Genomic DNA, 57,137 nt, shown 5'->3' on the forward strand with positions numbered 1-57,137 from the left:
CTTTCTGGGCCTTTGCCCCGCAAGCCTGGGTCGAAGCGCCGTGGACGATCGTCGTGGTCGGCCTTGTCGTGATCGCTTTCGTGCAAGTGATGGAACTGGTGTTCGAACGGCACGAAGGCTGGCGCATCAATCGCCGCGAGCTGGCGACGGATATCTTCTATGTTGCCTTCGGCTACGGCGTGATCGGGTTTCTCAGCGATACCCTGATCAATTCGCCGCTGCGCGAACTCAAGCAGGAGCTTGGCATCGCCACGCCGTGGCTCGCCGATATGCCCTTCCTTGTGCAGGTGCTGGCGGTGATGCTGCTGTTCGAATTCGGCCAGTACTGGATGCACCGCGCGATGCACAATTGGCATCCGCTGTGGTTGACCCATGCGCCGCATCATCATGTCACCCAGCTCAACGCGATGAAGGGCTTTATCGGCAATCCGATCGAGCTGTTCCTGATCAGCCTCGGCGTGATTGCGCTGCTTGATGTTGATCTGAACGCGCTGTTCGCCGCAATCACCGGCGCGGGCGTGATCGCCACCTATGCCCATGCCAATGTCCGGGCTGATCCGCCGATCTGGTATGGCTTCCTCTTCACCACGATCCGCAATCACAGCCTGCACCACACCGCGCTCAGCTATGAAGACACCCGCTGCAATTATGGCAATTCGGTGATCCTGTGGGACCGCGTGTTCGGCACCTATCGCGAAGGGGAATCGGCGGTTGTCGGGCAGGACGAACGCAAGCGCCTCTCGATCCGGGAGCAGTGGCTGTTCCCGTTCCTGCCGTGGCTGGAAAAGCGCAAGCTGGCTGGTGGCTAGCCGCCCCTTAACCGGGGTGCGCGGCGATCCATTCTTCGACCACCGGCGCAACCTTGGTGCGCCAGCGACTGCCGTTGAAGATGCCGTAATGGCCCGCGGCTTCGGCCATGTAGTAGCGCTTCTTCGCTTCGGGCAGGTTCGGGGTCAGCTTGAGCGCGGCACGGGTCTGGCCGAGGCCTGAAATATCATCGCGCTCGCCTTCGATCGCGAGCAGCGCGGTATCGGTGATCTGCGTGATATCAACCAGCTCGCCCTTGTGGCGGAACTCACCCTTGGGGATCGAGTGCTTCTGGAACACCTCTTCCACCGTCTGGAGGTAGAATTCGGCGGTCATGTCGCAGACGCTGCGATATTCGTCGTAGAAATCCTTGGTCGCCTGCGCGCTGGCTTCGTCGCCGACGGTGAGATGCTTGAACATCTCGTAATGGCTCATCATGTGGCTCGACAGGTTCATGCTCATGAAGGCCGAAAGCTGCATGAAACCGGGATAGACCCGGCGGCCCGAACCCCGGTATTTGAGCGGCACGGTGGCGATCACGCTCTGGCGGAACCATGCGATCGGGCGCTGCATCGCCATGTTGTTGACGACCGTGGGACATTCGCGGGTGTCGATCGGCCCGCCCATCATGGTCAGGGTGAGCGGAGCGGCGGGTGACTTATGCAGATTGAGCAAGGCCGTTGCGGCAAAGGCCGGCACGCTCGGCTGGCACACCGCCATCATGTGGATGCGGTGGCCGCCATTGGCCTCAGTGATGAATTCGGCAAAGTCGATCAGGTAGTCGATGTAATCGTCAAGATCGAACTTGCCCGCCGATAGCGGCACATCACGGGCATCAGCCCAATCGGTGATGTAAACCTCGCAGGATTCGAGCATCCGCTCAACCGTTCCGCGCAGCAGCGTGGCATAATGCCCGCTCATCGGGGCGACGATCAGCAGCTTCGGGCGATCATGTGACACACCATCGACGCGAAAGCGAAGCAGATCGCCGAACGGACGCTTGAGCACCGTGGACTGCACCACCGGATGCGAGGCGCCGTCGATTTCGACATGGGTGATGCCGAATTCCGGCTTGCCATAATGCGCGGTGGCGTGGGCGAAGACATCGAGGGCGCTCGCCATCATCGGGCCCATGCCGAAGTAATCGAGCGATTTGGCAGGCCCGGCCAGCACATTGGCACCCATCGCAGCAAAGGCACTGGCGCTCGACATCCAGGTGCGCTGGAGTTCATAGGCGTGGTAGAGCATGTGCGGCCCCTTGCTGGCGTGACGAACACTTGCGCTTCTCGGTGGAGCGCTTGGCACCAGCAAATGGGCCTGTTTGGCCGATTGTGCAACGCACAATTTGCGCAGGCGCCGGCATGGCCTGTGGGGATTTGCGCTTTTTGCGCGTGAAATTCCGGCAGCCAGCGCCTAGATGACGCAGGATGAGCGGCGAAATCAGCGAAACCAGCGCGGTCAGCAGCAATGTGACGGCCCCCGAGATGGTCAAAACGGGAGAGCCCGCAGCGGCCACCCCGCGTTCGCGCTCGCTCGCGCCCTTGCGCATGGTGTTCGGCACCGCCGCGCAATATCCGCGCGAAATCGCCCTCGCCTTGCTCGCGCTGGTCATCACCGCGGCCGCAACCTTGGCGATCCCGTGGCGGTTCAAGGTGATCATCGATGAAGCGTTCGGCGGCACCGCGAGCACCGAGGCGATCGGTCACGCCTTCCAGTATCTGATGATGATCGTGGTCATCCTCGGGCTCGGCACGGCGATGCGGTTCTATTTCGTGAGCTGGCTTGGCGAACGGGTGGTGGCCGATATCCGTCTCAAGGTGCAGCGCAATCTGCTGCGCCTCTCGCCCGGCTTCTACGAGGAAAACAGCCCCAAGGAAATCTCCAGCCGGATGACCAGCGACACCGCGATCATCGAAACCGTGGTGGGGACGACGATTTCCGTCGCCCTGCGCAACACGCTGACCGGCATCGGCGGCACGCTGTTCCTGATCTACCTGGCCCCCGGCCTGACCATGGGGCTGCTGATCGGCATTCCGCTGGTGATCGCACCGATCGTGTTTTTCGGGCGCAAGATCCGCGCTGTCTCGCGCTCAAGCCAGGACCGGATTGCCGATGTCGGCGCCTATGTCACCGAAGTGCTGTCGGCGATGAAGATCGTGCAGAGCTTCGGACAGGAGCAGCGCGAGGGTGAACGCTTTGCCGCCGTGGTCGAGCGCACCTTCGAGACCGCACGCAAGCGCATCCTGCTGCGCGCGGTGATGACCTCGATTGTCATCCTGCTGGTGTTCGGCGGGGTGACAATGGTGATGTGGCGCGGCGCGCTGGCGGTGGCCGAAGGCGCTATCAGCGGCGGCACCATCGCGGCTTTCGTGATCACCGGCGGGTTGGTCGCCGGTGCCTTCGGCGCGCTGACCGAGGTCTATGGCGATCTCTTGCGCGGTGCGGGCGCGGCCAGCCGCCTTGCCGAACTGCTCGAAGCCCAGCCTGCCATCGCCCCTCCGGCGCGGCCCGAGGCCTTGCCCAGCCCGCCGCGCGGCAGCCTGTCGTTTCGCAATGTCACCTTCCGCTATCCGGCGCGGCCCGATACCCCGGCGCTCAGGGATTTCACGCTCGAGATCGAACCGGGCGAGACGATTGCGATTGTCGGGCCTTCGGGTGCGGGCAAGTCGACGATTTTCCAACTGGTCGAGCGATTCTATGATCCGCAGATCGGCACGATCCGGCTTGATGGCGTGCCGCTCACCATGGCTGATCCCGCCGATGTGCGCGCGCGGATCGCGCTGGTGCCGCAGGATGGCGTGCTGTTCAGCGCCAATGCGCGCGACAATTTGCGCTACGGCAATTGGAACGCCTCCGATGAGGACATCTGGCAGGCCGCGCGCGCGGCCAATGCCGAAAGCTTCCTCAAGCGCCTCCCCAATGGCCTCGACACCTATCTTGGCGAAGGCGGAACCCAGCTTTCGGGCGGCCAGCAGCAGCGCGTCGCGATTGCCCGCGCCTTGCTGCGCGATGCACCGATCCTGTTGCTCGACGAGGCGACCAGCGCGCTTGATGCCGAAAGCGAGCAATTGGTTCAGCAAGCGCTCGAAGGGCTGATGGCGGGACGCACCACCTTGGTGATCGCGCACCGGCTGGCCACGATCCGCGCGGCGGATCGCATCATCGTGATGGATGAAGGCCGGATTGTCGAGCAGGGCACGCATGATAGCCTGTCCAAGGCCGGCGGGCTTTATGCGCGGCTTGCCCGGTTGCAGTTTGCGGCCGAGGCGGCAGCCTGATCGCGGGCGCGATTTTTCGACCAAGCGCGGACCTGACCTGACAAGCTGCGGTGATCCGCCGACAGGCTGGTGTATGCCGCTGCATCTTCATTTGATTGAAGCCAAGACTCGGGGAGATTTTGCCATGATCCGCACGACCGCATTTTTCGGGGTGAGCCTAGCCGCTTTGGCACTGGCCACGCCTGCTTTCGCACAAGACACCGCACATGAGGATCACGATCACGCCGGGGTGCACACCCTCCTTGCCGAAGCGGAAGCCGCAACGCCGGCCGCGGTGCCAGTGCCGACCATGAGCTTTGGCAGCTGGGGTGTTGATCCCAAGCTGCTGTCCACCACCGTTCATCCGGGCGATGATTTCTTCGCTTACGTCAACAAGCCGTGGCTGGATGCCAATCCGCTCCCGGCCGAATTCAGCCGTTTTGGCGCTTTCACGCTGCTGAGCGAAAAGAGCACGGCAGACGTCAAGGCGCTGCTCGATGAGCTCGTTGCCAAGCCTGCCACCACGCTGAGCTATGACGAGCGCCGGATTGTCGAGGCCTACAAGGCGTTCCTCGATACCGACGCCATCGAGAAGGCGGGCATGGCGCCAGCAATGCCCTATCTCGATCGCATTCGCAGCGCGACCACGCTTGAGGCGATGGTTGAGCTGTGGGCCGAACCCGGTTTCGCCAGCCCGATCGGCGGCGGGGTCAATGTCGATGCCAAGCAGCCCGATCGCCACATTGCCTATCTCAGCTTTGGCGGCATGGGTCTGCCCGATCGCGATTACTATCTCGATGAAAGCGACAAGGGCCGCGCCATCCAGTCGCAATACAAGGCCTATATTGCCTTCCTGCTGGGGGAGGCAGGCTATGCCGATGCCACCGCGGCGGCTGATGCGGTCTATGCGCTCGAAGATCGCATCGCCCGCACCATCGCGTGGGATCGCACCGTGCAGCGCAACCGCGATCTGACCTACAACCTCCTCACGGCCGATGATATCGCCGCCCTGCCGGGCAGCGCGCCGCTGGTGGCGATGCTGGCCAAGACCGGTCTCGACAAGAGCCCGGGCTTCGTTGTCAGCACCATGCCGCCGTCGGATGAGCGCGCCGCCGAGCTTGGCCTTGATGCCGCCACCCGCGCCAAGATCGGCAGCGGCCTGCCCGGCATGCTCAAGCTGCTTCAGGACGTGCCGGTCGCCACCTTGCAGGCGTGGATGACCAAGCAGTTCCTCAACGGCAATGCCGCGGTCCTGCCCGCGCGCTTCGACGAGGCCAATTTCGCGTTCTATGGCAAGGTGCTGAGCGGCGCGCCCGAACAGCGTCCGCGCTGGAAGCGTGCGGTGGCCGCGACCGAAGGCATGCTGGGCGAGCGGCTCGGCGCGCTTTATGTCGCGCGCTACTTCCCGCCGGAAAGCAAGCAGGCGATGGATGAACTGGTCGCCAACCTGCGCCTCGCGCTCGCCGAATCGATCAACGAGATCGACTGGATGGGCGAGGCGACCAAGGCCGAAGCCCGCGCCAAGCTCGCCAGCTTTGATCCCAAGATCGGGTATCGCGACAATCTCGAAACCTATGAAGGCCTCGAAATTGCGCCGGGCGATCCGATTGCCAACCGTATGGCTGCGGCCAAGTGGGGCATGGCCGACAACATCGCCAAGCTCGGCAAGCCGATCGATCGCACCGAATGGTTCATGCTGCCCCAGACGGTGAATGCCTATTACAACCCGACCAAGAACGAGATCGTCTTCCCGGCGGGCATCCTGCAACAGCCGTTCTTCGGCCTGACAGCGGATATCGCGGTGAACTACGGCGGGATCGGCGGCGTCATTGGCCACGAAATCGGCCATGGCTTTGACGATCAGGGCTCCAAGTCCGATGCCAAGGGCATGCTGCGCAACTGGTGGACCGATGAAGACCGCAAGGCCTTTGATGCGCGCGGCGATGCGCTGGTGGCGCAATACAATGCCTTCTGCCCGCTTGATGACGGCAAGACCTGCGTGAATGGCCGCCTGACGCTGGGCGAGAATATCGGCGATGTCGGCGGGCTGAGCCTTGCTTACCGCGCCTACAAGATCGCGACCAAGGGCAAGGACGTGCCGGTGATCGACGGGCTGACCGGCGATCAGCGCTTCTTCCTCGCCTGGGCACAGGTGTGGCGTTCGACCCAGCGCGAGGCGAATTATCGCACGCGGCTGCGCACCGATAACCACAGCCCCGAGGAATATCGCGTCAACGGCGTCGTGCGCAATCTCGACGCCTGGTACGAAGCCTTCGGCATCACCCCCGGTCACGCGCTCTATATCCCGCCGGAAAAGCGCGTGCGCATCTGGTAAGCCCTTGCAAGGCCCGCCCGATCAACCGGGCGGGCCTTTTGGGTTTGACAGGGCGGTGTGGCTCGTTGAAGCGGTAGGCCCATGGGTGAAATCATCACAGCGATCCTGCTCGGCATCCTCGAAGGGCTGACCGAATTCCTCCCTGTCTCCTCGACCGGGCACCTGATCCTTGCGACCGAGCTGTTCGGGTATGACGCCGCGCAATGGGCGCAGTTTAATGTCGTGATCCAGCTTGGCGCGATCCTCGCAGTGGTCGTGACTTACTTCCGTTACCTGTGGGGCATGGCGATGGGCCTGCTGCGCTGGGAGCCGGTGGCGGTGCGGTTTGTGCGCAACCTCCTGATCGCTTTCATGCCCGCGGCCGTGATCGGCCTGCTGGTGAAGGATCAGATCGATACCATGCTCGAAACCCCGCTCGTGGTGGGCTGGGCGCTGGTGATCGGCGGCATCGCAATGCTCGGGCTTGAACGGACGGTAAAGCCCGGCGCGGATACGGGTGTCGCCGATGTGCCGCTCGCCAAGGTGGTCGGGATCGGGTTCGTCCAATGCCTCGCCATGATCCCCGGCACAAGCCGTTCGGGTGCGACGATCCTCGGTGCGCTGGCGATGGGCGTCGGCCGCAAGACCGCCGCGGAATTCAGCTTCTTCCTCGCGATTCCGACCATGCTGGGCGCGGCGACCGTCAAGATCCTTTCCGAGCCGGAAAAGCTGCTCGCCGGTGGCGGGCTGATCGGCTGGAGCGAGATCGCCATTGGCCTTGCCGCCGCGTTCCTGACCGCGCTGGTCGTGATCCGCGCCTTTGTCACCTATGTCAGCCGCTTCGGTTTTGCTCCCTTTGCATGGTATCGGATTGTCATCGGCAGCGCGGCGATTGCCTGGCTGCTGCTGCGCTAGGGCATCTGGCGCGGAACCAGCGGCGGGCTCGCGGGTTCTCGCACCAGCGCAAGGCAAGTGGTTTAAAGGGAATTGAGCGACAGATGGCGGTTCTGGTGTTGATCGTGCTGGGAGTGACTTTGGGCTGGCTGGCCTCGATCCTCGCGCGCACCGAAGCGCCGGGGCAGATTTTCCGTCAGATCGGCGCGGGCGTGGTGGTCTCGCTGGTGGCAGGCGTGTTGCTCAATGACGGGACGATGCTGGGTAGCCTGTCGTTCCTCGCACTCGGCGCCGCATTGGCCGCAACCTGCGTGACGCTGGTGCTCTATCACGCGATCTTCACGCGCCGCCGCATCAAGGCCGAAGCCTGATTCTTTCCTAGACCGGCACTGCCCCGCTGCCGCGCCCGCCGCGCAGGTGATATTCCTGCGTCCCCCGGTGCAGCACATTATCGACATCGATCACCGCCGAGTTGGCATAGGTGAACCCGGCGGGCAGGCTGCGGTATAGCCGGTCGAAATCGCGCTCCACCGTCTGGCGGTAGAGGTCGGCAAAGCTCTCGATCACGAAATAGGTCGGTTGCAGATCGCTGATGACGTAGTCGGTGCGCATCACCCGATCGACATTGAGCATGATGCGGTTGGGGCTTTCGGCCTCGACCGCGAACTTCGCCTCGGTCGGCCCCGAGAGGATGCCCGCGCCATAGGCCCGGACCTCGCCCGCTTCCTCGATCAGCCCGAACTCGACCGTGTACCAGTAAAGCGCGCCCAGCGCCTTCAGCCGGTTGTAGCGCATCGCCTTCCACCCGGCGCGGCCATATTCCTGCATGTAATCGGCATAGGTGGGATCGGTCAGCATCGGCACATGGCCGAAGACATCGTGGAAGACGTCCGGCTCCTCGATATAGTCGAAGGTCTCCCGCGTGCGGATGAAGTTCCCCGCCGGGAAGCGCCGGTTGGCAAGGTGCCAGAAGAACACGTGATCGGGGATCAGCATCGGCACCGGCACCACGCTCCACCCGGTGAGCGCGCCCAGTTCTTCCGACAGCACGCCGAAGTCGGGCACACCGCCCCGCCCGAGATCGAGCTTCTCCAGCCCCGCCAGAAAGGCCGAACACGCCCGTCCCGGCAGCACCTCCATCTGGCGGGCGAAGAGATCGTCCCAGACGGCGTGATCCTCAGCGGTGTAGGCGGTCTGCGCGGGCTCCAGCCAGTCCTCGCCCACGTGCGCGGGGCGCGCCAGCGGGGCAGTGAAGACATCCGCTGCCATCTCTGGCAGGGTGGCGAAATCGGGGGTGGGGTCTGCAAGCGTGGCCATATGGTTGCAGATGATACTACCGTCGCCCGCGCATGACAAACGGGGAAGGATGCTCATGGGCATGAAGCGCAAGGAATATGAAGAAGCGCTCGAACCGCTGACGCTTGAACTGGTCAGCATGGCGCGCTGGGTCAAGGCTACGGCTGCGCGGGTGGTGGTGCTGTTCGAAGGCCGCGACACCGCGGGCAAGGGCGGTGCGATCAGCGCAGTGCGCCAGGAACTCAACCCGCGCCAGTGCCGCACGGTGGCGCTGAGCAAGCCGACCGAGGCGGAGATGGGTCAGTGGTATTTCCAGCGCTATGTCGCCCACCTGCCGACCGCCGGCGAGATCGTGCTGTTCGACCGCTCATGGTACAACCGCGCGGGCGTCGAGAAGGTCATGGGTTACGCCGATGCGGCGCAGGTCGAGGCCTTCCTGAAGGCGGTGCCGCTGTTCGAAAAGCTGCTGGTGGATGACGGCATCCTGCTGTTCAAATACTGGCTCGCCGCCGATCAGGACAAGCAGGAAGAACGCTTGCGCGAGCGGCTGGAGGACCCCCTGAAGCGCTGGAAACTCTCTCCCATCGATCTCGCCGCGCGCGCGAAATATGACGATTACACCAAGGCGCGGGAAGCCATGCTGAAGGCGACCCACACCGATCACGCGCCGTGGACGCTGGTCGATTTCAACGATCAGCGGCGCGGGCGGCTGACGCTGGTGCGCGACCTGCTCTCGCGCATTCCCGATACGCACGAGGAGCCCGAGGCGATCGACTTCCCCGAGCTGGGCCGAGAGCCCGCCAAGGAGAAGTACAAGGTGCTCAAGCCGATCCCCAACTGGGAGGGCTAGTCCCCCCTCCCTTGAGGGAGGGGGTCAGGGGGTGGGTGTACCACGCCCGATCAGAGGCCGAACCCCCACCCCCAGCCCCTTCCCACGGGGAGGGGAGTTAAAGGCCCGCACTCGCTGCCGTCACCTGTCGCCCGTCTGCGGCGAAGGCGGCAAGTTCATAGCCATCGGTGCTTTTCTTCATCACCAGATGCAGCGGCTCGCCCGCGATGGCGGGGGAGAGGCCGCGAAACTGGAACGTCCGCAGGCGGTTCTCGCCAAGCTCGCGCGCCGCAAGTTGCAGCAGCAGGCTCGCGGTCAGCGGGCCATGCACGACCAGCCCACGGTAGCGCTCGACCTCTTCGGCATAGGGCGCATCGTAGTGGATGCGGTGGGTGTTGAAGGTCAGCGCCGAATAGCGGAACAGCAGCCGCGGATCGGGGGTGAGGGTGCGGTGCGCGTCCCATCCGGCGGGGTCGAACACACCCCCGCCCGGCGGTGGGGGCGAGAGCGGCGCATCGGGCGCGGCGGGTTCGCGGTAAACCAGCGTCTGCGTCTCGATCACCGCGATGGTGCCGTTCGCCTTCGTGGTGTGTTCAACATCAACAAAGGCGAGCGGGCCGGTGGAGCCTTCCTTCTCGCTGATCGAAGCAACGCGGCTGACGCGCTCGATCACCGCTCCGATGGCAATGGGGGCGTGAAAGGCGATCTTGGAGGACGCCCACATCCGGCGCGGCATGGGAAAGGGCGGCAGAAAGCTGTCGGGCGAATCGTCGCGCGCCGGGTGGCCGTCTTCGCCGAGCGCGGCGGTCGGGGCTTCGGGGGTGCAGAGCGCGAAGTGGATGCCCTGCGGCATGATCGCGGGACGCGGGCGCGGCCGATCGAAGGTGGCGAGCCAGCGCGCGGCCAGCGCATCGCCCAGCCGGTCCTTGGCGCGTTGCTCGCGCCCGATCCAAGCGTCGAAACTCATGCGGCGCGCTCGAACACCGCGGCGATGCCCTGACCGCCGCCGATGCACATGGTCTCGAGCCCGTAGCGCACCCCGCGCCGGTGCATCTCGTGCGCCATGTCAGCAAGGATGCGCCCGCCGGTCGCGCCGATGGGATGGCCGAGGCTGATGCCCGAGCCGTTGACGTTGAGGATATCGCGGCGCGAATCGTCCGCGCTCCAGCCCCAGCCCTTGAGCACGGCGAGCACCTGCGGGGCGAAGGCCTCGTTGAGTTCGACGAGGCCGATATCCTCCCACGAATAGCCGCGCCGTTCGAACAGGCGTTCCACCGCAGGCACCGGGCCAATGCCCATGCGCGAGGGGTCGCAGCCTGCCGCCGCCCAGCCGCCGAACCACAGCATCGGGGTAAGGCCCAGTTCCTCGAGCTTGTCTTCCGCGACCACAAGGCATGCGGCGGCGGCGTCGTTCTGCTGGCTGGCATTGCCCGCGGTGACGATGGCTTGCGGGTCACGCTTCACGTCGATGGCGCCCAGCTTGCCGAGCGTCTCCATGCTGGCATCGGTGCGGTAGCCCTCGTCATGATCGAAGATCACCGGGTCGCCCTTGCGGCTCGGGATGGTGACCGGGACGAGCTGCTCGGCAAACTTGCCTTCCGCCCATGCCCGCGCCGCATTCTGGTGCGAGCGGACCGCGAAGGCGTCGGCCTCTTCGCGGGTGATGCCGTAATCCTTGGCGAGGTTTTCGGCGGTCTCGATCATGCCGGTGATGACGCCGAAGCGCTCGACCGGCTGGCTCATCACCCGGCCGCGGCTGAGGCGGTCATGCAGCACCATGTCGCCCATCCGCACGCCTCCGCGCGCGGCGAGGGTGTAGTGCTCGACATTCGACATGGATTCGACCCCGCCCGCGACCACGACATCGGCCATCCCGGTCTCGACCATCATCGCCGCCGTCGCCACTGCCTGCACGCCCGAGCCGCAGCGGCGGTCGAGCTGGAATCCGGGGACTTCGATGGGAAGGCCCGCCGCGAGCCAGCTCCAGTGGCCAATCGCCGGGGCCTCACCATTGCCGTAGCCCTGGCTGAACACGACATCATCGACCCGCGCCGGATCGATGCCGGATCGCTCCATCAGCGCCTTGAGGATCACCGCGCCCAATTGGCCCGCGTTCAGGCTGGAAAGTCCCCCGAGAAACTTGCCAACCGGGGTGCGCAGGGGCGAAACGATAGCGGCTCTACGTGCCATAAAATCTCCGTTCGTGCTGAGCTTGTCGAAGCACTGTTTTTCTTCTGTCCCGACGCCCCAAAGAAGGACGGCCCTTCGACAAGCTCAGGGCGAACGGGTGGTGTGTTGGTCGCTCAAAGCCACCGTCCCCGCATTGACCAGCTTGCCGATCGCGCCCGAGGAGAGGCCGAGCTTCTCGGCCAGCACTTCCTCGGAATGCTGCCCGAGATAGGGCGCGGGCGCGGGATCGCCTGCTTCACGGCCCGGCAGGTTGGCGAAGCTGCGGGTGGCGGGGTAGGCGAAGCCCGAGGGGTTGGCGGGCGAGGGGCCGAACAGCGGGTTGCCCGCGACCAGCAACGGATCATTCGCCGCTTCATAGGCGGTGCGGTAGCGTTCGAAAGTGCAACCCTCAGCCGCCATGCGCTGCGCCAGCGCGGCATAATCCATGCCGTCCGCCGCCTGCTGGAACAGATCGAACAGCGCGGCGCGGTGCTGGAAGCGCGGGGTGTCGCCATCGGCGAAGCGGACGCCGTGCTGCGCTTCGAGGGCGGCGATGCCTGCCTCGACCCCGAAGGCCTTTACCAGCCCGCTCCACTGCTTGGGCGTCAGCGCGGCGACCATGAAGCGCACCCCGTCCCGGCTGCGGAAATCCCGCCCGAACGCGCCCCAGATCGCATTGCCCAATCGCTCGCGGTCGCCGCCGCGATAGAGCACTTCGGCGAGCAATCCGGCATTCGCCATCGTCCCGATCGCGACGTCGCCGAGCGGCAGGCGCACCTCGCTGCCCTCGCCCGTCCGGTCGCGGTGGCGCAGGGCTGCGAGCATGGCGAAGGCGCCATAGGCCCCCGTGATGAAGTCCCATGCGGGGAGCACCTGATTGACCGGCGGCGCGGTTGCCGGGTCCCACTCCTCCGGCCCGCACATCAGCGGGTAGCCGGCGGCCGCGTTGACAGTGAAGTCCATCGCCTGCCGCCCGTCGTGCCAGCCCATGACGCGCAGGGAGATCATGTCCGCGCGCTTCGCCTGCATGGCGGCGTGGCTGAGGAAGGACTGCTCGGGCAGGTTGGTGATGCACTGGCCGACTTTGGCCGCCAGCTCCACCAGCAGTTCGCGACCCTCGCCCGATTGCAGATCGAGCGCGACCGACTTCTTGGCGCGGTTCAGGTTCTCCCAGCTCAGCGAGCGCCCCTCGCGGGTGAGCATATAGCGGTTGTAATCGAGCCCGCCGGCCTTGTGATCAACGCGGATCACCTCCGCACCCAGCTGCGCGCAGTAGAGCCCTGCGGTGGGCGAGGCGACGAAGCTGGAAACCTCTACAATCGAAAGGTCATTGAGAAGATTATACATTCTCTCTCCACTCGCGCAGCATGTGCTTGGCGATCTGGAGTTGCAGGATCTGCGTCGTGCCCTCGTAGATGCGGTAGATGCGCGCATCGCGGAAGAAGCGCTCGGCGTCGTATTCGGCAAGGTAGCCCGCGCCGCCATAGATCTGCACCACGCGGTCAACCACGCGGCCGCACATCTCGGAGGCGAAGACCTTGAAGGCGGCGGCCTTGACGAGAATGTTCTCGCCCCGGTCGGCGCGGGCGGTCACGTCCTTCATCATGGCTTCGGCGGCGTAGATCTCGATCTCGCTGTCGGCGAGCATCTGCTGTATCAGCTGGAAATTGGCGATCGGCTCGCCGAAGGCCTTGCGCTCGTTGGCGTAGCGGAGCGCGCTGTCCAAAGCGCGGCGGGCATAGCCGGTCGCCGCCGCGCCGACGCTGATGCGGCCATTGTCGAGGCTCTTCATCGCGAAGACGAAGCCCTTGCCGGTCTCCCCGCCGAGGAGGGCGTCACCCGGCACGCGCACATCATCGAGCATGATGTCGCAGATGTGTGAGCCCGACTGCCCCATCTTCTTGTCGGGCGAGCCGCGCGAGATGCCGGGGCTGTCCATCGGCACCAGAAAGGCGGATACATGCGCGTTCTTGGGCAGCGCTTCCTTGTTGGTGCGCGCCATGATCAGCGCCACATCGGCATAGGGCGCGTTGGTGATATAGCGCTTGGTGCCGTTCAAGATCCAGCCATTGCCGTCCGGATCGGGGACGGCGGTGGTCGCCATCGCCGCGCTATCACTGCCCGAACCGGGTTCGGTGAGGCCGAAGCAGGCGATCTTGCCTGCGGCGATCTGCGGATACCACTCGGCCTTCTGAGTTTCCGTGGCACCGTTCTTGAGCGCGCTCGCGAACATCCCGACATTGATCGAGAAGATTGAGCGGTAGGCGGGCGCGGCGTAGGCCATGATGTTCACGACGCGGGCATATTGCGTCATGTTGAGCCCCGCGCCGCCGTATTCCTCGGGCACCGAGAGACCGAACAAGCCCATCTCCCGCATCTCATTGAGGATGTCATCCGGCACGCGGTCCTCGGCGATCACCTGCGGTTCGGCCGGGATTAGGCGCTCGCGGACATAGCGCGCGAGCTGCTCGGCGAATTGTTCGAAGGTGTCCTCGTCCATACCCGGATTATGCGCGGGGGTGAGGTTGGTGGGGGCATTCATGGTGAGCAATCATCCTTGGGCAGGAAGGCAGGCTGGCCTGCTCGCGCCTAATCGGGCTGAGCGGCCTCGTCGCCTGTCATTTCGGCGGGCACTGGCGATGGCGCTTGGGGCGGCGTGTCCGATGGCGCATCCGAGGGAAGGGCTTCGGGCGGCAGGCGGCGCTCGTCCAGCATCGCTGCCGCGTCCTCCAGCGCCTTGGCCTCGCCCGCGCTGACCTTGCCTGCCGGTTCCGGCGTGGCCGCATGGCATGCGACCAAGGCCAGCACCGGCAGCGCGGCAAGGGCCAGCGTGCGGGCGAGAGCCAGCACGGTGCGGCTTATTCGGCCGGGACGGCTTCCGCGGCCGACGCGGCCGCTGCCGCTTCTGCCGCGACATTGGCCGCCGCTTCAGCGGCCTGCTCGGTCGTCTGGGTGGTGGTTTCAGCCGGTTCGGCGGCATTGGCCGTCGGATCGGCAACCGGCTCTTCCGTTACCGGTTCGAGCGCTTCATCGGCCGGCATTTCGACGGTGTCGGCGCGCGCTTCGGTCGAAGCGTCATCCGCACTGCCGCAAGCAGCAAGCAACAGCGCCGAACCGGCAGCGGCAGCAAAAGTGGCAAGTTTCTTCATGGTAGGCTCTCCTCATGTGGTGGGAGGCAGCCTGTCCGGCTCCCCCGTCTGGCAAGCGGTTTAGCCATGCGCAGGGGGCAAGGCCAAGAGAGAATTGCACCGCCGGGCGCATCATCGCGAGCGGAGCGCCGATTAGCGCAGCAAATGCCCCGATTTGTCGCGCTTGGTCGCGAGATAGCGCGCATTATGCGGGTTTTCGGGCAGTTGGTGGGGCACCCGCTCGGCCACGTTCACGCCCGCGGCCTCAAGCGCGGTGACCTTGGCCGGATTGTTGGTGAGCAAGCGAATGGTTTTCGCCCCCAACAGTTCCAGCATCCGGGCGGCCACCGGGAAATCGCGCGCTTCATCGGGCAGGCCAAGGCGCTGGTTCGCCTCGACCGTATCGAACCCTTGATCCTGCAAGCGATAGGCGCGCAGCTTGTTGATCAGCCCGATGCCGCGCCCCTCTTGCCGCATATAAAGCAGCACGCCCCAGCCGCCCTGATCGCGCGCCTCATGCGCCATCGCATGGAGCGCGGCATCCAGCTGCGGGCCGCAATCGCATTTGAGGCTGCCGAGAATGTCGCCGGTCAGGCATTCCGAATGCAATCGCACCAGCGGCAGGCGATCCCCGGACTGCTGGCCGATGATCAGCGCGACATGTTCGCGCAGGTCTGCCGCAGAACGGAAGGCAACGATCTCGGCCTCCTCGCTTGCGGAAACCGGCAGCCGCGCGCGGGTGACGATCTGCAAGGCGCCGCTGGCCGCATAGGCCGCAAGGTCGCCCGCAGCGAGCGGCTGGGCTTCACCCGCGGCTTCGGGATTGACGAGAAAGGCGGGCAGGATCCCTGCAATCCGCGCCAGTTCCAGCGCGGCTGTCGCGGTTTCTGACCATGCCAGTTCTTCGGCCCGGAACGGGCCTTTGAACGGATTGGCAAGATCAAGCGCGGGATCGGCAATCGGCAGGGCTTCGGCAAGCGTGAAAGCCGCGCCGCCCGCAATCAGCACCGGCGCATGCGGGACCGCCGCGGCGCGCTGGTTCGCCAACTTGAGTGTGGCCGCCCGCGCAGCCGAAATCAGCATCTGCGGCGCGCTGGCCTCGTGCGCGATAGCGGTTTCGACGGGTAGCAGGACGGGCCCATCAGCAAAAGCCAGCGGCCAGCCGTGGCGCAGCGCGTCGACCGCTTGCGCCGCCCGGCGAGCGGGAGACGGCGCAGTGGTCACAGATCGAACTCCGTGATCAGCGGCACGTGATCGGACGGCTGCTGCCAGGCGCGGGCGTCTTCGAGCACGCGGTGCGCGCGGGCTTGCGCCGCGACAGCCGGGCTCGCCCACATGTGATCGAGGCGGCGGCCCTTGTCGTTTTCCTGCCAGCCGGGATTGCGATAGCTCCACCACGAATAATAGCGCGCAGGATGCGGCACGAACTGGCGCCCGAGATCAGCCCAGCCGTGGGCGGCTTGCAGGCGGCCAAGCGCCTCAACCTCGATCGGCGTATGGCTGACCACTTTGAGCAATTGCTTGTGGCTCCACACATCGCTTTCGAGGAGGGCAATGTTGAAATCGCCGACCAGCAGCGTCGGACGATCAAGCGCTTCCGACCATTGGGTCATGCGTTCGAGAAAATCGAGCTTCTGTCCGAATTTCGGGTTGAGCGCGCGATCGGGGACATCGCCCCCTGCGGGCACATAGACATTATCAATGGCCAGATCGCGCCCTTCGACTTCGACCGATATGTGGCGCGCTTCGCCATTCGCCTGCCAGTCGCGGCGCGCCACTTCGCGGATCGGCACGCGGCTGACCGTGGCCACGCCATGATAGCCCTTCTGTCCGCTCACGGCCTGGTAGGTATAGCCCAACGCGGCCAGCGCCTCGCCCGGAAACAGGTGCGTCTCGCACTTGATCTCTTGCAGACACAGCACATCGGGGGCGTGTTCGGTGAGGAATTGTGCGACCAGCGGGAGGCGCAGGCGCACCGAATTGATGTTCCATGTGGCAACAGTGAGCATGGGCGCCGACTTAGGGATGCTTGCGCAAAAACGCCACCTTTCACTTTATTGTCGCACGGGGAAGGGATAGCGCATCTGCAAAGATCTGGAGATGTGATGATGATCCGCACCCGTCCGCTTGCCCTGATGCTGGCCGCCAGCCTGTTCCCGTTGGCTGCCTGCACCACCACCGATGGGGGCGCCCCGGTCGCGCGCGCCAGCGCTGCGGTTCCTGCACCGGCGAAGGCGAGGAATGTGATCCTGTTCATCGGCGATGGCATGGGCATTTCGACCATTACCGCCGCACGCATCTATGATGGGCAGAAGCGCGGAGAAAGCGGCGAGGAAAACCGGCTCAGCTTCGAGAAGTTCGGCAACCTCGCGTTGGTGAAGACCTACAACACCAATGCGCAGGTGCCCGACAGCGCGGGCACGGCGACTGCGATCCATTCGGGCAGCAAGACCCGCATCGGTGTGATCGGGATCGGGCCGGATGCGGAAAAAGGCGTGTGCGCGGATGCGCTCGCTCATCCGCTCCCCTTGCTTGGCGAGGAAGTGAAGCAGCGCGGTGCGGCGCTCGGCATTGTGACCACCACGCGCCTGACCCATGCCACCCCCGCGTCCGTTTATGCGCGCAGCGCCGATCGCGATTGGGAGGCTGATAACCAGATCCCTGCCGATCAGGAGGGCCAGGGCTGCAAGGATATTGCGCAGCAACTCGCCGAGGCGGATTTCGATCTCGCGCTGGGCGGGGGCACATCGGTGATGTTCGGGCGCGACAACGGCGGGCGGCGCGGTGCGGCGGCTGCCGATCTGCCGGGCGATTGGGCAAAGCGCACCGGCGGCACGGTGGTGCGCACCCGTGCCGATCTTGCCGCAGCGCCCAAGGATCGTCCGGTGCTCGGCATCTTTGCGCCTTCGCACCTGACCTACATGGCTGATCGCAAGCCGGATTCGTCCGAACCGACCCTGACCGAGATGACAGCTGCAGCAATCGCCCGCCTCAAGGCGCATCCGGGCGGCTATTACCTGATGGTTGAAGGCGGACGGATCGACCATGCGCACCATGATGGGCGCGCGGGCTATGCGCTGGAAGAAGCAGTCGAGATGGCGCGCGCGGTGCAATATGCCGTCGATAACACCGATCCGGCCGAGACGCTGATCATGGTGACGGCGGATCACAGCCACGTTTTCACCATGGCAGGCTATCCCAAGCGCGGGAATGATATCCTCGGGCTGGTGGTGCCGCCCAAGGGCAATGGCGAGGACGGTGGTGATGGCAGCTCGCCGCTGCTGGCGGCCGATGGCAAGCCCTATACGACGCTGGGCTATGCCAACGGGCCGGGCGCGGTGGGCCAGCTCAATGGGCGCCCCGAGCCGCAGACCGGCCTTGCGGCACGCCAGCAAGCGCTGGTGCCGCTTGCCAGCGAAACTCATGGCGGGGAGGATGTCGCCCTGTTCGCCACCGGGCCGGGGGCAGAGCAGGTGCGCGGCGTGATCGAGCAGAACGTGATCTACCAGATCATCCGCAAGGCATTGGGCTGGGATGATTAGGCCCACTGCGCCGCGATAAAGCGCCGATCCGGTCGCGCAGCGACCGCAAGCGCGACTGCGCGCCCGAGCTTATGCGAGGAAAGCCAAGCGGGCCGGATGGCCCGCCCCCGGCGCATGAGGGCAAAACAAACCAACGCAGACAAAAAACCCTCGACCCGGGGGCGATGGGTCGAGGGTTCCAAAGCAGCGTTCGTCACGCTTTGTTGTGAGGCCGCCTTCAGCGAAGGGTGGGCAACAGGGGGGAACCCGCCTTCGGCCGCCTCATGAGCATGAGATATTCTCTCCTGCCTTTCATTATCATGAACACGGCCCTCGGGATGTCGCTTTTGTACAAGCTTTCCCGACAGACCGTTCACCCCGGACGACGCGTTGAGCGGCGCGGATCGCGGAAGGTAAAGGTGCTGTCAGCCACGGCCACCCCGTAGCGATGATTCGCCAGCCGCACCGTGGTGCGGTTGTTCTGCGCATCAAGCGCCACCCAGTGGCTCAATTGCAGCCCGCCGGGGGCCGAAGCATTGCGCACGAAGATCATGGTGATGATCCCGAATTCGGGCTTGGCCGGATCGCGCACCTCGACGCTGATGACATCGCGGTTGCCGGTCGGCACCAGCTTGCCAAAGCGTTTCACATCGCGCGAGGGATCAAACAACGCACCAAGCGGTGAATTGGTGATCGGCCAGCGTTCGACCTGATTGACCTGATAATCGACCACGAACAGCGATTTGCCGTTCGAGACGACGAGGAAATCGGCCTGCTTGCCATAATCGAAGCGGATCTTGCCGGGCCGCTTCAAGGTCATCACCCCGGTGCTGACCCCGCCTTGCCGGTCGGTCTGGGTGAAATTGGCCTGCATCGTGGAAATGCCGCGCAGCGCTTCGACCACGCGATCAAGGTCGCTGGCGCTGGACTGCGCGGCGAGCGGCGCCGGGGCAAGCGGTTGCGGCAGCGGCACAGCAGAAAGGGCCAAGGCGCCAGCGCCAAGGCCCATCAGCATCGAACGAACGGAAATGCCTGTGTTCATGCCTCGCCGCTTAGATGCGGCGGATTGAACTGTCGATGAATTATGCTCCGGCGCCATTCCGCCCGGAGCACAATGCAAGCCGATCTTACTTGATCTTGGCTTCCTTGAACTCGACATGCTTCTTCGCCACCGGATCATACTTGCGGAAGCTCATCTTCTCGGTGGTGTTGCGCGGGTTCTTCTTCGTCACGTAGAAAAAGCCGGTGCCTTCGCTCGAGACGAGGCGGATCTTCACGGTTGCGGGCTTCGCCATGGCGGGTTCCTGATCAGATAGGTGCGGCCATTGCGGCCAGAAACAAAACGGGCGGCACGCGCGGGTTACCCCGGAGCGCCGCCGACATCGGTGGGGCCATTGGGCGAATCATGGGGAAAAGTCAAGGATGGGCTTTGTTCTGGGGTTCGCTCTTGCGAACCGCTGACTTCCCATCCCGCTCACCAATCCGCACTGCTGGGCCGCCCGCGTCCGGCTTTCACGGCGCCGCGCGCTTTCTTGACCTTGAGCCTTTCGGTCTTGCCGACCCGGTTGAGCCGCGTCTTGGCGCGGCGTTTGGGCTGAATCTGCGCCTCTTCGAGCAGGGCAGCCAGCTTCGCACGGGCATCCTCGCGGTTGGCCTCGCGGGTGCGGTGTGCCTTCGACGTCAGGATGAGATCGCCATTGCTCGCGAGCTTGCTCCCGGCGAGCGCCTTGAGGCGCGCAAACACCGGCGGCGCGAGGCCGAGCCGGAACACATTGACCCTGAGCTCGACCTCGGTCGCAACCTTGTTGGCATTCTGCCCGCCGGGGCCCGAGCCGGCAAGGAAGCTCTCCTCGACCAGCGCCAGCGCACGGGGGAGTAGGCCATCATCCATCGCTGACCCCCAACGCGCGGAAATCCGCAGGCAGCGGCGCCTGGGCGGTGATCGGGGTCTTGCCTGCGCGGGTCACCGCGAGGCTCTCGGCGTGCAGCATGGTGCGGCGGGCACCGGCCGCAGGGCCTGCGCCATAGATCGGATCGCCGAGCAACGGCGCGCCAAGCCCTTTGAGCGCATGCACGCGCAACTGATGGGTGCGGCCGGTTTCCGGGCGGAAGCGGATCAGACTGTATGGCCCCAGCCGTTCGACCAGTTCCCAGTGCGAGACCGCTGGCTTGCCCTTCTTCGCCGCAATCATCCGCCAGCCCTTTTCCGCCGAGCTGATCTTGGCGAGCGCAAGTTCAATCGTGCCCTGCGTGCCGGCCGGATGGCCTGCCAGCACGGCGAGATAGGTCTTGGCCACTGCGCGGTCTTCAAAGGCGCGGTTGAAGCGCGCCAGCGCCTTGGGATTGCGTGCCAGCAGCAGGCAGCCCGAGGTATCGGTATCAAGCCGGTGCACCGCCACCGGCTCGCGCTGGAAGCCGAACCGCAAGGCGCCGAGGTGATGGCCGAGGCTCGGCCCGCCCTTGCGCGGGGGATCAACCGGCAGGCCGGCAGGCTTGTCGATGACCAGCGCTTCGCCGTCTTCGTAGAGAATGGGAAGCGTCATGCCATGGTTCCTTTGAACAGCCCGCGCAACGCATTGCCGAGCCACAGCCGCCCCGCTTGCGAAGCGGCGGCGCAATCATCGAGAGTCAAGGCGGCTTCGCGCGCACGCCCTTCAGCGAGGAGGTGCGCGCGCAGCACGCCGGGCAGCAGCCCGAGGTGTGCAGGCGGGGTCAGCAGCACGCCATCATCGTCCTCGATGAAGAGCGTGGTAAAGCATCCCTCGGTGACCAGCCCATCGCCGCGCACGAGCAAGGCTTCACCCGCGCCAAGCTTTCGGGCTGCCGCCAGCCCGTCCTCGTAAAAGCCGCGATCCGATGTCTTGTGCGCAAGCCGCCAGTCCCCCGGATCCAGCGGATGGGGCAAGGCTACGCAGGGCAGCGGCGCGCTGAAGGGCACCGGGAGCGGGGCGGCTTCGATCGCGGTTGCCCCGCTGCGGGCGAGCAACAGCCGCAGCCGGGCAGGGCTTTCGAGTTCGAAGCACAGCGCCTGGATCTGGTTGCGCGCCGCGTGGCGATCAAAGGCAAAGCCCAGCACCGCGGCGCTGGCCTTGATCCGCACAAGATGGCCTTCGAGCAGGGCGATGCCGCTGTCGGGTTCGAACCGCATGGTCTCGATCAGATCGCAGGCGGGCGCGGCGAGATCGGGGCCGATCCGCCGCACGAAGCCCGCCTTGACCTCGCATTCGCGGCGTTCCGCCTCGCTGTCGCTATCGGCGACGATGGCCGAGCCAATGCCCAGCACCGCCTGTCCCTGCCCGTTCTCGATCGGAGTCAGGCGCAAGGTGCGGATTGCGACATTGAAAGCCGCATCGCCATCGGCATCAATCCGCCCGATCGCGCCGCAATAGGGCCCGCGCGCATCGCGCTCGATATCGGCGAGCAGTTCCATCGCGCGGATTTTGGGCGCCCCGGTGATCGAGCCGCAGGGGAACAGGGCATGGAGCAGATCGACCGCGCCTTTGCCGGGGCTGAGACGCGCGCGCACCGTGGAAACCATCTGGTGCACTGTCGGGTAGGTTTCGATCGCGAACGGCGCTTCGACCTGCACGCTGCCAGCCTCGGCGACGCGCGCGAGATCATTGCGCATCAGATCAACGATCATGAGATTTTCGGCGCGGTCTTTTTCCGATTGGCCGAGCGCTTTGGCAGCAGCGCGGTCTGTCGCAGGATCGGCATGGCGCGGGCGGGTGCCCTTCATCGGCTTGACCTTGGCCTCGTTCCCCGAGAGCGCGAAGAACAGTTCGGGCGAGAAGCTGAGCAGCCAGTGCGATCCGTCAAAGATCACCCCGCCATAGCCGGCTGCCGCAGCCGGGCGCAGGCTGGCATAGAGCGCGAGCGGATCACCGCGATAGGAACCCGCCAGAGGATAGGTCAGGTTTGCCTGATAGATGTCCCCGGCCTCGATCGCCTCGCGCATGGCTTTAAAGGCGGCAGCATAGCCACCGGGCGAGAGCTGCGGTTCGAGCGGGCCGATGCTGGCCGTGCCCTCGGCCCGGGCGGCGAGCCAGCCCGGCACCTCGCCAGCGGGAATGGCGCGGGGGGTATCGAACAGGCCAAGCCACACCAGCGGGCCCGCGGCTCCGCTGCGCGCGGCGGCCCGTGCGGCAAGGCGCGGCTCGATGGCAAGGCCGGCTTCGTAAGCGAGGTATCCGGCCAGCGTTCCGCCGCCTGCCACGCGCGCGGATTCGGCGGCGGCGAGCACGGCGGCGACCTCTTCAGGCCGGTGCGCCACGAACACCTGTTTCGGTGCCTCGTAAAGCAGCGCATCGGCGCCCGCGTCACCCGCGCGGGCATCATCCAGCAGGACAAATGGCGTATTCTGACCCATGGCGCTGCCTTAGCCCAATTCGCGGCCAAGTCGAGAACTTGACCGCGCGGGCGCGCCCCTGCACATCGGTGCGACACGCGTTGGCAGCAAAGGGACGCTCATGGCCGATACCGAAACCGCTTTGTATCTCGGGCTTGGCGGCAATGGCGAGCGGCAAATGCTCAGCCTCAGCCGCGCCAACCGCCATGGATTGATCGCGGGTGCGACCGGCACGGGCAAGACCGTCACCCTGCAAGGCATCGCCGAAAGCTTTTCGGCTGCGGGGGTTTCGGTGTTCGTGGCCGACGTGAAGGGCGATCTCGCGGGGATCGCCATGCCGGGTTCGCCGACCTTCAAGAACGCGGCGATCCTCGAAGCCCGCGCCGCAGAGCTTGGCATCACCGATTACGCCTATTCCGACAATCCGGTGATCTTCTGGGATCTGTTCGGCAAACAGGGTCACCCGATCCGCACCACGATTTCGGAAATGGGGCCGCTGCTGCTTGCCCGGCTGCTCGACTTGAACGAGACGCAGGAAGGCGTGCTCCAGATCATCTTCCGCTATGCTGATGAGAACGGCCTGCTGCTGCTCAACTTCGCCGATCTGCAAGCGGTGCTCGAATGGGCGAGCGCGAATGTTGACGCGCTGTCCGGCAAGTATGGCAATGTCACGCGCCCCTCGGTCGGCGCGATCCAGCGGCAGGTGCTGAGCTTTGAAGCGCAAGGGGCAGGTCATTTCTTTGGCGAACCCGCGCTCGAGATCGATGATTTCCTCAAAGTCGATGATCAGGGGCGCGGCTATATCAACGTGCTGGCCGCCGATCAGCTGATGCGCAGTCCCAAGCTTTACGCGACCTTCCTGCTGTGGCTGCTCGCCGAATTGTTCGAAAGCCTGCCCGAAGTCGGCGACCCGGAAAAGCCCAAGCTGGTGTTCTTCTTTGATGAGGCGCATCTCCTGTTCGACGATGCGCCCAAGGCTTTGCAGGACAAGATCGAGCAGGTGGTGCGGCTGATCCGTTCAAAGGGCGTTGGCGTCTATTTCGTCACCCAGAACCCGATCGACATCCCCGAAAAGGTGGCGGGCCAGCTTGGCAACCGGGTGCAGCACGCGCTGCGCGCCTTCACCCCGCGCGATCAGCGCGCGATCAAGGCGGCGGCTGAAACCTTCCGCATCAATCCGGAAATCAAGGTCGCCGAAGCGATTACCGAGCTGAAAGTCGGCGAAGCGCTGGTCTCGACGCTTGATGAAAAAGGCGCGCCCACCATCGTGCAGCGCACCCTGATCAAGCCGCCGCGTTCGCGGCTTGGCCCGCTTACGCCCAAAGAGCGCGCGATCATCCAGTCGGTGAGCCCGCTTGATGGCAAGTATGACACGGTGGTTGATCGCGAAAGCGCGGCCGAAATCCTTGCAGCCAAGGCCGCCGATGCGGCTGCCACGGCTGCCGAAGTCGCCGAACAGGGCGAGGACGCGGTGGGCAAGCGGGCACGGCTCAGCCCCGGTATCTGGGAAAAGGCGTTCACGCGCGGTGCCAAAGTCGCCATCGGCGGGGCGGCGGGCGTGGCAGCCTCCAAGGTGCTCGGCAAGAAAAGCCGCGCCAATCCGGTGGCATCGGGGATCACCTCGGCCGCCGGATCGCTGGTTACCGATCTCGCCGGGCCTGTCGCCGGGCGTTTCGTGCGCAACCTGATCGGCGGCCTGATGCGCTGAGGTGATCGCCCCGGACTGCCAGTGTCCAACCGGTTTCCGTTCATCTTGCGGCGCGGCAAGCTTACGTGTTGGAGACAACTGAGACACTGTCCTTAAAGAGAAATCCCTTTGATCACAGTGTCCCCGTTGCTCGCCTTTTCCGGTTATCGGCCCGATCACTGCCGCCATCGTTGCAACGTGATCTGATCGCAGCATCACAAGGTTCATCCCCGACCCATAACGCCTGACAAGGCCGTAGGAAAACCACTGCTGCCCTCCGCTCTGCCCCTGCGGCCTATTCTGCCGGAGCCATGCAGAAGGCGTTGAGCTTGTTGCCGCAAGGGTCGCGGAAATAGCCGGCGTAGAACACATTGCCCTGCGGATCGGCATCGCCGCGCGGGCCGGGCGCGCCTTCATCGCTACCGCCATGCGCCATGGCGATATCGTACAGGCGCCGCACCTGTTCGGGATCGCGCGCTTCGATTGCGACCATCACGCCATTGCCGACGCTGGCCGGTTCGCCGTTGAAAGGCTTGGTCAGCGCAACGCCGCAACCGCCGCCCCACGCGCCCCAGGCGATGAAGCTGTCAAACTCCATCATCCGCCCGACGCCCATTTCCGCAGCAATGGCATCGTAGAACGGCGCATGCTTTTGGGGATCATCGCTGCCGAGTGTCACATAACCGATCATGTTTTGTCCTCCCTTGGCCCGACTCGGGCATGAAGGGAACATTATAGGAACATGAATGGGTCGACAAGCGCGACTGCGCGCCCGCAGCCGCTCGCGCGAGACAGCGGCGCGGATTGCCCGCCGGACGGCGTGCAGGAAATCTTAGAGCGGCTGCGTTTCCCGCTCCAGCCATGCCAGATCATCGCCCGCCAGCAGCGGCCCGAGCAGGGTGCGCACCTTGGCGTGATAGGCATCGAGCCACGCGATCTCGTCGGCTGTCAGCAGCGATTTCTCGATCAGGGTGCGATCAATCGGCACGAAGGTCAGCGTTTCAAACCCGAGCCAGCGCCCTTCGGCACCGGCGATCTCGCGTTCCTCCACCAGCACCAGATTTTCGATGCGGATGCCGAAGGCGCCCTGCTTGTAATAGCCCGGCTCGTTCGACAGGATCATGCCCGCGAACAACTCCTGCCCGGTGCCGGCCTGCCCGCCCGAAGGCTTGGCGATGCGCTGCGGGCCTTCGTGCACGCCCAGAAAGCTGCCGACCCCGTGGCCGGTGCCGTGAGCATAATCGACGCCCGCTTCCCAGAGATATTGCCGTGCCAGCACGTCAAGCTGTCCGCCCGCCGTCCCTTGCGGGAACACCGCGCGATCGATCTGGATATGGCCCTTGAGCACGCGGGTGAACCGGTCCTTCATTTCGGCAGACGGTGCGCCCGGCCCGATCCACACCGTGCGGGTGATGTCGGTGGTGCCGCTGCCGGTGGCGGTGGCATATTGGCCGCCCGAATCGACCAGATAGATCGAACCCGGTGGGATCGGGATATTGCTGTCCTCATCCACCTTGTAATGGGGGAGCGCGGCATGGCCCGCGGCGGCCGAAATCGTGTCGAAGGACAGGTCCCTGAGGCCGGCATCCTCGCGCCGGAAAGCGGCCAGGCGGGCTGCGGCGGAAAGCTCGTCCACCGTGCCTTTGGGCGCTTCGATTGCCAGCCAGCGCAGGAACTTGCTCACTGCCGCGCCATCGCGCACCTGCGCATCGCGCTGGCCTGCCTGTTCGACCGGGTTCTTCATCGCCTTGGCGAGGATTGTCGGATCCTGCGCGGCCACCACGGTTGCGCCTGCGGCCTGCAAGGTCTGGGCAATCGCCGCCACGCCGAAATCGGGATCGACCGCGACCCGCTTGCCCGCCAGCTCGCCGAGCCCGGCCACAAAGGCGCTGCGATCCCGCACGCGCACCGCATTGCCGAGATGCTGCACGAGTTCGGGCGTGACCTTCTCGGGCGCGATGAACAGATCGGCATGGCCATCCTTGTGGGCGATCACATAGGAAAGCGCGACCGGCGTGTGCGACACGTCATTGCCACGGATGTTGAGCAGCCACGCGATCGAATCGAGCGCCGGGATCACCACCGCATCATGGCCCTGCCGCTCCAGCCAATCAGCAACGCCCGCGCGCTTGTCGGCAGACGATTGCCCGGCCAGCGCGTCTTCATGCACCAGCGCCGGGGCGGGCGACGGCGCGGGCTGATCGGCCCACACCGCATCGATCGGATTGCGCGCCGCGGCGACCAGTGCGATCCCGGCGGGCGCCAAGGCGCGTTCGAGCGCGGCGGCCCAGCCGGCGGTGTGGAGCCAGGGATCATAGGCAATCCGCGCGCCGTTCTCGCTTACCTTCGCCAGCCACCCGGCGAGGCTGTCGGCCGGGATGCTGCAATATTCGAACAGCGCCGCCGAAACCTGTTCGCGCACCTGTACGGTATAGCGCCCGTCGACGAAGATCGCCGCATGGGTCAGCGTGACGGCTGCAAACCCCGCCGAACCGCCAAAGCCCGTCAGCCAGCCGAGGCGCTGGGCATAGTCGCCGACATATTCGCTCATATGCTCATCGGAAATCGGCACGATGAAGCCATCATATTGATGACGCTTGAGTTCTTCGCGCAGCGCGGCAAGGCGGGCTTCGTGGGTTTGCATCAGCATTTGATCGAATCCTGAATGGCGCTCGGCCCTTGGCAGGGGCAGGCACGGCTTCTACTGTAATGGCACCATAGGCCTTTTGCAGCGGGCTTTCCATCCGCGGCGAGGCTTACCAGAGGATCGCACCAACCATGACACACCGCTTCCGCCTGTTGCCGCTCGCCGCCACCTTCGCTTCGGCGGCTGCGCTCGCTGTTCCCACGATTGCTTTTGCCAAGGATCAACCCCGCGTGACCACTGCTTCATCGCCTTCTGTTGCTGCCAATCCGCCGCGCGCTGAAAAGCGCCCGCACAGCTACACCCATCACGGGATCACGATCGAAGACCCTTACGATTGGCTCTATGACAAATCCTATCCGACCATCGATGATGAAGATGTGCTGGCCTATGTGAAGGCCGAAAACGCCTATTTCGAAGCCAATATGGCAGCGCAAAAGGACTTCACCGAAGCGCTGTTCACCGAAATGCGCGCCCGCATCAAGGAAGACGACAGCACCGTGCCGCAGAAGGACGGGGACTATCTCTACTGGTCCGAGTTCGAGGAAGGCGCGCAATATCGCAAGCATTGGCGCAAGCCCGTGGCAGGCGGTGAACCGCAATTGTTGCTGGATGAGAATGAACTGGCCAAGGGCCTTGAATATTTCAGCCTCGGTGCGGCTTCGATCAGCGAGAACGGGCGGTATCTTGCCTATTCGACCGATACTAACGGATCGGAGCGCTACACCGCACGGATCAAGGATTTGCAGACCGGCGAATTGCTGCCCGACGAAATCACCAACCTGCGCGGCGGGCTCACGTGGGTGAAGAATGACACCGCGCTGGTCTATGGCCCGTCAACCGAAGAGTGGCGCACGCTCGAAGCCAAGCTCCACGTGATCGGCACGCCGGTCGAACAGGATGTAACGCTCTACAAGGAAAGCGATCAGAGCTTCGGCGTCGGCGCTGGTCTGACCGCGCAGAAAGACTGGCTGATCATTGCCACCGGCGATAACGAAACCAGCGAAGTGCGGCTGGTGCCCGCCGCTGACCCCACCGCCACGCCGATCCTCGTGAAGCCGCGCCAGAAGGGCGTCGAATACTCTGTCGATGTGCGCGATGGCGAGCTGTGGGTGTGGACCAATGATGATCACATCAACTTCCGCCTCGCCAAGGCGAGCCTCAAGACGCCGGGTGACTGGCAGACGGTGATTGCCGGATCGGATGATTTCTATCTGACCGGTTTTGATCTCTACAAGGACTTCTTCGTCACCACCGGGCGGCTCAACGGGCTCGATCAGATCCAGCTGCGCGCCTATGGCGATCCGGCCAAGATCACGCCGATCACCTTCCCCGAACCCAGCTACACCGCCGGTCTTTCGAACAATCCCGAATATGACGTGAGCAAGCTGCGCCTGTCCTATCAGAGCATGGTCACGCCGAGCACGGTCTATGATTACGACATCAAGACCGCCAAGCTGACGACGCTCAAGACGCAGGAAATCCCGAGCGGCTATGATCCCACGCTCTACACCACCGAGCGTCTCAGCGTGCAGGCGCGCGATGGCACGATGGTGCCGGTCAGCATCGTGATGAGGAAGGACCGAGCGGCAATCCTCAAGAAGGCCGGGATCGAAGGGCCGGGTCCGCTCCACCTCTATGCCTATGGCGCCTATGGCTACGCGATCCCGCCGGGCTTCTCGACCACGCGCCTCAGCCTCGTGGATCGCGGCTTTGCCTATGCCATCGCGCATATCCGCGGCGGGGACGATCTCGGGCGGCGCTGGTATCTGCAAGGCAAGATGTTCGCGCGCACCAACACCTTCAACGATTTCGTCGATGTCGGCCGCGGGCTGATCGCCAAGGGCTACACCGCCGAAGGCAAGGTGACCGCCAGTGGCGGTTCGGCGGGCGGCGAGCTGATGGGCGCGATCGTCAATCAGGACCCCAAGCAGTATGGCGCGATTGTCGCGCACGTGCCGTTTGTCGATGTGCTCAACACCATGCTCAACGAAAAGCTGCCGCTCACACCGGGCGAATGGCAGGAGTGGGGCAATCCGATCACTTCGAAGGAATCCTTCGCCTATATCCTGTCTTATTCGCCCTATGATCAGGTCGCGGCCAAGGATTACCCGCCGATGCTGGTGACGGCGGGCCTCAATGATCCGCGCGTGACCTATTGGGAACCGGCCAAGTGGGTCGCCAAGCTGCGCGAGCTCAAGACCGACGACAATCTGCTCCTCATGAAGACCAACATGGGCGCAGGCCACGGCGGGCAATCGGGCCGCTGGAACAGCCTCAAGGAGACGGCGGAGGAATTCGCCTTCATCCTGTGGCAGTCGGGTTTGGCCCCGAAGACGGACAGCAAGTGAGCAAACCCCGCCGCTTCACCCGCACCTTTGTTGCCGCGCCCGAGCACATCGACGAGCTTGGCCACGTCAACAACACGGTGTGGGTGCAGTGGATCCAGGACATGGCCACCGCCCATTGGGACAGCGTCGCGCGGCCGGACGACCGCGCGGCGTTCTTCTGGGTCGTGGTGCGGCACGAGATCGACTATCGCGGCAATGTGTCCGAGGGCGCAAGCGTGATGGCCGAGACCTGGATCGAAGGGCCTGCGCAGGGCGCGACATCACTCCGGCGGGTTGAATTCACCGATGCGGCGGGCAAGCAGCTGGTCAGTGCGGCGACGACCTGGGCGATGCTTGATCGTGCGACGGGCCGGCTGGCGCGGGTGCGCCCCGCAGTGCTGGCGCCGTTTCAGGCGACCTGCGACTGATCGGCGTTGCGGCCGCGCGGTGCTTCGCTGAACACGGTGAGGCGTTCATAGGCCATGCGGTTACGCCCGCTCGCCTTGGCTTCGTAGAGCAGGATATCTGCCCGCGCATAGAATTCGGCAAAGCTCACCCGGCTGCTTACCGAAGGCGGCATTTCGATCAGCCCCATGCTGGCGGTGATCGGCAGGCCCAACCCCGGCACATCAGTGGCGATCCGCCGCGGGATAGCTTGCCGCAGCGCTTCGGCGCGGGCGATTGCTTGCTCGCCGCGCAGCAGCACCACGAATTCCTCGCCGCCCAGCCGCACCGCTACGGTGTCGCGATCGCCGCCCACCGCGCGTAGCGCCGCGGCGCAGGCAATCAGCGCCGCATCGCCGATCTGGTGGCCGTGGACATCATTGACAGCCTTGAAGCGATCAAGATCAAGCAAAGCAAATGTGTGAAAGCCTTGGCTTACCAGCTCATCAAACCGTGCCTCGATCGCGCGGCGGTTCATCAACCCGGTCAGGGAATCGCGGGTCGAAAGCTGTTCCAGCACGCGCGCTTGATCAATTGCGGCATCGCGTTCGCGCCGGATCGCCAGGAAGCGATCCGCAATGGCAAGGCTGATCACCACCACTTCAATCCCGGTGGCGAGGAAGATCAACTGATCAAGGCTTGATGGTGCGGCATACAGCCCGAAGCCGCGCGCCATGCGTTCGAACGACGCGAGCAACAAAGGTGCCCAAGCGAAGGAGACAAAGCGCGCCGAGCGGCTGCCGCGCAGCACGGCCTGCGCCAGGGCGGCGGTCACCACCACACCCGCCGGGGTCACGGTGAGGAAGTAGGCCGTATCATCGAAGGGCTGCGACCAGTGGAACTGGAGCGCGCACAGGCTTGGCACCACCATGGTCCAGATTCCGGTCCACCAGGTGACACGCTGCATGGTGCGCGACAGCGCCCCGCGTTCCAGAAACATCACCAGGAACATCAGCGCCGCGCCGCAGGCGATCGACCATGACAGCGGCGCCATGATCGCCAGCAGGGGGATCGGCAAACTCACGAACAGGCTGATCAGCCCCCCGGCGAACAGCACATAGCTCATCATGCCCAGCACCATGGTGGCGTGAACGAGCACAAAGCGTTCGCGCAGCACGAGGTAGAAGGTGATGTCGAACAGCAGCGGCAGGATCAGCATCCCGAGCACCAGCGGCAGCAGCATCATTTCGATCAGCGACCAATCGGCGTTCTCGCGGTGATGCGAAACCCGCGCTTCGGTCAGCAACGGGATCGAGTGTGGCTTGTCGATTCGCACCACGATGGCGCGGGTCTCGGCGGTGATTTCGGGCAGTCTGAGAGAGAACACCGGGCCGCCCGCGAAGGGCGCGCCCTCGGCTTCGGCATAGCGCAAAGAGCGGATCGTGCCATCGGCATCGAGCGCTGCCAGCGTGATGGCTTCGTGCCGCGCCGTGCGGGTGAAGAAATAGCGCGGCAGCGCTTCGCCTTGCCAACGGGGCGCATCAAAGCGCAGCCAGCTTGTCGGCTGGTTGGCCTGCCAGCCGGTGACCGTGCAGTTCCATACCGAACGGGCGGCCATCGCTTCGAGCGGGACGCTCGCATCGGTCGCGGCATGGCAGGCGGGCGCGAAGTTGGGGCCGGTATGGGTATCAGCCAGCGTCGGGGCAGCAACCATCGCGGCCAGCAGCGCCAGCACTTTCAACACCCATCGCAGAAAGGTCGCCACTCCCATAAGCCAGCGTTAGCAGGGTGCGGGTTACCTGCGGGTTAAGTGCCTTCTATGCAAACGGGCCGTTGCGTGTGGGGGTTGGGCAAGCCGCACGGACACAACATACGACCTTGAGCCGAACGCCGTCTGCTTTTGCCAAGGCGTGGGCCTGGCAGTCGCGTCACAAGCTTGTCACAGATCTGGCCTAGCGCCCCGGCATCCAGAAATGTCAGGAACTCCGATGTTGTCCAGCCGCCCTACCCGCTTCACTGCCGCGCTTGCTGCGCTCGCCACCCTTGCGCTTGCCGGATGCGATGCCGGTGGCGGCGGGGCGCGCAATTCTGTGCGCGCCGTCGGCTCCTCGACGGTCTATCCCTTTGCCAAGGTGGTGTCGGAAAATTTCGCGCGCGCAAACCCGGATTACCCCTCGCCGCTGATTGAATCGACCGGCACCGGCAACGGCATCCAGCTGTTCTGTTCGGGGCTTGGCGCCAACACCCCCGATATCGTCAACGCATCGCGGCGGATGAAGCCGAGCGAATTCGAGAAATGCGTCGCCAACGGGGTCAAGGACGTTGTCGAACTGCAAGTCGGGCTCGATGGCATTGCCTTCGCCTCGGCGCAGGGCGGGATCATGCTGAACCTCTCGCCCAAGATCGTCTATGAAGCGCTGGCCGCGCGGCCCTATGGCGGCGAGCAGAAGAGCAAGCTTTGGTCGGATGTTGATCCGGCGCTGCCTGCGACCCCGATCCTCGTTTACGGTCCGCCCAGCACTTCGGGCACGCGCGACGCGCTCAAGGAACTGGTGCTCGAAGCGGGCTGCAACACCAATCCCGAAATGAAGGCGCTCAAGGAAAGCGACGCCCAACGTTACGGGCAGGTCTGCACCGAAGTGCGTTCGGATGGCGGCTATGTCGATCAGGGCGAGCAGGACAACCTGATCGTCCAGAAAATCGAATCCAATCCGCGGGCGGTGGGCATCTTCGGCTTTTCCTATCTCGAGGAAAATGCCGACAAGGTGCAGGGCCTGCCGATGAATGGCGTGCCGCCGACTTTCGATAACATCTCCAGCTTCGCCTACCCGGGCGCGCGTCCGTTGTTCATCTACATCAAGAAGGCCCACATGCGCGCCATTCCGGGGCTTGAGGCCTTCATCCAGGAATGGGCGAAGAGCTGGAGCAAGGGCGGCCCGCTGGCACGGATCGGCATGGTGGCGATGTCGCCCGAAGCGATGACCGCCAATGCCCGCAAGGCATCCGAACTGACGCCGCTGACGCTTGAAGAGCTGGCCGCCAAGGATTGATTGCGAGCCCTTGGCCCGCGCGTTACTGAGCGGGTTATGGGCACGCGCAAGATCGAAGCATGGCACAAGGCCGGCGTCATTGATGCCGCCACGCGTGATCGCCTGATCGCCCACGAGGCAGCCCATGCCCGCCCCATTGCCTTGTGGGCGGTGTTCGGGATTGGCGCGCTGGCGATCGGGCTTGGCCTCGTCTCGGTGGTGGCGGCCAATTGGGAGGACATCCCCGGCGGCTTGCGGCTGGGCGTCCACCTTACCCTGATCGCAGCGGGAGTGGCGACGTTAGCAACGCGCCCGCAGCGGTTAGCTGCCTTACCGCCCTTTGCGGAAGAGGCGCTGCTATTTGTCATCGGCGCGCTCGGCCTCACCTTTTTCGGCCATCTCGGGCAGGTTTACCAGACCGCCTCGCCCCTGTGGCAGGCTCTCGCGCTGTGGCTGGTGCTGTTCGCGCCGCTGCTGTTGTTGATGGGGCGCGGCTTGACGGTCGCCTCTGCCGTGATGGGAGTGCTGATCTGGGCGTTGTGGGATTACGCGGGCCATCACGCAGCGGTCAGCGGCACGGCGCTGGCGCTGTGGCTGGCGCTGGTGACAGCGCTGCCGGTGGTGGCCGCGCCGCTCGGAGGCTGGCTGCGGCAGACATCTGCCCGGCCCGATTTCTGGCGCAGGGTCGAACAATTGGGTCTGGCCTATGCGGTGGCGGGCGCGGCGCTGGCCAGTGTGCTCGCCTCCACCAACGCGCTGGATGACAAGGCGGCGCTGTCAGGCTTTGCCGCCATGGGGCTGCGCGCCGCGATCGGATGCGGCGCCGGGCTCGCCCTGATGGCGGCGCGCCCCGGCATGTCGGGGCGGATGGCAGGCGCCATCATCGCCGGAGCAGGGTTGGTGGTGCTGCTGGCCGTGCCGCTCAACGGCCTCGATTTCCTCCCGGCGCTGCTGTTCATGGCGCTGTGGACGGGGATCGCTGCGGCCGCGCTCAAGGCCGGGTGGCGCGGGGTGTTCCAGCTCGCGGTGGGGATGGTGGCGCTGCGGCTCATCATTGTGAGTTTCGAGCTGGCAAGCGATCTCCTGTTGAGCGGCTTCGGCCTGATCATCGCCGGGCTGCTGATCCTCGGTATCGGGTGGGCCGCGCTCAAGGTGTCGCGCACCTATGCCCCCGAGAGCGAGGATGGCGCATGAACCGCGCCGCGCGCCTTGTCGCGGCGGTGCTGCCGCTCGCAGGCCTTGCCGGTCTGTGGGCCATCAGCGATCACACCTATCGTCAGGGCACGGATTGGGAGGTGCCGATCATGGGCTATGATCCGCGCGATCTGCTGCGCGGGCATTATGTCGAGTTCAGCTATGATTGGCCCGGGCTGGATGAGGCACGCTTGGGCCAGCCGCTTGATGACCTGTGCCTGTCGGGCAATGCTCCCTTTATCACGCGCGCTGAGCCGGTGGGTGATGACACCGCATTGGCGACCTGCCCGCATCCCCTGCGCGCCAATCCCGCCGCGGTCTATGGCCGCGAGAGCTTGCGGCAGGGGCGGCTTTATGTCGGGCAGGATCGCGCGATGGCCCTGCAACAGCAGCTTCAGAACCGCGACCAGCGCGGGATTGTCACGATCCGCCAGCGGGCTGATGGCAGCTTTACACCGCTGGCAATCCGGTTCCGGTCGCTCACTGCTGAGGAACAGGCTGCGCGCGATGCCCAAAGCGAACGGGCGGAGGAATTGCTTCCCCCGCCCGCCGCGATCACGCGGTAAACGCTGTGGCGATCAGAACTTCGCTGTCAGCTCGACACCAAAGAACTGCGGCTCGCCCGGAATGAAGGTCGGGATGGTGAAGGCCCCGCCGGTGTTGCCCGCATCCAGCAGGAAGTCCTGGTTGAAGGCATTCCGGATGAAGCCTGCAATCTGATACTTCTCGTCCATGAAGCTGAACCCGGCACGCGCATTGACCAGCGTGACCGGCCCTTGCGCAATAAGCGGATTGTTGGGCACTTCGAAGAAGATCCGGGTGCGGTGGGTGATGCTCGGCGTGGCGAAGAAGCGCATGCCATTGCCGAACTCGTGGTTGATGGTGAAGCCACCCGCTGCCTGGAATTCGGGCTGCAAGCGGAAGCGTGCCCCCGAGAAGGCCGGCGAGAAGGCGCCATCTTCGTCAATCCCGCCATTGATGTAGCCGAAATTGCCGAAGATATTGAGCCAGTCGGTCGCCTGAACGGCCAGCTCGGCTTCGACCCCGAGATTGCTCGCCGAACCGGCGCTCGCGGTGATGAAGGCGCCGGTCGGGTTGCCATTGGCATCGACCTGCGCGACCGAAACCTGGAAGTCGTTATAGACCTGATAATAAACGCCGAGCGATCCGGTGACCGATCCGGTCGCCAGCTTGAGCCCGCCTTCGTAGTTCCACACCACTTCCTCGGCGATGGTCTGGACGTTGGGAACGACTGACCCGGCGACGCGCGCCGCGGCGACCTGCACCACCGGCGAGCGGCGGCCCTTGGAGATGGTGGCAAAGACGTTCACATCGTCGCTGACGCGGTAGAGCGCGTTGAAGCGCGGCAGCCATGCATCGAACCGGGCATCAGCCGTGAAGGTGCGCCCGCCCGTATCGATCTGGCCGGGGATCAGCGGGGCGCGGGAAAGCTGGCTGTTGGGCGCGCTGGCGAAGAAGCCCGAGCGGCGATATTCATCAAGATAGCGCACACCGGCTGTCAGTTCGAGCGCTTCGAACGGGATCCAGGTCACATCCGCGAACACCGAATAGGCTTCGTTGCGGCCCTGGTTCTCGAACACCGAGGCGTAGGGGATCGCGGTCACCGCGCCGCCGGTCGCAAGGCCGGTTACCGCCGTGGCCGGTACCGTGCCATTGGGCGCAACGCAGGGGATCCCCGGGATCAGCGGTGCACCGAACAGCGTGGTCAGACATTGCAGGAAGGTGCCTTCTTCGGTCGAGAATGGCACATTCTGGCGGCCATCTTCGATGAAGATGTTCCACCCCGCGCTCGCACGCAGCTTGTCGCTGGTGTAGCTGAAGCGGCCTTCATGGCTGATCTGCCAGCCATCGGCGATTTCCGCGAATTCGAGGAAGGGTGCAGCCGAACCATCGGCGTCGAACACTTCGCGGCTGTCAAATTCGCGGTAGCCGTTGACGGTGGTGAAGGTCCAGTTGTCGCCGAAGCTGTATTCGGCGGTCAGGTTGAGATCATAGACCTCGCGGTTGAGGCCAAGCTGATCATTGCCGAGCACCGCTGCGCCCGCCGGATTGCCGCCGAGGTTGGCGGGCTGGAAGGCATTGGCCGGGCCACCCGGCGCGCCGGCAAAGGCGGGGAATCGGCCCGAGATGAAGGGCGTGCCGCCATTGCGCTGCTGATCGTAGGAGCCGATCAGATCGACGGTCAGATCGGAATTCGGCGTGAAGCGCAGCGAGGCGCGTGCCCCGAACTGGTTCTGCGCATAGAGTTCCTTGTCCTGATTGGTGCTGAGGTTCTCGACATAGCCATCGCGGGTGCGCCATTCGAACGCGATACGCCCGGCAATCACATCATTCCCGGCATTGAGGAAACCGCCGAGCAGGGTCTGGTTGAAATTGCCGTAGCCGCCGCGGACTTCGCCCGAGAAGCCTTCGCGCGGCTTGGCCGAAACAAGGCTGATCGCGCCGACTGCGCTGGCCGTGCCGAACAAGGTCGCCTGCGGGCCCTTGATCACTTCGACGCGTTCGAGATCGTAGATCGCCTGATAGGAACCGCGCGAGCGCGAGATATCAACACCGTTGTAATAGAGCGTGACGCGCGGGCCCTGCTGGGCCGAGCCGCTGTCCGAGGTGATCCCGCGGATCACGATGCCGGGGTTGTTGGCGCTTTGCTCCTGAATGAGCAGGCCGGGCACATAGTAGGACAATTCATCGAGATCGGTCACGCCCAGTTCGCGGATCCGTTCACCCGAGGTGGCCGAGATGGTGATCGGCACGTCCTTGGCCAGTTCGGTGCGCTTTTGCGCGGTGACAAGGATCTGGTTGCCGTAGTCAGGCTGAGCCGCGGTTTCGGCATTGTCCTGCGCGAGCGCGACTTGCGGCGCAAAAGCGAGCGTGGTGGCGAGCGCGGTCAACGACACGCGCGTGGAAGTGGTGCGGAACATCTCTGGGCTTCCCTGTTGCTGGAGAATGAACTCGCCGTGGCAGCAATCAGTGACGCTGCCGCGACGCACGCGTGACGAAAGGACGACAGGAATATTACAATTTACAGGCGTTGCAAACGTGCATCATCCCGCCGGCTGCGCGCACAGGGGCACCGCGCCAGGTGGGCCTAGAGCGGATTGCCATCGCGGTCGCGATAGATCTCGCGCCGGCCGACGTGATTGGCCGGACCGACCAGACCATCTTCTTCCATCCGCTCGATCCATTTCGCCGCGGTGTTGTAGCCAACACCCATCTGGCGCTGGAGCCACGAACCCGATGCTTTCTGGTTCTCGATCACGATCTGGCAGGCCTGACGATATTTGCGCTCTTCGGGGTTATCGGAGGCTGTCAGATCATCTTCAAAACCGAAGCCGCCATCTTCGGGTTCTTCGGTAACTGCGTCGACATATTCCGGTGCGCCCTGCCCGCGCCAGAAATCAGCGACGGCTTCGACTTCCTCATCGGACACGAACGGCCCGTGGACACGCACCATCGCGCCGGTGTTGGGCTTGTAGAGCATGTCGCCCTTGCCCAGCAGCTGTTCCGCGCCCTGTTCGCCAAGGATGGTACGGCTGTCGATCCGGCTCGTTACCTTGAAGCTGATGCGGGTCGGCAGGTTGGCCTTGATCACCCCGGTGATGACATCGACCGAAGGCCGCTGCGTCGCCATGATGAGATGGATGCCCGCGGCGCGCGATTTCTGCGACAGACGCTGGATCAGGACTTCGATTTCCTTGCCGACTGTCACCATCAGATCGGCGAGTTCATCGACGATCAGCACGATCTGCGGCAGCGGCTGATAATCGAGCTGTTCTTCTTCATAAAGCTGTTCGCCGGTATCGGGATCGAACCCGGTCTGCACCCGGCGGCCCAAAGGCTTGCCCTTGGCGATGGCGGCGGCGACTTTCTCGTTGAAGGAATTGATGTTGCGCGAATTGATCGCGCTCATCATCCGGTAGCGCCGCTCCATTTCCTCGACCGCCCATTTGAGCGCGCGCACCGACTTGTGCGGCTCGGTCACCACGGGGGATAGCAAGTGCGGGATGTCGTCGTAGGTCTTGAGTTCGAGCACCTTGGGATCGATCAGGATCAGGCGCAGTTCCGACGGGGTGAAGCGGTACAGCAGGCTCAGCAGGATGACATTGAGCCCGACGGACTTGCCCGAACCCGTCGTCCCCGCCACCAGCAGGTGCGGCATGGCGGCGAGATCGGCGATCACCGGCTCACCCGCGATATCCTTGCCCAGAATGATCGGCAGGTTGCCGCGCGCCTCGGCGAAGGCGGTGCAGGCGGCGAGCTCTTTCAGCATCACCACCTGGCGATCCTTGTTGGGCAATTCGATGCCCATCACGGTGCGGCCCGGAATGGGCGAGACGCGCGCGCTGATCGCGCTCATGTTGCGGGCGATGTCTTCGGCAAGGCCGACCACGCGGCTCGCCTTGATGCCGGGGGCAGGCTCAAGCTCGTACATGGTGACCACCGGGCCGGTGCGCACGGCGGTGATTTCGCCTTTGACGTTGAAATCATCGAGCACGTTTTCCAGCAGGCGGGCGTTGCGTTCGAGCGCCAGCTTGTCGAGCTTGGGGGCGGTGTCCTTGGGCGGTTCGGCCAGCAGATCGAGGCTCGGCAGGTTGAACGCGGCGAACATGTCGCGCTGGTTCGCCTTGGCCGGGGCCGCGCGTTTGGGCGGCGCGGAAGGATCGGAAATCTCGGGCGCGCGGCGCGGGGTCAGCTCGACCTCGACCTCACGCTCGGCCTTGGCGGCGCGGCGCGGGCGTGTCGAAGGCGGCGCATCATCCGGCGAGTCTGCGGCAGGGATTTCGGGCTGCTTGTCACCAAAGCGCGGCATCAGCCTGGCAAAGGGCGCGATCAGCGAAGCCCCGCCGAGGAATTCGGGCAAGGTCATCAACACCCGCCAATCGATCGCGAACACCCGCGTAAGCAAGGCCACGCCCCCGCCAAGGCAGGTGATGGCAAGGCCAAGGATCACCCATCCCGCCGCTTCGCCGCCAAACCGCGTCGCGACCGCTTCGATCCCTGCTTTGCCAAGCAGGCCAGCAAGCCCGCCGACCTGTGCGGGCAGGGTGCTTGAACTGCTATCAAACGCCAGTGCGAGCACGGTGGCGATCAGCACCATGGCAATCAGCAGCAGGCCCAAAGGTATCCACCACCGGGTGGTCTCGGGTTCGTCTTCATGCTCATAGCCGCGCCACAAGCGGCGCGCCGATACATAGAGCAGCGGCAGCAGCAGCACCGCGGGCAGGCCAAAGGCCAGCAGCACGCGGTCTGCGATGAAGGCCCCGGCAGCACCCATCCAGTTGGCGATGGAATCGCCCGCCGCCGCCGTCGAAGGGCTGGGGTCGGTCTGGGTGTAGCTGGCGAGCGCAAGGCCAAGGAACACCATCGCGCCCCACAGCAGCGCCGATCCCGTGATCTGGCCGATGCGGCGCATCGAGCGGCGCAGGCCGATGCGCCATTCGGCGTCAGCCGAACGGGTCGCAGGGGTGCGGGGTGTGACGGCGCGGGACGCCATAAGTGTCTCCTCGTGAGAACACATCATGAATCCTCGCGCTCGTGCGGTCAAGGAAAGAGCGATGAACCGCGCCTCAGCTCAACCCGTCGATTGCGGCCCAGCTCGCCCAGCCGAGCCTGCGCGCGTGCGCCCGTGTCATCCCGCCCAGCGCGATCACCGGCCTGCGGGCGAGCTGCGCCAGCAGGCGGAAGCGCACCGGGCCGAGCACCGCGCCGCCGGGGTGGCTGCGGGTGACAAAGACCGGCGAGAGCAGCATGGCATCCGCGCCCAGCCGGTTGGCCAGCGCGATTTCACGCGGATTGTGGACGGTCGCAAGATGGATCATCCCGGCGCGGCGCGGGGCCAGCGCGCGGGGGCTGCCGTAAATCCCATCCGTGCCCCATTCGCGCGCGGTCAGCGCCGAATCCGCAAGGATCACGGTGTGGCCGCGCGCCCGCGCGATCCGCAAGAGTGCCCGGAACCGGGCGAGCCGCGCGGCATCGTCAAGATGATAGTGCCGATAGATCAGCCCCGAACCGCGCGGCAGGCGGGCAAGCGCGCGGTCGAGCCGCGCATCATTGCGCGCATCGCTGATGAGCCACAGGCGGGGGAGGGGATTGGCGGGCGTCACCCAACCGCTATAGAGCCGGGCCATGGACAATACAGCCCTCACGCCCGCGGCCCGTCTCGCCGAGGTCCGCGCCAATATCGCCAAGGTGTGCAAGCCCGCCCGGCGCGAACCGGCCGACATCACGCTGATCGCGGTCAGCAAGACGCATCCGGCGGAGCGGATTGAGCCGCTGATCGCCGCAGGCCAGCGGGTGTTCGGCGAGAACCGGGTGCAGGAAGCGCAAGCCAAGTGGCCGGCGCTGCGTGCCGCCTATCCCGATCTGGAGCTGCATCTGATCGGCCAGCTGCAATCGAACAAGGCGGAAGAAGCCGTCGCGCTGTTTGATTGCATCCATGCGCTCGACCGGCCGAACCTGCTGACCGCGCTGGCCAAGGCGATGGCCAAGCTGGCGAAGCCCGTGCCGTGCTTCGTGCAGGTCAATATCGGGGACGAGCCGCAGAAGGGTGGCTGTGCGCTTGCGGATCTGCCTGCCTTTCTGGAGGCTGTGCGCGCCTCTGGCATTCCGCTTGCCGGGCTGATGTGCATTCCACCTGCCGATATCGAGCCTGCGCCGTTTTTCGCCCTGCTGGCGAAGCTGGCGGCCGATCACGGCCTCACCGGCCTCAGCATGGGCATGAGCGGCGATTACGAGACCGCCGTGATGCTCGGCGCGACCCATGTGCGGGTGGGTTCGGCGCTGTTCGGCGCGCGGGCGTAGCTTTTTTCGTTTTTCCTCGCGGTATTTCGTGCGTGTCGCACGAGCCGCTGCGGTCGGCCTTGCGGTTGCGTGCGCAACCGGGCTGTCTCATCAAGCGGCGCAGCGATGGGCATGAAAAAGGGGGCGCCCGGTTGCCGGAGCGCCCCTTTTTTGCGCGGGCGTAAGGCCCGATCAGCTTAGAATTCGAACATCGCCTCGATGCCGATGTTCCGGCCGCGCATCAGCGGCGAGAAGGTACCTGCAGTCGGCACTGGGCTGAAAGGCCGACGAACGCCGGTCGACACTCCAGGATTGCCGAAGGGCACCTGCGTGTCGCCGCCTTCCTGCACCTGATCGAGCAGGTTGCGGCCGTAAATCGACAGCGAAAGGCCCTGCACCGGGGTGACCCAGGTGATGTTGGCTTCGAGCATCGACAGATCGTTGAGCCAGCCGAGGTTGTCATCGGTGTATGCTGCCCGATCACGATACTGATAGTTCACACGGGTCAGGAACTGGCTGCTGCCAACATTCAATTCATGCAGCAGACCTGCCCCGACCGTAATGGGCACCACGCGTGGGATGCTCAGGCCCAATGAATCGTTCGGGTTCCCTGTGATCCCATCAGGGCTGCCGATGTTGAACAACAAGCTATCGTAGCCAGCATCGATGATGCCGAGGTTGGCAGTGAACACCAGCGAAGGCGACACGCGCATACGCGCTTCGGCTTCGACACCCGTGATGGTGGCATCGGCAGTATTGACGATGTTTTGCACCACCCCTGCGGCACCCGCCACGTTCACTTCACGCTGCATGTCTCGGACCTTGGAGACATAGGCTGCTGCATTGAGGGTGAAAGCACCGTCCGCTGTCTGGAATTTCCCGCCAAGTTCGAAGGTGTCAACCTGCTCTTCGCCAAAGCCAAGGTTGCCGGTCGCCGCCACGATGCGGTTGAAGACCGGCACATCAGTGATGCGGAAGTTATAGCCGCCCGAACGGAAACCGCGGCTCCAGTGGCCATAGACCTGGCTGTCGCCAAATTCGTACTGGAGGCCGACCTTGGGCGAGAGGTTCTGGAATTTCAGATCGTCGCTGAAACCATTCGCTTCACCGGTGAACGGATTGACTCCGCTCGTCGGACAAGTGCTCTGAACCACCGAGCAAGCCGGCCGCGGACGGACAAATGTGACGTCTGCATCTTTGGTTTCCTGGTTCCAGCGCAGACCGGCAAGCACGGTCAGCGCATCGGTCAGCTTGTAGTTCATGTTGGCAAAGATGCCGATCACTTCGTGATCCTGGCGGCCACCGCCAAAGAACTCCGGCGGTCGCGCTGCCGGGGGCAAATCGCGACGTAACTCGCGACCCTCGGTGTAGGCGAGGTTCTGGTTGAAGTAGAACCCCCCCATCACGAGGTCGAAGCGATCGGTCGAGATCGCGTAGCGCAATTCGTTCGAGAACTGCTCCTGCGCTGTTTCGGTGTTCGAATGGAACAAGAAAACCGGGGTCGCGTCGATGTCGCCGCGGGTTGTGCCATCAAACTTGCGCCAGCCAAACACATTGGTGAACGTGCCCGGACCGACATTCCAGGTCGCAGTGAGCGAGCCTGTCCAGATCTCGTTGCTATAGTTGCCCGGCTCGTCGATCGAGAAATCGAACGAACGGCGGTCGAAGAATGCACGGTTCTGACTCGACGGGCCATCACCGTCGCTGGTGAAATAGTCGAGCTTGCCGAGCAGGGTCAGTTCGCCGAAGCGGCCTTCCAGCGCGCCGCGCAGGATCTTGGTTTCGGCTGCACCATGGTTCGAACCATCGAACAGGTTGCGGAAATAGCCTTCATCCTTGTTGTAGTAGGCGCCGACCTTGAACAGCAGCTTGTCTTCGACGATCGGGCCCGACACCACGCCGCTGACGGTGTAGTTGGCGCCGCCACGACCGCTGTCGATCGGGCCGTCCACTGCCGCACGGAACTTGCCGCTGAATTCCTCGGTCGGGTTGCCGGTGTTGATCACCACCGCGCCGCCCGTCACGTTGCGGCCAAACAGTACGCCCTGCGGGCCGCGCAGGATTTCGACGCTCGACAGGTCGAACAGGTCGAACACGACCCCGCCGTTCACACCGAGGAACACGCCGTCAACGAACACGCCAACCGTCGGGTCAATCGAGGGGATCGAGGAGTTGATGCCGATGCCGCGCACGGTGAAGTTGGCGGTGCCGCGGCTGGTGCCAACCTGATCGAGGCTGACGTTGGGCGCCTGGAACGACAGGCCCTGAATGTCGCGGATCTTGAAGGCTTCAAGGCTGGCTTCGCCGAAAGCGGTGACGGCCAGCGGCACGTCCTGCACGTTTTCGGGGTTCTTGGTCTTGGTGCCGGTAACGATGATGTCGTTGATGGTGTCGAGCGTGCTGGCGCGTTCCTGAGGCGCTTCCTCTTCGACCGCTTGCGCATAAGCGCCGGCCGGAATGAAGGCGGTGGAGCACAGCGCAAGCGCGAGGATGCGACGCATTTTTGCGGGGGTGTTCATGTTAGCTCTCCCTGATGAACTGGCCGCCCCTTAGCGTGGCCACGGGCAAATGCAATCAGGCCCACCCTTCACCAAGCGCCTGTTTTTTCCCAAGTGTTGCTAAATTGTTTCAACCTCGCGCTGGCGTTGATCGCTTGCGGCTTCGAGCAGGGCCGCTTCGATTTCCGCCAGTCGTTCCGCCGCCTTGACCTTGGCCCCGGTCAGATCGGTGACGTAGAAGGTGTCGGCCGCGCTCTCGCCATAGGCGGTAATATGCGCCGAATGGACGATCAGATTGGCCTTGAACAGGGCATAGGCCAGCCGGTTGAGCAGGGCCGCGCGATCGCGCGCAGTGACTTCGATCACGGTAAAGCGTCCGGAGGCCTCGTTATCGAAGGTGACCCGCGGCGCGACATCAAACGCCTTGGCGCGCGAGTGCGGCAGCGGGCGTGCCGCCAGCTTGGGCACCAGTTCGACCTTGGCGAGCAAGGCATTGCGGATGCCCTGTTCGATCCGCGCCATCTGGGAGGCTTCGCTGAACGGCTGGCCGTGCTGATCCTGCACCAGAAAATTGTCGAAGGCATAGCCATTGGTGGCGGTGTGAATGCGCGCATCGATGATGTTGGCACCGGCAAGGTGAATCCCGCCTGCCATGCGGTAGAACAGGCCGGGATGGTCCGCCGCGATCACGCTCACCCGGGTCGCGCCGCGCACTGCATCGACGGCGCAGGCCACCGAGAGCTGCTCGCCGCCGGATCGGCTGGCGGCATATTGTTCGAGATTGCTGGCAATGATGTCCTCGGGCTCGGCAATCCAGTAGGCATCGCGCAGCAGCGCGCCCACCTCTTCGACGAGATGGCCCCGCTCGCCCAGCAATTCGGCCACACGGACTTTCTTGGCGGCGACTTTCTGGGTGCGCCCCTGCCGCATGTGGCCAAGCCGCAGGCGCTCTTCGGCGGCATCGTAAAGTTCGCCGAGCAGCTGGCCCTTCCAGCTGTTCCATGTGCCCGGCCCGACCGCGCGGATATCAACCGCCGTCAGGATCGCGAGATTGCGCAGCCGTTCGAGGCTTTGCACCTGACCGACAAAATCCTCGATCGTCTTGGGATCGGTGAGATCGCGCTTTTGCGCGGTGCGGCTCATGAGAAGGTGATGCAGCACCAGCCACGAGACCAGCTCGGTTTCCTTGTCATCAAGGCCGAAGCGCGGGCCAAGCCGCGGTGCCAGATCGGCCCCGAGGATCGAGTGATCCCCGCCGCGCCCCTTGGCGATATCGTGCAGCAGGACCGCGACAAACAGCGCGCGGCGCGAGGCGAGTTTGTGGATCAACTGGCTGGCGCGCGGGTGATCCTTCTTAAGCAAGCCGCGCTCGATCTGCGAGAGCAGCCCGATGGCGCGGATGGTGTGTTCGTCCACGGTGTAGTGGTGATACATGTCGAACTGCATCTGCGCATTGACCCGCCCGAAATCGGGCACGAACCGGCCGAACACGCCCGCCTCGTTCATCCAGCGCAGCGCGGTTTCCGGGTCTTTGCGGCCGCCCAGCAGATCAAGGAACAGCGCGTTGGCGCGCTTGTCACGGCGGATTTCAGGCGTGATCAACCGCGCATCGCGATCCGCCTGCCGCATGGTTTGCGGGTGGATTTCGAGCCCTTCGGCCTCGGCGAGCTGGAACAGCTCGATCAGCCGGACGGGATCAGCGGCGAACCAGTCATCCCCCGGTGCCCGGATGCGGCCCGCTTCGATGACATAGCCCTTGAGCATGCGCGGCTTCTGGTTCCAGCCCGCGAAAAAGCCCGAACGGGTGCGCTTCTTGGCGAATTCGGTATCGAGCGCGGACAGGAACACGCCTGACAGGCTGCCGACGCGTTTGGCTTGCAGGAAATAGTACTGCATGAAGCGCTCGACCGCGCTCTTGCCCGGGCGATCGGCGAACTGCATCGCTTCGGCGACTTGCCGCTGGAGATCGAAGGTCAGACGATCTTCCGCCCGGCCGGTGATGATATGCATGTGGCAGCGCACCGCCATCAGGAACCCTTCGGCCCGGCGGAAGCTGCGATATTCGGCCGCCGTAAACAGGCCGACATCGACAAGTTGCGAGGCGGTTTCCACGCGGTGGATATACTTGCCGATCCAATAGAGCGTCTGGAGATCGCGCAGCCCGCCCTTGCCATCCTTGATGTTGGGTTCGACGACATAGCGCGAATCCCCCATCCGCTTGTGCCGTGCTTCGCGTTCTTCGAGCTTTTGGGTGAGGAATTGCCGTTCGCTGCCGCGCGCGACTTCGGCCCAGAACCGGGCGCGCAGCTCCTCGTAAAGCGCCTGATCGCCCCACACCAGCCGTCCTTCGAGCAGCGCGGTGCGGATCGTGAGATCTTCCTTGGCGAGCCGCATCGTATCCGAAACCGTGCGGCTCGAATGGCCCACTTTCAGCCCCAGATCCCACAGCAGGTAGAGCATGGCCTCGATCACCTGCTCGCACCAGGGCGAGCGTTTCATCGGGGTGATGAAGGCGATATCGACATCGGAGTGCGGCGCCATTTCGGCGCGGCCATAGCCCCCGACCGCCAGCACCGCGAGGCGTTCGGCGGCGGTGCGGTTGGAAGCCGGGTAGAGATGGGTGGTGACGTAATCGTGGATCACCCGGATGATCTGATCGATCAGGAAGGAATGCCCGCCCACGCAATCATGCCCGGCCGAGGGCGCCTCGGCGAGGCGGCGGGCCAGTTCGCTGCGCCCCTGATCGAGCGCGCGGCGCAAGGCTTCGAGCACAGCGGGGCGCCCGCCATCGGCGGCGGCCAGCGCCAGCGCCGTCACTTCCTCGCCGAGCACGCGGCGATCGATGATCGTGCGCTGGCCCGAGATGCGCTTGACGTTCACGCGGAGGGTTCCCCCGCATGAACATCGGCGCCGAGCGCCGTGGTGATAGCCCGGCCTGTCAGCGGATTACGCAGCGACCAGTTCGCCAGCAAACATCTGGCGCACCGTGCGCTTGTCGATCTTCTGGGTGCCAAGCCGCGGCAGGCTTTCGCTGGCGATCCAGATATGGTCTTCGGTCGGCACCTTGAACGGCGCGATCCGCGACAAAAGGAATTCGCGCAGCGCCGCCTTGCTCAGCGGCGGGCGGCCTTCCTTGAGATTGAACACCGCAGCCGGCAATTCGCCAAAGCGTTCATCGGGCAGGCCGAACACCGAGCATTCGGCGATGTCGTCATGCGCGTAGATCGCGTCTTCCACCTCGATGCAGGAGATGTTCTCGCCGCCGCGGATGATGATGTCCTTCTTGCGGTCAACGATGAAGAGGTAGCCGTCTTCATCAAGATAGCCGAGATCGCCGGTGCGGAAGAACTGGGTGGCGGTGAAGGCCGCCTTGGTCGCTTCCTCGTTTTTCCAGTAGCCGCGGAAATTGGCGACCGAACGGATACAGACCTCACCGACCTGGCCCTGTTGCAGCTCGTTACCCGCATCATCGAGAATGCGCAGGTCAACCATCGGCTGGCTGGCCTTGCCGGTCGAACCGGGCTTGGCGAGATAGTTCTCGTTGAAATTGCCGCAGCCGACCGCGTTGGTTTCGGTGAGGCCATAGCCGAGCAGCGGGAAACCGCCGGGGAAGGCCTGCTTGATCTTGCCGACATGTTCGACCGGGCGCGGTGCGCCGCCTGCGGCAAAGCTCTTGCAGGCCGAAAGGTCATACTTGGCGAGATCGGGATGGCTCGCGATCTCGTAGCTCATCAGCGGCACGCCGACGAAATAGGTGACTTTCTCGCTTTCCATCAGCTGGAGCGCATGGGTGGCGTCCCATTTGGGCATCAGCACCAGCTTGCGCGCAATCGCGAAGCTTTGCAGGAACAGCGGCACTTCGCCCGTCACGTGAAAAAGCGGTACGGCCACCAGCGCGCAGGGCTGGGCCGACAAGTCTTCGCCCTGCTTTTCGAGCAGGATCTTGGCCATTGCCGACTGGCTGACATAGCTCATGATGCCATGCACCACGCCGCGGTGATCGGAATACGCGCCCTTCGACTTGCCGGTCGAACCCGAGGTGAAGAGGATCGTGGCGAGATCATCCGGGCCGATTTGCGCGAGCAGCGCGAGCGCCACCGGGCCTTCCGCGCCCGGTGCGCGCCAGACATTGGCAAGGCCTTCGGACGGCGCATTGCCATGATCGAACAGCACCAGCTTGGCCTTGTGCGCATGGCCTTCAAGCCGCGCGGCGCGGCCTGCATCGGCCAGCACGATGGTGCATTCGGCCAGATCAATCCCGTAGGCAAGTTCATCGCCCGACCAGAAGCCGTTGAGCAGCGTCGCGCAGCCGCCTGCCATGGCGATGCCCATGTAGGCGATCATCCAGTTGGCAGAATTGCGCGCGGCAAGGCCGATGCGGTCGCCCTTCTGCACGCCGTGATCCTTGACGAGGCTTTCCGCCACGCAGACCGCCGCAGCGTAGGTTTCGCCGAAGGTCAGCCGGATATCGCCATCGACGAGAAAGGGCACATCCTTATGTTCGTTGCAGAAATGCGCGAAGTAATGCGCCAGCGACGGGGGCGCGGCAGCAAAAGCGGGCATCGCCACACCACCGCGTTCAAACGGCACCGTGGCAAAGGGCATGCCCGGCTTGGTAATTTCGGTGATGATCGCTTCAAGCGCCATGTCCAGCGGAGTGGGCATGCGGTATTCTCCTCTCTCATTGTCTGTCCCAAGGAGCGGCGCGCCCACGCAGGCGCACGCCTCTCCCCAATCCCAAGGCCCATCGACTGCCCCAGCCCCTTCCCCCCGGCTTTGCGCTGTGCCAAGAGAGCGAGCGCTGAAGCCCAAGCGGCTTATCGATACGGCATGCCTGTCACCATTAAGAGGTTCGCCCCGTGCTGTCACTACTTGCTGCAACCGCTGCGGCTGATCCGATCCAGTGGACCGATCTGGGGCTGAAGCCGGGGATCGAGCTGGGGTTTTTCACCCTGCGCTACTATTCGCTGGCCTATCTGATCGGCGTGATCTTTGCCTATTGGCAGGTCTCGGTGATGCTCCGCCAGCCGGGTGCGCCGATGGCGCAGGTCCATGCCGATGATCTGTTCTTCTATTGCACGCTGGGCGTGATCATTGGCGGCAGGCTGGGCTATGCCGCCTTCTACACCGGCGGCGAGACCGGCATTCCCAGCGCCTTCACCGACTTTTCGGGCGAAGGGCTGGTGTCGTGGAAGCTGCTGCGGCTGTGGGATGGCGGGATGGCGTTCCACGGCGGGTTGATGGGCGTGGCTGCGGCGATGGCGTGGGTGTCGTGGCGCGGCAAGCTCAACTTCCTGCGGGTGGCTGACTATGTTTCGGTGACTGTGCCGATGGGCATGTTTCTCGGGCGGCTCGCCAATTTCATCAATGGCGAGCTGTGGGGCCGCGCAAGCGATGTGCCGTGGGCAATGGTGTTCCCCGGCGCTGATTTGCAGCCGCGCCACCCGAGCCAGCTTTATCAGGCCGGGCTCGAAGGCCTGTTGCTGCTGATTGTGATGATGCTGCTGTTCTGGAAAACCCGGGCGCGCTATCGCCCCGGCTTGCTGGTGGGTGTCTTCACAGTCGGTATCGGTCTGGCCCGCTTCATTAATGAATTTTTTCGTGAGCCGGATGCACAGCTGGCTGACTTTGCGGCACGAACCGGGCTATCGATGGGCCAATGGCTGACAATACCCTTGATCTTGGCTGGATTGATTGTCGTCGCCTCCGCGATGCGACGCCCGATGCTGGGCAGCGCCAGCATCAGGACGGCGTAAGCGACGGGGGCGAATGGCGTCCCCGAGGGCTGGTGCTGATCGATGATGCCGGGCCAGCCGTGCCACCTGTCGATGCGCCTGCGCCCGTCGTTGCGGCTGTCACACCGCCCGCGCCAACCACTTCGGCTGTCGCAGAGCCGGAACCTGTGGCGGTCGTGACTCCGGAACCGGACCACCGCGAGGAGCATGAGCCTCAGCCCGAACCCGAGCCCGAGCCGCAGCCAAATCTCGCACCCGCCGAACCGCCTGCACCCGAACCGCTCGCAGTGGCTCGGCCTGATCCTGTGCCGCCGGTCGATCTCGGTGCTACCTTCCGCCGGCTCATCCGCGAGACCGGCCCGATCAGCCTTGCGCACTTCATGGCCGAGAGCAACGCGCGCTATTATACCACCCGCGATCCGCTCGGGGCCGAGGGCGATTTCATCACCGCGCCCGAAATCAGCCAGATGTTCGGGGAACTCGTCGGCCTCTGGCTCGCCGATCTGTGGGTGCGCATGGGCAGCCGCAAGCATATCCACTATGTCGAGCTTGGGCCCGGTCGCGGCACGCTCGCGAAAGATGCGCTGGGCGCGGCGAGCCGCTATGGCTTTGCGCCGCAGGTGCATTTCGTCGAGACCTCGCCGACCTTGCGCGCGCTGCAATCCGCGGCCTTTCCGGGGTGCCATCATCACCATGATCTGGCGACCTTGCCGGATGATGCCCCGCTGCTGATCGTCGCCAATGAATTCCTCGATGCCCTGCCGATCCAGCAATTGGTGCGCGCCGCCGAAGGCTGGCGCGAACGGCTGATCGGCCTTGATGGCGATAATCTGGTGTTCGTGCTTGGCGACACGCCGGCCGATCACCTCGCCCCGCCAAGCTGGCGCCGGGCGCCGCAGGGCACTTTGATCGAGACCAGCGGCGCGAGTGTCGCGGTGGTTTCCGAACTGGCGATGCGGCTGCGCGATCAGGGGGGCGCCGCGCTGATCATTGATTATGGCGGGCGCGAGCTCAGCGCCGGATCGACCTTGCAGGCCTTGCGGGCGCACAAGAAGGTCGATCCGCTGGCGCATCCGGGCGAGGCCGATCTCACCGCCCATGTCGATTTCGAACTGATGCAGCAGGTGGCGGTGCGGCACGGGGCCGATGTGATGGGGCTTCAGACGCAGGGCGAATGGCTGCTCCAGCTCGGGATCGACACCCGGCTCGAAGCCTTGCTCCGGCGCCATCCGGCGGAGGCTGCCACGCTGCGTCGCCAGCGGGACAGGCTGGTGCGCGATGATCAGATGGGTGTGTTGTTCAAGGTGCTGGGGCTTGCCGGACGGCGCTGGCCAATGGGTGTGGGGTTTGCATGATGCGACGATGGCTGATGGCGGTGTTGGTGCTGGGTGCGGTTCCGGCGAGCGCCGCAGACACGATAAGTGGTCGCTGGATCACGCAGGAAAAGGATGCGGTGGTCGCGATTGCCAAGTGCGGCAACGCGCTGTGCGGCCGGCTCGACAAGTTTCTGGTGCTGCCCAAAGGCGGCAAGGATCAGCGCGATATCAACAATGCCGATCCGGCCAAGCGCCAGCGGCGGCTCCTCGGCCTGACCATCCTGTCTTCGCTGACAGCCGATGGTGATGTGTGGCGCGGCGAGATCTACGATCCCAAGAGCGGGCGCACCTACACCTCCGAAGTGCGCCGCAAGGGGCCGGGCGTGCTCGAAGTGAAAGGGTGCTTCGGGGTGCTGTGTCGCACGCAGGAGTGGAGGAAGGCGGGTTGAGCCGAACCCGTCATCCCGGACTTGATCCGGGATCGGGTTCCATATGCTCCCACGCCGGATTATCGCTCTCGACCAGTTCGATCTTCCATTGCCGGCGCCAGTTCTTGAGCTGCTTTTCGCGGGCGATGGCTTCTTCGATGGTCGGGAAAGGTTCAACCCGCACGAGCCTGTCGAGCCCATATTTGCGCACGAAAGCCGAGCCAAGACCATTGCGATGCTGCCAGATGCGCCGAACCATATCGGCGGTCACTCCCATATACAGCACCCCGCGCGGCTTGTTGGTCAGGATATAGACCCAGCCGCCGCGCATCGTCAGCGCCTGATCGTGACCGGTCCCGGATCAAGTCCGGGACGACGGGAAATGGCCTTCCCCAATTCCGCCGCCGCCTGTTTCGGCGTGCGCTTGCCTGCATCCTCGCGATCAACCGCGAGGTTCGCCTCGCGCATGGCTTCGACACTGATCGCCCCGATCAGCGGTTCGAGCGCAGCGATCACACCCTTGTTCTGCGCGATGCGCGGCGAGAGCATCAGCATCGCATCATAGCTTGGCAGTGCGCCTTCGGGATCGGCAAGCACCACCAGCTTGTCCGCCGCGATCCGCCCGTCCGAGGTATAGGCACTGATCACGTCCGCCTCGCCCGAGGCGAGGGCGTTATACATGAAGGTCGGCGCGAAATTGCGGCTGCGGGCAAAGCGCAGGCCATAGGCGTCGCGGACGTTGATCCATTCGGGCCGCTCGAAGAATTCGGGATCGCCCCCTACCGTCAGGCGCGGCGCGACCGCGGCGAGATCGGCAAGGCTGGTGACGCCCAATTCGGCCGCACGATCCTGCCGCATGGCAAAGGCATAGGCATTCTCGAACCCGAGGCGGCCCAGCACCCTGACCTTGTTCTCGCGCAGCTCCCAGTCGCGGATCGTCTCGTACATCGCCTCGCGTCCGGGATTGTCGGTGCGGTTCAGATAATTCGTCCAGATCGTGCCGGTGTAATCAACCGAGATGTCGATGCTCGATGCCGCGACCGCCGAATGCACCACCGCGCTGCCCAGCCCGTCGCGATATTCGACCGCGTAACCTGCCGCCTCGAGCCGCGCCCCGATCAATTGCGCAAGGATATATTGTTCGGAAAACTGCTTGGAGGCGATCACGATGCGCCGTTCATCGCTGCCCGATTGTGATGCGAGCGCGGCGGCTACGCCCGCAACCACCGCCAGCAGCGCCGCCGCCCATTTCCAGCGCTTGCGTTCGTCGATGCCGCGTTCGATCCACCACAACAGCCAGTCGGCCACCAACGCCAGCCCCGCACTGACAAGACACCCCGCCAGCACCAGCGCCCAGTTCTGGGTTTGCAGCCCGGCAAAGATCGGATCGCCAAGGCTCGGCTGGCCGATGGTGGTGGCGAGCGTCGCCGCGCCGATGGTCCACACGCTTGCGGTGCGGATGCCGGCCATGATGAAGGGGGCCGACAGCGGCGCTTCGACCAGCACCAGCTTCTGCCAGCGGGTCATTCCGACGCCATCAGCGGCTTCAAGCACGCCGGGATCGAGATTGGCCTGTGCGGTCACCGCATTGCGCAGGATCGGGAGCAGCGCATAGAGCGTCAGCGCCATCAGCGCAGGCAGGAAGCCCAAGGTCGGCAGGCCGGGGCCGAACACCGCCCGGAGCGAGAGCAGCAGCGGGAAGAACAGCGCCAGCAAGGCGAGCGCGGGGATGGTCTGCACGAGGCTCGCAAGGCTGAGCGCGAGGCGCGAGACGATGGCAGAGCGGCTTGCCCACACCGCCAGCGGCAGGGCGATCAGCATCGCAAGGCCGATCGCGCTGGCGGACAGCACCACATGCGCGGCGAGCTTGTCCCCAAGGCCGGGGAGGATGTCCCAGATATCGCCCATCAGCCGCGCGCTTCCCCTGAGCCTTCGCCCAGGCTCTCCATCGCGGCGAGGCGTTCGGCCTGTTCGCGCGGCACCGCGACCAGCCGCTGCGCCACCGCACCGCCGGCCCCTGCGAGCAGCGCCTGCGGGGTCGCATCAGCGACCAGCGCGCCCTTGTCCATCACCAGCACGCGATCAGCCAGCAGCAGCGCTTCGGCCATGTCATGCGTCACCATCACCGTGGTGAGGCCAAGGCGGGTGTGCAATTCGCGCACGGTGTTGCCGAGCGCGGCGCGCGTCACCGGATCGAGCGCGCCGAAGGGTTCGTCCATGATCAGCAGTTCCGGCTCGCCCGCCAGGGCGCGGGCCACGCCGACCCGCTGGCGCTGCCCGCCCGAGAGTTCATCGGGCATCCGGCTTGCGAGCGCGGGATCCAGTTCGACCAGCGCCAGCAATTCGGCGATGCGGGCTGGCGGCAGCTTGTCGCCGGTGAGGCGCGGGCCGATCGCGATGTTTTCCGCGACCGAGAAATGGGGAAACAGCCCGATCGATTGGAACACATAGCCGACCCGGCGGCGCAGCCGCGCAGGCGGGAGGCCCGCCACATCCTCGCCGCCGAACAGCACGCGGCCCTCGCTGGGGCTGACCAGCGTGTTCACCGTCTTGAGCAGTGTCGATTTGCCCGAGCCCGACGCACCGACCAGCGCGACAAAACTGCCTGCCGCGATCGCGCAGGAAACGCCGGCTCCCGATGCGCCCACCGCCGTGACCTCGCCAAAGCGGCAGATCACGCTGTCGAAACGGAGCAAGGGCGCGGGGAGATCCATCGCAGCCGTCCCTAGCGAGGTTCTTGTTTGCGCGCCACTCTCCCCGATTGGCCTTTGCGCGAGCGCTTGCTATGCGGGGCCTCAGAACGATCATTTCACTGCGGAAGAATTATCATGCGCGCGACCCCCGATTTCGATTTCCAGCTTGGCGAAGCGGCTCTGATGATCCGCGACAGCACGGCGCGCTTTGCTGATGAGCAGATCGCGCCGCTGGCCGAGCGCACCGACCGTGAGGACCGTTTCCCGCGCGAGCTGTGGGAGCCGATGGGCGCGCTGGGGCTGCACGGCATCACCGTCGAGGAAGAGTGGGGCGGGCTGGGGCTTGGCTATCTCGAACACGTGATCGCGGTCGAAGAAGTCTCGCGCGCCAGCGCCAGCGTCGGGCTTTCCTACGGCGCGCATTCGAACCTGTGCCTCAACCAGATCCGCCGCTGGGGGAATGACGAGCAGCGCGCGAAGTATCTCCCCAAGCTGATCTCGGGCGAGCATGTCGGAAGCCTCGCCATGTCCGAGGCCGGGGCCGGGTCGGATGTGGTCTCGATGAAGCTCAAGGCTGACGAAGTGCAGGGTGGCTATATCCTCAACGGCACCAAGTTCTGGATCACCAACGCGCCCGAGGCCGATACGCTGGTGGTCTATGCCAAGACCGACGGCAGCGCCGGATCGCGCGGGATCACGGCCTTCATCGTCGAGAAGGGCGATGAAGGCTTCGCGATTGGCCAGAAGATCAGCAAGGTCGGCATGAAGGGCTCGCCCACCGCTGAGCTGGTGTTCAACGACTGCTTCATCCCCGAAGATCGCGTGATGGGCCCGGTCAATGGCGGGGTGGGCGTGCTGATGAGTGGGCTCGATTACGAGCGCGTGGTGCTCGCCGGGTTGCAGCTCGGCATCATGCAGGCCTGCCTCGACACGGTGATCCCCTACCTGCGCGAGAGGAAGCAGTTCGGAAAGCCCATCGGCAGCTTCCAGCTGATGCAGGCCAAGGTCGCCGATATGTATGTCGCGCTGCAATCGGCCCGCGCCTACACCTATGCGGTGGCGAAGGCCTGCGACGCCGGGCAGACGACGCGCTTCGACGCGGCGGGAGTGATTTTGCTCGCGTCGGAAAACGCCTTCAAGGTCGCCGCCGAAAGTGTGCAGGCGCTCGGCGGCGCGGGCTACACCACCGACTGGCCGGTGGAGCGCTACATGCGCGATGCCAAGCTGCTCGACATCGGCGCGGGCACGAACGAAATCCGCCGGATGCTGATCGGGCGCGAGCTGATCGGGGCGGCGGGGTAAGGCACTTGATTTTTTAACGTGTCACGTTAAATGGCGTCACATATCACCCTCGGTGCTTCGGTGCCGAGGCGCACGGCGGCCCTTGTGGCCGCCGTTGCTTTTTGAGGGGCATGGATGCGCACTCGGGTCTATATCGACGGGTATAACCTTTACTACGCGTGTTTGAAGCGCAGCCCATACAAGTGGCTGAACATACACGATCTTGCGGTAAAGCAACTACCGAAGAACCGGATCGATAAGGTTCGCTACTTCACCGCGCGTGTGAGTGCCCGTCCCCATGATCCCACGCAACCGCAGCGGCAGGAAACCTATTTCAGAGCGTTGGCAACCGTCCCACAGATCGAAACTCACTTTGGTCATTTCCTTACACACGAGGTGGGCATGCCCGATGCAGCATCGTGGCATGCAGGACAGTACAAATCCGTTAGAGTGATCAAAACAGAAGAGAAGGGTTCAGACGTTAATCTTGCAACCCATCTCCTGATGGACGCATTCGATAATCTGTTCGATGTCGCCGTAATTGTCAGCAACGACAGCGACTTGGCAGAACCAATGCGCCTTGTCAGGCAACGGTTCGGCAAAACGATCGGTATCCTCGGTCATCGCTCAACCTGGGTAAGTGGCAAGCTAAGGCCCTTGGCGAACTTCATCAGAACCTTCCACAGCGGCGCGCTTGCTGCCTCTCAATTTCCCCCACAGCTGATTGATACGAACGGCGCGTTTCAAAAGCCAAGCCAATGGTGACACCATGACCGCCCCCACTCTCACCACCAAGCTCGACCGCGAGAGCCCCGAGGCCAAGGCCCGTTTCGCACACAACCACGCCCTTGCCCAGGAACTCCGCGCCCGTGTGGCCGAGGCCGCGCTCGGCGGGCCGGAGAAGCATCGCGAGCGGCACGTCAGCCGTGGCAAGCTACTCCCCCGCGAGCGGGTGGAGCGGCTGCTCGATCCGGGCTCGCCCTTTCTCGAGATCGGCCAGCTCGCCGCGAACGGGATGTATGAGGGCGACGTCAACGGCGCCTCGATCATCACCGGCGTGGGTCGAGTCTCGGGCCGCCAGTGCATGATCGTGTGCAACGATGCGACCGTGAAGGGCGGCACCTACTACCCGATGACGGTGAAGAAGCACCTGCGCGCGCAGGAGATCGCGCAGGAGAACCGCCTGCCGTGCATCTATCTGGTGGACTCGGGCGGGGCGAACCTGCCGCATCAGGCGGAAGTGTTCCCCGACCGCGACCATTTCGGGCGGATCTTCTTCAATCAGGCGAACATGAGCGCGCTCGGCATTCCGCAGATCGCCTGCGTCATGGGGAGCTGCACCGCGGGCGGCGCCTACGTCCCCGCCATGTCCGACGAGACGGTGATCGTGCGCAATCAGGGCACGATCTTCCTGGCCGGCCCGCCGCTGGTGAAGGCCGCGACGGGCGAGGAAATCAGCGCCGAGGACCTCGGCGGTGGTGACCTCCACGCCAAGAAATCGGGCGTGGTCGATCACCTCGCGGAGAATGACGAGCACGCGCTCACCATCGTGCGCGATATCGTCTCCCACCTCAATTCGCCGTTCGGTTCGAGCGCAGTCGAGAACCGCGGGCTGGGCAGTGTCTCGACGACGCTCGACACGAACGGGTTGCGGGACCCGCGCCCGCCCAAGTTCGACGCCGAGGACCTCTACGCCCTCATCCCCGAGGATGTGCGCGCGCCCTATGACGTAAAGGAGGTGATCGCGCGGCTGGTCGACGGCAGCGAGTTTCACGAGTTCAAGGCGCATTACGGCAGCACCCTCGTCTGCGGCTTTGCCCATATCTGGGGGATGCCGGTCGCGATCCTCGCCAACAACGGCGTGCTGTTTTCGGAGAGCGCGCAGAAGGGCGCGCATTTCATCGAGCTGGCCTGCCAGCGGCGCATTCCGCTGCTGTTCCTCCAGAACATCAGCGGCTTCATGGTCGGCGGGAAATACGAGGCGGAAGGCATAGCCAAGCACGGCGCGAAGCTCGTCACCGCGGTCGCCACCGCGACGGTTCCCAAGGTCACCGTGGTGATCGGCGGCAGCTTTGGCGCAGGCAACTACGGCATGTGCGGGCGCGCCTATAGCCCACGCTTCCTGTTCACCTGGCCCAACGCCCGCATTTCGGTGATGGGCGGGGAACAGGCGGCCTCGGTGCTCGCCACCGTCCACCGCGATGCCGACAGCTGGACACCCGAGCAGGCCGAGGCCTTCAAGGCGCCGATCCGCCAGAAATACGAGGACGAAGGCAATCCCTACTACGCCACCGCGCGCCTGTGGGACGACGGCGTGATCGACCCGGTGCAGACCCGCGATGTGCTGGGGCTTGCTTTTGCTGCCTGCCTCGAAGCGCCGATTGCCGAGCGGCCTGCGTTTGGCGTGTTCCGGATGTAATGCCTACCCCGCAGCGAGCTTCACCCGGGACCCCGGGTCAGGCTCGCAGCGGGGTTGCAGGTGAAACCGCGATACGCCCCCTTGCGTAACTCCCCCGATTGCGGGCAGAACCGGGCGCGAGAGAGGATCACCCAT

Annotated in this window: 48 protein-coding genes (2 of these 48 only partly in view); 21 read left to right on the forward strand and 27 right to left on the reverse strand. The window is 64.6% G+C overall.

Translation table 11 applies throughout. The features are described from left to right. On the forward strand, positions 1-809 hold the 3' portion of the coding sequence (locus SOQ14_RS08280; protein ID WP_322897594.1) for a sterol desaturase family protein. It extends 55 nt beyond the left edge of the window; only the last 809 of its 864 coding nucleotides appear in the window; the start codon falls outside the window, past its left edge; the stop codon is at positions 807-809. A gap of 7 nt (positions 810-816) precedes the next feature. Here the strand turns inward: SOQ14_RS08280 and SOQ14_RS08285 are convergent, their stop codons facing one another. Beyond that, a complete protein-coding gene (locus SOQ14_RS08285; RefSeq protein ID WP_322897595.1) occupies positions 817-2,055 on the reverse strand; it encodes a polyhydroxyalkanoate depolymerase in 1,239 nt (412 codons plus the stop codon). Positions 2,056-2,234: 179 nt separating this feature from the next. Here SOQ14_RS08285 and SOQ14_RS08290 point away from each other — a divergent pair, with 179 nt between their 5' ends. The 4 genes from SOQ14_RS08290 to SOQ14_RS08305 all read left to right on the forward strand — a co-directional run bounded on the left by SOQ14_RS08290 (position 2,235) and on the right by SOQ14_RS08305 (position 7,643). Beyond that, on the forward strand, positions 2,235-4,085 hold the full coding sequence (locus tag SOQ14_RS08290; RefSeq protein ID WP_416232741.1) for an ABC transporter transmembrane domain-containing protein: 1,851 nt from the start codon (positions 2,235-2,237) through the stop codon (positions 4,083-4,085). A 124-nt stretch (positions 4,086-4,209) separates the two neighbouring features. Next, positions 4,210-6,399, forward strand: a complete 2,190-nt coding sequence (locus SOQ14_RS08295; protein ID WP_322897596.1) for a M13 family metallopeptidase — start codon at positions 4,210-4,212, stop codon at positions 6,397-6,399. An 81-nt stretch (positions 6,400-6,480) separates the two neighbouring features. Continuing rightward, positions 6,481-7,293, forward strand: coding sequence for an undecaprenyl-diphosphate phosphatase (locus tag SOQ14_RS08300; RefSeq protein ID WP_322897597.1), 813 nt, complete (start codon positions 6,481-6,483; stop codon positions 7,291-7,293). A gap of 83 nt (positions 7,294-7,376) precedes the next feature. Continuing rightward, the gene (locus SOQ14_RS08305; RefSeq protein ID WP_322897598.1) at positions 7,377-7,643 is read left to right on the forward strand and encodes a hypothetical protein; all 267 of its coding nucleotides are present in this window, start codon (positions 7,377-7,379) and stop codon (positions 7,641-7,643) included. A gap of 7 nt (positions 7,644-7,650) precedes the next feature. Here SOQ14_RS08305 and phhA read toward each other — a convergent pair whose 3' ends face one another. Next, positions 7,651-8,541 carry a phenylalanine 4-monooxygenase gene (phhA, locus tag SOQ14_RS08310; RefSeq protein ID WP_416232750.1) on the reverse strand — a complete coding sequence of 297 codons (891 nt, stop codon included), beginning with the start codon at positions 8,539-8,541 and terminating at the stop codon, positions 7,651-7,653. A 103-nt stretch (positions 8,542-8,644) separates the two neighbouring features. On the opposite strand from phhA, the gene ppk2 reads away from it, so the two are divergent. After that, complete coding sequence (ppk2, locus tag SOQ14_RS08315) at positions 8,645-9,418, forward strand: polyphosphate kinase 2 (RefSeq protein ID WP_322897600.1); 774 nt, start codon at positions 8,645-8,647, stop codon at positions 9,416-9,418. Positions 9,419-9,515: 97 nt separating this feature from the next. On the opposite strand, the gene SOQ14_RS08320 is transcribed toward ppk2, so the two are convergent. The 8 genes from SOQ14_RS08320 to SOQ14_RS08355 all read right to left on the reverse strand — a co-directional run bounded on the left by SOQ14_RS08320 (position 9,516) and on the right by SOQ14_RS08355 (position 16,703). Next, positions 9,516-10,364 (reverse strand): HTD2 family dehydratase, encoded by an 849-nt coding sequence (locus SOQ14_RS08320; RefSeq protein WP_322897601.1) that lies wholly within the window; start codon positions 10,362-10,364, stop codon positions 9,516-9,518. Then, positions 10,361-11,587, reverse strand: a complete 1,227-nt coding sequence (locus SOQ14_RS08325; protein WP_322897602.1) for an acetyl-CoA C-acetyltransferase — start codon at positions 11,585-11,587, stop codon at positions 10,361-10,363. The genes SOQ14_RS08320 and SOQ14_RS08325 overlap by 4 nt, the downstream gene beginning before the upstream one ends. An 84-nt stretch (positions 11,588-11,671) precedes the next feature. Further along, positions 11,672-12,913 (reverse strand): CoA transferase, encoded by a 1,242-nt coding sequence (locus SOQ14_RS08330; RefSeq protein WP_322897603.1) that lies wholly within the window; start codon positions 12,911-12,913, stop codon positions 11,672-11,674. Continuing rightward, entirely contained in the window at positions 12,906-14,108 is a 1,203-nt protein-coding gene (locus SOQ14_RS08335; protein WP_322897604.1) for an acyl-CoA dehydrogenase family protein, read from the reverse strand. Before SOQ14_RS08335 ends, SOQ14_RS08330 begins: the two co-directional genes overlap by 8 nt. A 47-nt stretch (positions 14,109-14,155) precedes the next feature. After that, positions 14,156-14,416: a hypothetical protein gene (locus SOQ14_RS08340; RefSeq protein WP_322897605.1), complete on the reverse strand. Its 261-nt coding sequence runs from the start codon at positions 14,414-14,416 to the stop codon at positions 14,156-14,158. 8 nt (positions 14,417-14,424) lie between these two features. Continuing rightward, entirely contained in the window at positions 14,425-14,715 is a 291-nt protein-coding gene (locus tag SOQ14_RS08345; RefSeq protein ID WP_322897607.1) for a hypothetical protein, read from the reverse strand. Between the two features lie 132 nt (positions 14,716-14,847). After that, complete coding sequence (gene ribA, locus SOQ14_RS08350) at positions 14,848-15,918, reverse strand: GTP cyclohydrolase II (RefSeq protein ID WP_322897608.1); 1,071 nt, start codon at positions 15,916-15,918, stop codon at positions 14,848-14,850. Continuing rightward, a complete protein-coding gene (locus SOQ14_RS08355) occupies positions 15,915-16,703 on the reverse strand; it encodes an exodeoxyribonuclease III (RefSeq protein ID WP_322897609.1) in 789 nt (262 codons plus the stop codon). Before SOQ14_RS08355 ends, ribA begins: the two co-directional genes overlap by 4 nt. A 96-nt stretch (positions 16,704-16,799) precedes the next feature. On the opposite strand from SOQ14_RS08355, the gene SOQ14_RS08360 reads away from it, so the two are divergent. Further along, complete coding sequence (locus SOQ14_RS08360; RefSeq protein ID WP_322897610.1) at positions 16,800-18,236, forward strand: alkaline phosphatase; 1,437 nt, start codon at positions 16,800-16,802, stop codon at positions 18,234-18,236. A 352-nt stretch (positions 18,237-18,588) separates the two neighbouring features. Here the strand turns inward: SOQ14_RS08360 and SOQ14_RS08365 are convergent, their stop codons facing one another. The 5 genes from SOQ14_RS08365 to pabB all read right to left on the reverse strand — a co-directional run bounded on the left by SOQ14_RS08365 (position 18,589) and on the right by pabB (position 22,584). Continuing rightward, on the reverse strand, positions 18,589-19,257 hold the full coding sequence (locus SOQ14_RS08365) for a LolA family protein (protein WP_322897611.1): 669 nt from the start codon (positions 19,255-19,257) through the stop codon (positions 18,589-18,591). A gap of 85 nt (positions 19,258-19,342) precedes the next feature. After that, positions 19,343-19,510 (reverse strand): 50S ribosomal protein L33, encoded by a 168-nt coding sequence (gene rpmG / locus SOQ14_RS08370; protein WP_322897612.1) that lies wholly within the window; start codon positions 19,508-19,510, stop codon positions 19,343-19,345. A gap of 179 nt (positions 19,511-19,689) precedes the next feature. Next, complete coding sequence (gene arfB, locus SOQ14_RS08375) at positions 19,690-20,106, reverse strand: alternative ribosome rescue aminoacyl-tRNA hydrolase ArfB (protein WP_322897613.1); 417 nt, start codon at positions 20,104-20,106, stop codon at positions 19,690-19,692. Next, positions 20,099-20,758 (reverse strand): RluA family pseudouridine synthase, encoded by a 660-nt coding sequence (locus SOQ14_RS08380; RefSeq protein ID WP_322897614.1) that lies wholly within the window; start codon positions 20,756-20,758, stop codon positions 20,099-20,101. The genes arfB and SOQ14_RS08380 overlap by 8 nt, the downstream gene beginning before the upstream one ends. Then, positions 20,755-22,584 carry an aminodeoxychorismate synthase component I gene (gene pabB / locus SOQ14_RS08385; protein ID WP_322897615.1) on the reverse strand — a complete coding sequence of 610 codons (1,830 nt, stop codon included), beginning with the start codon at positions 22,582-22,584 and terminating at the stop codon, positions 20,755-20,757. The genes SOQ14_RS08380 and pabB overlap by 4 nt, the downstream gene beginning before the upstream one ends. A gap of 100 nt (positions 22,585-22,684) precedes the next feature. Between pabB and SOQ14_RS08390 the strand changes: the two genes are divergently transcribed. Further along, positions 22,685-24,271, forward strand: coding sequence for a helicase HerA-like domain-containing protein (locus SOQ14_RS08390; RefSeq protein ID WP_322897617.1), 1,587 nt, complete (start codon positions 22,685-22,687; stop codon positions 24,269-24,271). Positions 24,272-24,545: 274 nt separating this feature from the next. Here the strand turns inward: SOQ14_RS08390 and SOQ14_RS08395 are convergent, their stop codons facing one another. Both SOQ14_RS08395 and SOQ14_RS08400 read right to left on the reverse strand, forming a co-directional pair. Further along, a complete protein-coding gene (locus SOQ14_RS08395; RefSeq protein WP_322897618.1) occupies positions 24,546-24,941 on the reverse strand; it encodes a VOC family protein in 396 nt (131 codons plus the stop codon). Positions 24,942-25,082: 141 nt separating this feature from the next. Continuing rightward, positions 25,083-26,900 carry an aminopeptidase P family protein gene (locus SOQ14_RS08400; protein WP_322897619.1) on the reverse strand — a complete coding sequence of 606 codons (1,818 nt, stop codon included), beginning with the start codon at positions 26,898-26,900 and terminating at the stop codon, positions 25,083-25,085. Positions 26,901-27,028: 128 nt separating this feature from the next. Here SOQ14_RS08400 and SOQ14_RS08405 point away from each other — a divergent pair, with 128 nt between their 5' ends. After that, entirely contained in the window at positions 27,029-29,245 is a 2,217-nt protein-coding gene (locus tag SOQ14_RS08405) for a S9 family peptidase (protein ID WP_322897620.1), read from the forward strand. Beyond that, on the forward strand, positions 29,242-29,652 hold the full coding sequence (locus tag SOQ14_RS08410) for an acyl-CoA thioesterase (protein ID WP_322897621.1): 411 nt from the start codon (positions 29,242-29,244) through the stop codon (positions 29,650-29,652). The genes SOQ14_RS08405 and SOQ14_RS08410 overlap by 4 nt, the downstream gene beginning before the upstream one ends. Here the strand turns inward: SOQ14_RS08410 and SOQ14_RS08415 are convergent. After that, on the reverse strand, positions 29,634-31,373 hold the full coding sequence (locus tag SOQ14_RS08415; RefSeq protein ID WP_322897622.1) for a sensor domain-containing diguanylate cyclase: 1,740 nt from the start codon (positions 31,371-31,373) through the stop codon (positions 29,634-29,636). The two genes, SOQ14_RS08410 and SOQ14_RS08415, sit on opposite strands and share 19 nt — an antisense overlap. A gap of 226 nt (positions 31,374-31,599) precedes the next feature. Here SOQ14_RS08415 and SOQ14_RS08420 point away from each other — a divergent pair, with 226 nt between their 5' ends. The 3 genes from SOQ14_RS08420 to SOQ14_RS08430 are packed head-to-tail and all read left to right on the forward strand — an operon-like array spanning position 31,600 to position 34,397. Continuing rightward, the gene (locus tag SOQ14_RS08420) at positions 31,600-32,658 is read left to right on the forward strand and encodes a substrate-binding domain-containing protein (protein WP_416232742.1); all 1,059 of its coding nucleotides are present in this window, start codon (positions 31,600-31,602) and stop codon (positions 32,656-32,658) included. 36 nt (positions 32,659-32,694) lie between these two features. After that, positions 32,695-33,831 (forward strand): DUF2157 domain-containing protein, encoded by a 1,137-nt coding sequence (locus tag SOQ14_RS08425; protein WP_322897624.1) that lies wholly within the window; start codon positions 32,695-32,697, stop codon positions 33,829-33,831. Beyond that, entirely contained in the window at positions 33,828-34,397 is a 570-nt protein-coding gene (locus SOQ14_RS08430) for a GDYXXLXY domain-containing protein (RefSeq protein WP_322897625.1), read from the forward strand. Before SOQ14_RS08425 ends, SOQ14_RS08430 begins: the two co-directional genes overlap by 4 nt. 12 nt (positions 34,398-34,409) lie before the next feature. Here the strand turns inward: SOQ14_RS08430 and SOQ14_RS08435 are convergent, their stop codons facing one another. From SOQ14_RS08435 to SOQ14_RS08445, 3 genes are all read right to left on the reverse strand, one after another. Further along, the gene (locus SOQ14_RS08435) at positions 34,410-36,773 is read right to left on the reverse strand and encodes a TonB-dependent receptor (protein ID WP_322897626.1); all 2,364 of its coding nucleotides are present in this window, start codon (positions 36,771-36,773) and stop codon (positions 34,410-34,412) included. A gap of 167 nt (positions 36,774-36,940) precedes the next feature. Beyond that, positions 36,941-39,346 (reverse strand): FtsK/SpoIIIE family DNA translocase, encoded by a 2,406-nt coding sequence (locus SOQ14_RS08440; protein WP_322897627.1) that lies wholly within the window; start codon positions 39,344-39,346, stop codon positions 36,941-36,943. 73 nt (positions 39,347-39,419) lie between these two features. Beyond that, entirely contained in the window at positions 39,420-39,980 is a 561-nt protein-coding gene (locus SOQ14_RS08445; RefSeq protein ID WP_322897628.1) for a thiamine phosphate synthase, read from the reverse strand. Between SOQ14_RS08445 and SOQ14_RS08450 the strand changes: the two genes are divergently transcribed. Continuing rightward, on the forward strand, positions 39,979-40,653 hold the full coding sequence (locus SOQ14_RS08450; protein ID WP_322897629.1) for a YggS family pyridoxal phosphate-dependent enzyme: 675 nt from the start codon (positions 39,979-39,981) through the stop codon (positions 40,651-40,653). The two genes, SOQ14_RS08445 and SOQ14_RS08450, sit on opposite strands and share 2 nt — an antisense overlap. Before the next feature lie 176 nt (positions 40,654-40,829). On the opposite strand, the gene SOQ14_RS08455 is transcribed toward SOQ14_RS08450, so the two are convergent. The 3 genes from SOQ14_RS08455 to SOQ14_RS08465 all read right to left on the reverse strand — a co-directional run bounded on the left by SOQ14_RS08455 (position 40,830) and on the right by SOQ14_RS08465 (position 47,795). Further along, positions 40,830-43,151, reverse strand: a complete 2,322-nt coding sequence (locus SOQ14_RS08455; RefSeq protein WP_322897630.1) for a TonB-dependent receptor — start codon at positions 43,149-43,151, stop codon at positions 40,830-40,832. A gap of 99 nt (positions 43,152-43,250) precedes the next feature. Then, a complete protein-coding gene (locus SOQ14_RS08460; protein ID WP_322897631.1) occupies positions 43,251-46,010 on the reverse strand; it encodes a [protein-PII] uridylyltransferase in 2,760 nt (919 codons plus the stop codon). 66 nt (positions 46,011-46,076) lie between these two features. Next, positions 46,077-47,795, reverse strand: coding sequence for a class I adenylate-forming enzyme family protein (locus tag SOQ14_RS08465; RefSeq protein WP_322897633.1), 1,719 nt, complete (start codon positions 47,793-47,795; stop codon positions 46,077-46,079). A 194-nt stretch (positions 47,796-47,989) separates the two neighbouring features. On the opposite strand from SOQ14_RS08465, the gene lgt reads away from it, so the two are divergent. Genes lgt through SOQ14_RS08480 form a run of 3 tightly spaced genes read left to right on the forward strand, consistent with a single transcriptional unit; the run spans position 47,990 to position 50,630 of the window. Next, positions 47,990-48,886, forward strand: a complete 897-nt coding sequence (gene lgt, locus SOQ14_RS08470; RefSeq protein ID WP_322897634.1) for a prolipoprotein diacylglyceryl transferase — start codon at positions 47,990-47,992, stop codon at positions 48,884-48,886. Beyond that, a complete protein-coding gene (locus SOQ14_RS08475; protein WP_322897635.1) occupies positions 48,790-50,220 on the forward strand; it encodes an SAM-dependent methyltransferase in 1,431 nt (476 codons plus the stop codon). Before lgt ends, SOQ14_RS08475 begins: the two co-directional genes overlap by 97 nt. Next, complete coding sequence (locus SOQ14_RS08480) at positions 50,217-50,630, forward strand: DUF2147 domain-containing protein (RefSeq protein ID WP_322897636.1); 414 nt, start codon at positions 50,217-50,219, stop codon at positions 50,628-50,630. Before SOQ14_RS08475 ends, SOQ14_RS08480 begins: the two co-directional genes overlap by 4 nt. A gap of 10 nt (positions 50,631-50,640) precedes the next feature. On the opposite strand, the gene SOQ14_RS08485 is transcribed toward SOQ14_RS08480, so the two are convergent. The 3 genes from SOQ14_RS08485 to SOQ14_RS08495 are packed head-to-tail and all read right to left on the reverse strand — an operon-like array spanning position 50,641 to position 53,323. Next, positions 50,641-50,940, reverse strand: a complete 300-nt coding sequence (locus tag SOQ14_RS08485) for a GIY-YIG nuclease family protein (RefSeq protein WP_322897637.1) — start codon at positions 50,938-50,940, stop codon at positions 50,641-50,643. Between the two features lie 2 nt (positions 50,941-50,942). Beyond that, the gene (locus SOQ14_RS08490; RefSeq protein ID WP_322897638.1) at positions 50,943-52,517 is read right to left on the reverse strand and encodes an ABC transporter permease/substrate-binding protein; all 1,575 of its coding nucleotides are present in this window, start codon (positions 52,515-52,517) and stop codon (positions 50,943-50,945) included. Next, entirely contained in the window at positions 52,517-53,323 is an 807-nt protein-coding gene (locus SOQ14_RS08495) for an ATP-binding cassette domain-containing protein (RefSeq protein WP_322897639.1), read from the reverse strand. Before SOQ14_RS08495 ends, SOQ14_RS08490 begins: the two co-directional genes overlap by 1 nt. 114 nt (positions 53,324-53,437) lie before the next feature. On the opposite strand from SOQ14_RS08495, the gene SOQ14_RS08500 reads away from it, so the two are divergent. From SOQ14_RS08500 to SOQ14_RS08515, 4 genes are all read left to right on the forward strand, one after another. After that, positions 53,438-54,604 (forward strand): isovaleryl-CoA dehydrogenase, encoded by a 1,167-nt coding sequence (locus SOQ14_RS08500; RefSeq protein WP_322897640.1) that lies wholly within the window; start codon positions 53,438-53,440, stop codon positions 54,602-54,604. 114 nt (positions 54,605-54,718) lie between these two features. Beyond that, positions 54,719-55,348, forward strand: a complete 630-nt coding sequence (locus SOQ14_RS08505; RefSeq protein WP_322897641.1) for an NYN domain-containing protein — start codon at positions 54,719-54,721, stop codon at positions 55,346-55,348. Between the two features lie 4 nt (positions 55,349-55,352). Continuing rightward, complete coding sequence (locus tag SOQ14_RS08510; RefSeq protein WP_322897642.1) at positions 55,353-57,002, forward strand: carboxyl transferase domain-containing protein; 1,650 nt, start codon at positions 55,353-55,355, stop codon at positions 57,000-57,002. Between the two features lie 134 nt (positions 57,003-57,136). After that, position 57,137, forward strand: partial view of a 1-acyl-sn-glycerol-3-phosphate acyltransferase gene (locus tag SOQ14_RS08515; protein ID WP_322897643.1) — a 1-nt sliver only. 629 nt of this gene lie beyond the right edge of the window; a 1-nt sliver of its 630-nt coding sequence is all that appears in the window; only part of the start codon is in view: it crosses the right edge, with 1 base visible at position 57,137; the stop codon falls past the right edge of the window.

The organism is Erythrobacter epiphyticus, from assembly GCF_034653295.1.
In the GTDB taxonomy this organism is placed as follows: domain Bacteria; phylum Pseudomonadota; class Alphaproteobacteria; order Sphingomonadales; family Sphingomonadaceae; genus Erythrobacter.

What these genes read in the sequence shown, in the direction of transcription:
- SOQ14_RS08285 (WP_322897595.1), bottom strand. Translation starts at nt 2,055, where the DNA reads ATGCTCTACCACGCCTATGAACTCCAGCGCACCTGGATGTCGAGCGCC.
- SOQ14_RS08290 (WP_416232741.1), top strand. Translation starts at nt 2,235, where the DNA reads ATGAGCGGCGAAATCAGCGAAACCAGCGCGGTCAGCAGCAATGTGACG.
- SOQ14_RS08295 (WP_322897596.1), top strand. Translation starts at nt 4,210, where the DNA reads ATGATCCGCACGACCGCATTTTTCGGGGTGAGCCTAGCCGCTTTGGCA.
- SOQ14_RS08300 (WP_322897597.1), top strand. Translation starts at nt 6,481, where the DNA reads ATGGGTGAAATCATCACAGCGATCCTGCTCGGCATCCTCGAAGGGCTG.
- SOQ14_RS08305 (WP_322897598.1), top strand. Translation starts at nt 7,377, where the DNA reads ATGGCGGTTCTGGTGTTGATCGTGCTGGGAGTGACTTTGGGCTGGCTG.
- phhA (WP_416232750.1), bottom strand. Translation starts at nt 8,541, where the DNA reads ATGGCAGCGGATGTCTTCACTGCCCCGCTGGCGCGCCCCGCGCACGTG.
- ppk2 (WP_322897600.1), top strand. Translation starts at nt 8,645, where the DNA reads ATGGGCATGAAGCGCAAGGAATATGAAGAAGCGCTCGAACCGCTGACG.
- SOQ14_RS08320 (WP_322897601.1), bottom strand. Translation starts at nt 10,364, where the DNA reads ATGAGTTTCGACGCTTGGATCGGGCGCGAGCAACGCGCCAAGGACCGG.
- SOQ14_RS08325 (WP_322897602.1), bottom strand. Translation starts at nt 11,587, where the DNA reads ATGGCACGTAGAGCCGCTATCGTTTCGCCCCTGCGCACCCCGGTTGGC.
- SOQ14_RS08330 (WP_322897603.1), bottom strand. Translation starts at nt 12,913, where the DNA reads ATGTATAATCTTCTCAATGACCTTTCGATTGTAGAGGTTTCCAGCTTC.
- SOQ14_RS08335 (WP_322897604.1), bottom strand. Translation starts at nt 14,108, where the DNA reads ATGAATGCCCCCACCAACCTCACCCCCGCGCATAATCCGGGTATGGAC.
- SOQ14_RS08345 (WP_322897607.1), bottom strand. Translation starts at nt 14,715, where the DNA reads ATGAAGAAACTTGCCACTTTTGCTGCCGCTGCCGGTTCGGCGCTGTTG.
- SOQ14_RS08355 (WP_322897609.1), bottom strand. Translation starts at nt 16,703, where the DNA reads ATGCTCACTGTTGCCACATGGAACATCAATTCGGTGCGCCTGCGCCTC.
- SOQ14_RS08360 (WP_322897610.1), top strand. Translation starts at nt 16,800, where the DNA reads ATGATGATCCGCACCCGTCCGCTTGCCCTGATGCTGGCCGCCAGCCTG.
- SOQ14_RS08365 (WP_322897611.1), bottom strand. Translation starts at nt 19,257, where the DNA reads ATGAACACAGGCATTTCCGTTCGTTCGATGCTGATGGGCCTTGGCGCT.
- rpmG (WP_322897612.1), bottom strand. Translation starts at nt 19,510, where the DNA reads ATGGCGAAGCCCGCAACCGTGAAGATCCGCCTCGTCTCGAGCGAAGGC.
- arfB (WP_322897613.1), bottom strand. Translation starts at nt 20,106, where the DNA reads ATGGATGATGGCCTACTCCCCCGTGCGCTGGCGCTGGTCGAGGAGAGC.
- SOQ14_RS08380 (WP_322897614.1), bottom strand. Translation starts at nt 20,758, where the DNA reads ATGACGCTTCCCATTCTCTACGAAGACGGCGAAGCGCTGGTCATCGAC.
- pabB (WP_322897615.1), bottom strand. Translation starts at nt 22,584, where the DNA reads ATGGGTCAGAATACGCCATTTGTCCTGCTGGATGATGCCCGCGCGGGT.
- SOQ14_RS08390 (WP_322897617.1), top strand. Translation starts at nt 22,685, where the DNA reads ATGGCCGATACCGAAACCGCTTTGTATCTCGGGCTTGGCGGCAATGGC.
- SOQ14_RS08395 (WP_322897618.1), bottom strand. Translation starts at nt 24,941, where the DNA reads ATGATCGGTTATGTGACACTCGGCAGCGATGATCCCCAAAAGCATGCG.
- SOQ14_RS08400 (WP_322897619.1), bottom strand. Translation starts at nt 26,900, where the DNA reads ATGCTGATGCAAACCCACGAAGCCCGCCTTGCCGCGCTGCGCGAAGAA.
- SOQ14_RS08405 (WP_322897620.1), top strand. Translation starts at nt 27,029, where the DNA reads ATGACACACCGCTTCCGCCTGTTGCCGCTCGCCGCCACCTTCGCTTCG.
- SOQ14_RS08425 (WP_322897624.1), top strand. Translation starts at nt 32,695, where the DNA reads ATGGGCACGCGCAAGATCGAAGCATGGCACAAGGCCGGCGTCATTGAT.
- SOQ14_RS08430 (WP_322897625.1), top strand. Translation starts at nt 33,828, where the DNA reads ATGAACCGCGCCGCGCGCCTTGTCGCGGCGGTGCTGCCGCTCGCAGGC.
- SOQ14_RS08435 (WP_322897626.1), bottom strand. Translation starts at nt 36,773, where the DNA reads ATGTTCCGCACCACTTCCACGCGCGTGTCGTTGACCGCGCTCGCCACC.
- SOQ14_RS08440 (WP_322897627.1), bottom strand. Translation starts at nt 39,346, where the DNA reads ATGGCGTCCCGCGCCGTCACACCCCGCACCCCTGCGACCCGTTCGGCT.
- SOQ14_RS08450 (WP_322897629.1), top strand. Translation starts at nt 39,979, where the DNA reads ATGGACAATACAGCCCTCACGCCCGCGGCCCGTCTCGCCGAGGTCCGC.
- SOQ14_RS08445 (WP_322897628.1), bottom strand. Translation starts at nt 39,980, where the DNA reads ATGGCCCGGCTCTATAGCGGTTGGGTGACGCCCGCCAATCCCCTCCCC.
- SOQ14_RS08455 (WP_322897630.1), bottom strand. Translation starts at nt 43,151, where the DNA reads ATGAACACCCCCGCAAAAATGCGTCGCATCCTCGCGCTTGCGCTGTGC.
- SOQ14_RS08465 (WP_322897633.1), bottom strand. Translation starts at nt 47,795, where the DNA reads ATGCCCACTCCGCTGGACATGGCGCTTGAAGCGATCATCACCGAAATT.
- SOQ14_RS08475 (WP_322897635.1), top strand. Translation starts at nt 48,790, where the DNA reads ATGGCTGACAATACCCTTGATCTTGGCTGGATTGATTGTCGTCGCCTC.
- SOQ14_RS08480 (WP_322897636.1), top strand. Translation starts at nt 50,217, where the DNA reads ATGATGCGACGATGGCTGATGGCGGTGTTGGTGCTGGGTGCGGTTCCG.
- SOQ14_RS08485 (WP_322897637.1), bottom strand. Translation starts at nt 50,940, where the DNA reads ATGCGCGGCGGCTGGGTCTATATCCTGACCAACAAGCCGCGCGGGGTG.
- SOQ14_RS08490 (WP_322897638.1), bottom strand. Translation starts at nt 52,517, where the DNA reads ATGGGCGATATCTGGGACATCCTCCCCGGCCTTGGGGACAAGCTCGCC.
- SOQ14_RS08495 (WP_322897639.1), bottom strand. Translation starts at nt 53,323, where the DNA reads ATGGATCTCCCCGCGCCCTTGCTCCGTTTCGACAGCGTGATCTGCCGC.
- SOQ14_RS08500 (WP_322897640.1), top strand. Translation starts at nt 53,438, where the DNA reads ATGCGCGCGACCCCCGATTTCGATTTCCAGCTTGGCGAAGCGGCTCTG.
- SOQ14_RS08505 (WP_322897641.1), top strand. Translation starts at nt 54,719, where the DNA reads ATGCGCACTCGGGTCTATATCGACGGGTATAACCTTTACTACGCGTGT.
- SOQ14_RS08510 (WP_322897642.1), top strand. Translation starts at nt 55,353, where the DNA reads ATGACCGCCCCCACTCTCACCACCAAGCTCGACCGCGAGAGCCCCGAG.